Consider the following 56630-nt stretch of genomic DNA (forward strand, 5'->3'; position numbering starts at 1 on the left):
GTGCTTCTTCATCAGGAAGGCCACGCCGGAGGAGAGCTGGGCGGCCACCTTGCGCGAGCGTTGGACGACGGCGGCGAAGTCGAAGCCGCGCTTCTCCACCATCAGGCCGTAGTCCTTCAGGTGGTCGAGCTGTTCGTAGACCTCGCCGGACTTCAGCAGGGCCTTGGTGGGGATGCAGCCCCAGTTCAGGCAGATGCCGCCCAGGGCGTCGCGCTCGACGATTGCGGTCTTCATGCCGAGCTGGGAGGCGCGGATGGCGGTCACATAGCCGCCGGGGCCGGCGCCGATGACGATGACGTCGAAAACCATCGCTAGGCCGGCGCCGCGTAGGCGGGCCAAGTCACTCCAGCGAGGAAACCGCCATCCACGGGCAGGTTGACCCCGGTGACCCCGCGACTTCCCGGGCCGAGCAGCCAGACGACCGCGTCGGCAATTTCACTGGCGTCCAGCAAGCGGCCCAGAGCTGTCGCTTCGGCCATGGCGCTCGCGTTTAGGACGCCGGCGGACACCCCCTTGTCCAGAGCGGGCGTCCGCGTGAAGCCAGGGGACACTGCGTTCACCCGCACCCCCTGGCGGCCCCACGCACGGGCCAGGGACCTCGTCAGACTGATGACGCCCGCCTTGGCCGCAGAGTAGGCGTGGGTGGGCGCAGACGTCATACCTGCGATAGAGGCCACATTGACGATCGCCCCACTGGCGCGTTGCGCCATGCGCACGCCGACTGCACGGCTTACGATGTAGGTGCCCGTCAGGTCGACGTTGATCTCCCGCTGCCAGTCGGTCAGGCGAAGCCGCTCGGGGGGATGAACTTTCCCGAGGATGCCAGCGGCATTGACCAGACCGCCGATCGGTCCGAACCGAGCCTCGGCCGCCGCGATGGTGAGTTCGACCTCGGCCTCGTCGGTAACGTCGAGGGCCATCGACGTCCCGCCGGGCGGGGGACGGTTCGGCGGATCGCGATCCAAGCCGATCACAGTCACGCCAGCCCGCGACAAGGCTGTGGCGACCGCCTCGCCGATGCCGCTGGAAGCCCCCGTCACCGCCACGGCCCCCAGCGCGCGCTTGAGCTCAGTCCCGTTCGAGAGCTGCTCCGGCTTCTCTTCCATTAGCTACCTCAATTCCGCGCTGGCTGACGGGCAGCCGAACGAGCTTCATTCTTTGATGACTTGCGGGTCTATTGCTCAGCCGCACCGGAGGCAGCGGCGCAGATGGCGTCGGCGAAGACGTCCACGAGCTGCACGGGAAAGTCGTGGCCCATTCCCGGCACTTCGATCAGTTTCGCGCTCGGGATGTGCTTGGCTGTGTCCCGCCCCCCCTCCACCGGCACGAGCGCGTCATCTAGGCCGTGCAGGACAACGGTGGGCGCAGTAATGCGCGCCAGGCGGTCACGGCGATCTCCATCGGCGACGATGGCCGCCATGTGACGCACCATGCCGCGCGGATTGTAGCCACGTTCGGCATCCCGAAGGAGGCGCTCACGCACCGCGTCATCTCCCTCCGGGTAGCCGGGGCTCCCGATGAGGCGGGCCAGGCGGACCCCACGATCGACGATGCCGGGGAGGTCATCCGGCGGCGGCACGATGCTGAGCACCGCCGTGACTTCGTCCTTCGGGCGCGGGAGGGCGGGATTGCCCGTGGTCGACATGATCGAAGTGAGCGAAAGCGTGCGCTCAGGGTGGTTCACGGCCACGAGCTGAGCGATCATGCCCCCCATGGATGCGCCCACGATGTGCGCCTTCTGCACCCCGAGATGATCAAGCAAGGCCACAGCGTCATCAGCCATGTCAGCAAGGGTGTAAGGCGGCGCAGCCCCGCCCATGACCGCGGCCAGGTCTGGATCACCTAAGTGGTCCATAGAAGTCGACCGACCAACGTCGCGGTTGTCGTACCGCACTACGAAGAAGTCGCGCGTTGCGAGCGCTTGGCAGAGCTCGACCGGCCAGCGCGTGAGCTGCGAAGCGTAGCCCATGATGAGAATGATGGTGGGGCGCCCTGGCTCCCCGAACACCTCGTACTCCAGCTCAAGACCGTTCACAGCCGCGCGCATGATACTCCGCTCCTCCGTTCTGCTGAGCCCTTCGGCCTCCCTGCCCTCTTCGGCCCCCTCAATTGAAAACACTGGGCCGACGCCGGAGCGCCGGCCCAGCAAGGGGGGAGGACTGCAAGCCTAGAAGCGCTTCACCACCCCCACTCTCACGGTGCGCCCATAGGGGTTGCCGATGAACGGGTCATAGCTGAGCTCGAGGCGCGCCTTAGATGGATCCTCGTCAAAGACGTTCAGCACTCCCGCGGTAAGTGTGGTGTCCCAAGGCAGGAACACGCGGTAGTTCAGGTCGACAGTGGTGAACGGCTCCACGCGCAGGCCGAAGGTGATCAGAGAGCACCCCGCAGTGGTGCCTGCGTTCGCGACCGTACAGCCCGAGTTCGATGCGGTCTGGATCACTGTCGGACCACGATTGTCGGTCGCGCCGCCGATGTAATTGATGGTGAGGCGCAGGTTGTGAGGACCCCGCGTGTATTCCGCGTACGCATTCGCGCGGAACCTGGAAATCGTCCCCGGCAGCCGATCGTAGTTGGTGTAGCCGAGCGCACTGTAGGCGTTGGAGACAAGCGCACCCTCATAGGTGAACGCCGCCTGTTCGTACTTCAGGACGTAGCTGGCGTTGGCCGCCAGCGTGACCTCGCCGGCGAACATATCGGGGAAGCGATATTCCACCTGGGCGTCGATGCCGGAGGTACGTACTTCGGGCCCGTTAGTCGTGTCGGAACGGATGCGCTGCATGTCTGCCGCCCGCGTCACACCTTGGGTGCAGACGTTGCCGCTGCTGAAGGTGATCAGCGGCCGAAGGGGGCTTGCACAGTTTACGAACTGCGATCCGTTGCCGGCTCCCGCGATGGCGGTGGCGATCACATTGGCGGGGACGGTGACGATCTGGTCCTGCAGCTTGAAGTTCCAGTAGTCGACGGTCGCGCGCAGGCCGCCCGCTGAGACGATGACGCCTACATTGTACGTGTCGGCCGACTCGGGGCCGACGGCTGGGTTGCCGAAGAGGTCGATGGACTTGAAAGCGTTTCCAGCCGCGATGATGCCTTGGAGCACCGTCGCCCCGCCGGCCGCCCTGTTGACTGCGGTCGGGCCCCGGAAGGTGGTGCCGACCGAGCCACGCAGAGCTAGCCAATCCGTCGCCTGCCACTTGATCGCGAGCTTTGGGTTGGTCGTCGACCCGGTGTCCCCGCCGTAGTCCTCGTAACGGATAGCGAGTTGGGCGTTCAGAGCATCCGTGACCGGCAGGTTGAGTTCACCGAACACCGCATAGATGCGGTCCGTGAGGTGAGCAGCCACCTGCTGGCCCTGGAAGATGAAGGGGCCCGTGCGGAAGGTGCAGGCCGATGTTCCCAGCACCGGACACGGGTTGACGTTCGCGTCGTTTAGCGGGCCCGGGCTGAAGTCATAGACACTGCCACGCACCTGGGCGCCGGCCGCCCAGCCAATCGCGCCGCCGCCGAGCTCTACGCCGAGCTGGCCGCTCAACACCGCGTCGAGCACCCAATAGTCAGTCACCGAATCGGTCGTGACGGTGCCGAGCAGCCACCGGTTGATTTCCGAGCTGTTTGCGTTCGCGGAAACGAAGCCGGGGTTGCTGAGGCCTTCGGCGGGGTTGCCCGCCAGGGCGTTCGAGAACGGGTTGTAGTATTGGCAGCCGTTCGCGCCCGGGGTGGTTCCTGTGCAGCCGGGGCCTCCAAGCCCGTTCAGCGCCCGCTGGAGCCGGTCGATCAGCACGTCCTGGATTTCGAAGTGGGTCGTGGAGCGGCTGTATGTGCCCGCGACTGACCAGTTGATGTCCTCCCACAGCGTACCCTCGACACCCGCGGAGACGCGGAAGAGCGTGTAGCTGTTCTTCGAGGTCGCACCCATACCGTCGATAGGCCCGCCACCTGTGGCGAAGGGGCGCCACAGCAGGAGCGAAACGCGCTGGGTAGCCGCGATCTGGGCCGCGCTCAGCCCAGCCTGCTGCAAGGCCGTCAACGCGCCCGGGTTGCTGATCGGCGCGGAGAAGACGCCGACGCTCCCTGGGCCGGCTGGACCTGAGAGCGGAGGGTATCCGGGCGACGAACGCATCTCCGGCTGCTCGCTGAACGAATACAGCGCCTCGGCATGGAAGCGGGTGGAGTCGTTCAGCTCCGAGTTGACCTCGCCGTAGAGCTGGTACCGGTCCTCCTTCTCGATGAGGTTGAGGTACGGCACATAGCTCCACGTGCAGATCGGCGTCGTCCCCGTGAAGTTGGCGACACCGCCCTGCGCTTCGCAATTTGCATCACGCGTGATGCCTGCAGTTGGCAGACCGGCCGCGCTGAGGGGGAGGAACGGACCGGGGTTGCCCAAGGCGGACCAGCCGGTGGGGTTTTCCGTCCACTCCGGAAAGGCCCAGTCTCGCTCGGTGGTGCGCAAGGGGGAGCGGTGCTGATATCCACCGCTAAGCAGTATGTTGGACCGCTCGGTCGCCCAGCCCCAGGTCGCGTTCAGCGTATAATCGCCGTCCGAGCCGGGTACGTACCGATAGTCGGCGCCCAGCTCTAGCCCGTCGAGATTCTTGCGAGTGATGAAGTTGGCCACACCGCCGATGGCGTCAGAGCCATAGGTAGCTGCGGCGCCGTCCTTGAGGATCTCTACCCTACCGATGGCGCCGATCGGCAACATGTAGGTGTCGGCCGTGCCCTCCATGAAACGCCGGCCGTTGAGGAGGACGAGGGTCCGCTGAGCGCCGAGGCCGCGCAGGTTGATCGTCCCAGCGCCGAGTCGCGCCTGCGCGGTCGGCGTGAACTGGTTCGACTCGCCCATCACGGGACCGGTGTAGGGCAACGACTTGATGAGTTCAGTCGCCGTCGGGCGCCCCTGCTTCTGAAGCTCTTCCGCATCGATGGCGTCGACCGGAAGCGCCGCATTCTCCGCAGCCCCGCGAATGTACGAGCCGGTCACGACCACCTCGCCGACGGTGGTGTCGGCGGGCGGCGGCGTCTGAGCCGCCGCAGGGGTGGCCAGCGCGGCGAACGCCGCCATCATCACGGATGTTGTTGCGAGCAAATACTGACGACGCATGGGCTAACCCCTCCCTGAGTTATGTTGTGACCAGATACTGATGTGGCAGCTCAGTACGACCTCGGCATTCCAAGGTCGTGTTGGGCGACGTAATTGAGGACCATTTCTTCGGAGACTGGCGCGATGCGGAACAGCCTGGCGTCGCGCCACAGCCGCTCCACATGGAATTCTTTGGAATACCCCATGCCGCCCATCGTCTGGATGGCGCGGTCCGTGGCCAAAGCCGCAGCATGTCCGGCCAACCACTTTCCTTGGTTTGCCTGGCTGCCGTAGGGGCGGCCGCTGTCGTAAAGAGAGGCCGCCTTGTAGTTCATCAGGCGCGCGCACTCGGCCTGGACATGCGCTTCGGCGAGTGGGAACTGGATGGCTTGGTAGCTGGCGATCGGCCGGCCGGCGAAGACCTTGCGGTCGTTGGCGTAACGGATAGCCAGCTTCGTCGCGATGCTGGCCGTGCCGAGCAGGCCCGCAGTCGTGACGATCCTTTCGGTATTCAGCACATCGAGGAGCTCTCGAAACCCGCCGTGCAGCGTTCCAACGAGTTCGTTCGGCTCCACCCTCACGTTGTCGAAGAAGACCTGACTGGATGGCAGCGTCTTGGTGCCGAGCTTGTCGATGGCCTGATGGGATAGGCCGTCGCGCTCCCGATCGATCAGGAACAGGCTTATGCCGTCGGTCTTCGCCTGCTTGTCAGCCTGCGACTTCGTGCGGGCGACGACGAGCAGGGTCGACGCCTGCGGGACCGCAGTGATCCAGATCTTCTGACCCTGCAGTCGCCAACCGTCACCGTCGCGTTCGGCGAAGGTCTTGATCTCGGGGCTGTTGCTGCCGGCGTCAGGCTCGGTCAGCGCCATCGCGAACATCTGCTCGCCCGTTACGAGGCCCGGGAGGAGCGATGCCTTCTGCTCGTCGTTACCCAATCGGCTGAGCGTTACCCCGCCGAATATGGGGTTCAGCATGAACAGCTGGCTCAGCGTGACCCCACCTCCGCCTGCGCAGAGGTGTTCCACCGCGATGGCCAGCTCGAGCATGCCGAGCCCGGCCCCGCCGTACGCTTCCGGAACGGCTATGCCGCAAAGACCGGCGTCGCAGATCTCCTGCCACATCGCCGTGGGAAACTCGCGGCGAGCATCGAGCTCCCGCCAGTATTCGAGGCCGTACTTCTCGCCCACCCGGTCGGCGGTGTGGCGCAGCATGTCCTGCTCTTCGGAGTAGTCGAAGTTCATGGAGCGACGGTCCCCCCGGAAGGCGCGCGAAGGAGCCGCACGGGGTGCTCCAGGGCTTGTTGAATGGCTTGGAGAAAGCGTGCGGCCGCGGCGCCATCCATGACCCGGTGGTCGCACGAGAGCGCGAGACACAGTTCGTCTACCGCCCGCGGCTGACCTGCCTCGTCCGGTCGGAAGATGCGCCGAGCGCGGCCGACCCCGAGGATCGAGGACTGACCGGGGTTGATGATTGGCAGCAACGCGGTCGCACCGAACATCCCGACGTTGGAGACGGATATCGCCCCGCCCTCCAGGTCCACGCTCTGCAGTCGTCCGGAGCGGGCTCGCTCCGCAAGTTCGTCTGCCGCTTCGGCGAGTTCGTCCAAGGTCTTGGCGCCCGCCCCACGGATGACGGGTGCGTAGAGCCCCCGCGGCGTCTCCACGGCGAAGCCAACGTCAGCGGTGGCGATGGGCAACAGACCGCCGTCTTTCCAAACCGAATTGATTCCGGGTGCGGCGGTGAGAGACCTGGCCACGGCCGCCAGGACGAAGTGATTGACGCTCAGCTTCCGACCGCCAATGTCGCCATTGATCTCCGACCGCAACCGGAGCAACGCCGAGACGTCCACTTCCGCGAAGATGTAGAAGTGAGGGATCTCTTGTTTCGCTTCGGTGAGGCGCCTTGCGACGGTCGCATGGTGCTTGCTGATTGGCCTGACAGTGCCGTCTGAGGGGCGGGCGCCGCCTTCCAAGAGCCGGCCCCCCTGCCCTGCTTCGATCGAGGTCTGCACGTCCGCCGCGGTGATGCGTCCGCGCGGCCCGCTGCCAGCGACCGCGCTCAGCTGCACGCCTGCTCGTGATGCAATCCGCCGCGCCAGCGGCGTGGCGAGCTGACGCGCAGTAGGCGCCTGAGAACCCACGTCCGGGCTCGGGTTGTTCGCACGGGTCGGTGGCACCTGCGTCGTCTGAGGCCCCTCGCCACCGCCCTCCACTGTCAGGAAAGCGACGACGTCGCCGACCTGCGCCGGCAATCCGGCTTCGACCTCAATCGCCTGGATGACGCCGGCATCCGAGGCTTCGACGTCGTTAGCGATCTTGTCGGTTTCGACGACAAACAGGATGTCGCCCGGAGCGACCCTGTCGCCGGGCGCCACGCGCCACTCGGCGATGACCCCCTCGGTCATCGTCAGCCCCAACTTGGGCATGAGGATGGGCTGACCCGTCACTTCAGGAGCCCGTGAAGCTCGCGGAGCGCTTCTCGAGGAAGGCGCCACACCCCTCGTGGGCGTCAGCTGAATCGAGAACGAGGCCGATCATCGCCTGCTCGTGCCGCAGGCTCGCGGCGGGCGGCATCTCAAGTCCGTCTGCGAGCGTGCGCTTCAGCAACTTCAATGTAAGCGGCGACTTCTGCCCGAGCGCTGTAGCGATCTTCATAGCCTCGGCAACGACTTCGCCGTCGTCCACCACGCGGTTAATCAGCCCCAATCGCTCGGCCTCTTCGGCCGAGATGCGGTCCCCGAGGAACATCAGTTCCTTCGCCTTGCAGGGAGAGATTTGACGGATCAGCCGCTGGGAGCCCCCTGCCCCGGGGAAAAGGCCAAGGTTGATCTCGGGCAGCCCAAATTTTGCGCTCCGGGCGGCCACCCGGATGTCGGTGCACAAAACCAGTTCCGTCCCACCGCCCAAGGCCCAGCCGTTCACCGCGGCAATAGTCGGCTTATCGACGGTCTCGACCTCGCGGAGCACAGCGTGGATCCGCTCGGCGAACTCGAGGTAGTGGGGCAGGCCGCTTCGGGAGTTCAGGTCTGCAATGTCGCCGCCGGCGACGAAGGCGCGGCCTGTCCCGGTGAAGACGATCGCCCGTACATCACGGTCGTTCGCAGCCCGACGAAGCTGCGATGACAGCTGGTCGAGCGTCTGCAGGTCCAAGCTGTTGAGCGTCTCAGGACGGTTGATGGTGATGAGCGCAGCCGCGCCCACCCGCTCCAAGAGGACGCGGTCTTCAGACATCTTGCTGACCCATGGTCTTGAGGACGGCTTCGACGACGCGCTGAGCCGAGGGGCGGTAGGCGGCCTCGAGCGCGGGCGCGAACGGCGTGGGCATGAAGGGCGCCCCGACACGCACAAGGGGGCCGTCGAGTTCGTCAAAGCCGATGTCGGCCATCCGGGCGACGATCTCGGCTCCGACACCGAACGCCTCGACAGCTTCGTGCGCTACGACGAGGCGGTGGGTTCTCGACAGCGAAGCAAGGACCGTCGCGTCGTCCCACGGCTGCAGCGTCCGCAGGTCGATGACCTCGGCGGCGATGCCGCGTGATGCCAACTGGGTCGCCGCATCCAACGCGAACTGCACGGCGGCGCCGTAGGCGACGATCGTTGCATCGGCGCCTGGACGCACGATTTCAGCGCGTCCGAGCGGAAGCGCGGCAGGCTGTTCGGGGAAGCTGTCCTTTCGCCCATACAGCCCCTTGTGCTCCACGAAGATCACGGGGTCAGGGTCTTCGATAGCGGCGCGGAGTAGGCCGTAAGCGCTCGTAGCGTCCGCTGGGCACACCACCTTCAATCCCGGGACGTGGGCGAACCACGCCTCAAGGCATTGAGAGTGCTGCGGCCCCGCGTTCACACCGCCCCCGTGCGGGGTTCGGAGCACCATGGGCGCCGAGAACTGGCCGCCAAACATGAAGCGCGCCTTGGCCGCCTGGTTCACCAGCGCGTCCATGACGAGCGTGGTGAAATCCATGAACATGATCTCGACGACCGGTTTCAAACCGCTCAGCGCAGCGCCCACAGCGACGCCTGCGATGGCGGCCTCAGAGATCGGGGTGTCGATGACCCGCTCCGAGCCGTACTTGTCCAGCAGGCCGCGTGTAACTCCGAAGGAACCGCCTGCCGCCGCGATGTCCTCGCCGAGCACAACGACGGTCGGATCGTCGGCCATCGCATCCATAAGCGCCCGGTTGAGGGCGTGGCCGTAGCGAAGCTCAGCCATGAGACTGCTCGCTGTAAACGTCGCAAAGCGCCCCGTGCGGGGACGGTTCGGGACCCCTCCGGGCGGCGGCTAAGGCGGCCTCGATTTCGCCGAGCACCTCCTCGTCGATCGCAGATGGGTCGGACGGGGCGCCAGCTTGCGCTGAGATCTGGGTCCACGCTCGGGCCAGCGGGTCCTGGCGCGGCAGGTCGTCGAGTTCAGCGGCCTCCCGATACTTCTGCGCATCGCCTTCGTAGTGCCCGCGCACGCGAGCGGTAAGGCACTCCAGGAAGACCGGCGATCCCCCTGACCTGAGGCCCCCGATGTGGCGCGCGGCCGCTTCTGCCACGGCGAAGACGTCGTTCCCGTCGACCTTCTCGTACACGAGGCCGTACGACCGAGCCCACGCTTCCGTCCCAAAGGCGATCTGGCTGGCGACGGGCGAGAACTCGCTCCAGCCGTTGGCCTCGCACACGAACAGGATCGGCGCGCGAAGCAGGACGGCGAGGTTCAGGGACTCGTGCAGCACGCCTTCCGCCAGCGCGCCGTCCCCGAAGAACGAGACGGCGACACGACCTGGGTGGAGCCGCGAATGCGCGAGCGCGCTGCCAAGCGCTATGGGCACCCCCGCGCCAACGATGCCGTTGGCGCCCAACATGCCAACGGCCGCGTCCGCCACGTGCATGGAGCCGCCGCGTCCGCGACACAGGCCGTCGTCACGGGCAAGCAATTCAGCAAAGAAGCCCGTCAGCGACAGGCCTTTGGCGATCGCGTGCCCGTGCCCGCGGTGCGTCGAGGCGATGGTATCCTCCGCCGTGAGCGCACTCATGATGCCGACGGAGACGGCTTCTTGGCCAATTGAGAGATGGATGAAGCCCGGGACCTCCCCGTCAGCGAACAGGCGCGAGAGTCTCTCCTCTGACCTGCGGATGAGCAGCATCCGGCGGTACAGCTCGACGCCGTCGGCCGTGCTCGGCCGGTTTTCCGCCCGGCGCTTCCCCTGTCCCGTAGCCACGTTGAAATCCACTGGCGCTTGTTGTTATGAACAATGAACCGTGAATCATGATTCATCGCAATAGCAAAGTTTGGGAGGGTCGCTGTGTCCAATCTCTCGCGCTGTGTGCGGCTGCACGCTGAGCGGTCACCCGATCGGACCGCGCTGGTCTACGAGGGCGCGCGCACCAGCTATGCCAGTCTCTGGGACCGCATCTGCCGCCTGGCGGGTTGGCTGCAAACCCAAGGCATCGGCAAGGGCGACGCCGTCGCGGCCGTCATGAAGAACAGCTCGACTTTCATCGAACTGTCCCTCGCCGTCAGTCACCTCGGCGGGCTGTTTGTGCCGGTGAATTACCGTCTGTCAGCGGACGAAATCGATTACATCCTCGCCGATAGCGGGGCGAAGCTGCTGTTCTGCGACGACGATTTTTCCGGACTTCCGCTAAGCTTTGAGGCCGTGCGGCTCGTCGGTCCGGCAGCCCAAAAGGACTCTAGCCAGCTGGGAGCGGCTTCTCCGGAGCGCCTCGAATATGTGGAGCCGGGCGAGGTGTTCCGGATCATGTACACGTCGGGAACGACGGACCGCCCCAAGGGCGTCATGCACACATACGCGAACTGGTACGCCAAGTCGGCGGACCAGATCATGGCCCTTCAGCTGAATTCGGACAGCCGGCTGCTGGTGGCGGGCCCCTTGTACCACGTCGGCGCTTACGACTTCCCGGGCGTGGCGGTGCTCTGGGCGGGGGGGACGCTCTGCATACAACGCGAGTTTGACGCCACGACCGCCTTTCAGCTCATCCATCGCGAGCGGCTGAACTGCGCCTGGTTCGCCCCTGTCATGACGACCCTGATGCTGAGTTCAGAAGCCCGCGGCCACTATGACCTGAGCAGCTTGGAGTGGAGCTTGGGCGGGGGCGAGCGCACACCGGAAACTCTAATCCAGCGCTATTCCGAGACATTCCCTCGCGCCCGCTACATCGATGCTTACGGGCTTACCGAGACCTGCGGCGGCGACACCCTGATGGAGCCCGGGCGCGAGATCGAGAAGATCGGCTCGACCGGCCGGCCCATCGCTCTTGTGGATCTGGAGATCCGCGACGAAGACGGCCAGACGCTGCCTGCCGGCGAGACGGGAGAGATCTGCCTCCGCGGTCCGAAGATCACGCCTGGATATTGGCGAGCGCCCGAGAAGACGGCGGCGTCCTTCTGGGGGAAGTGGCTGAGGACGGGTGACGTCGGGCATGTCGATGCCGACGGCTTCCTCTTCATTACCGACCGCAAGAAGGACATGATCATCTCGGGCGGGGAGAACATCGCCTCCCTCGAGATCGAGCGGGCCTTGACCGAACACGCCGCCGTCAAGGAAGCCGCGGTCATCGCCGTCCCCAACGCACAGTGGGGCGAGCGCCCGATGGCCTTCGTGGTCCTCCATGACGGCCGCAACGCCGAACCCGCGGACCTGCTGGAGCATTGCCGCGCGCGACTGGGCGGCTTTAAGGTCCCCGACGCCGTAAACGTGCGCTCCACCCTGCCGCGCAGCGCTTCCGGCAAGGTTCTCAAGCGGCTGCTCCGGGAGGAATACGAACGCAAATGAGCCCTCCCGAAGCGCGGCGGAAGATCTCTCGACAGGAGCGCAACGAGGAGGTCCGCCGAAGCCTCTTCCGCGCGGCCGGCGAGATCGTCGGCGAACGCGGCTATGAAGAGGCGTCGATCAGCCGGATTACCGAGAGGGCCGGTGTCGCCAACGGCACGTTCTACAATCATTTCGAAACCCGCCAGGAACTGCTTGACCAGTTGCTCCCCTCGCTCGGCGAGGAGATGATCGAATTCATTCGGCAGCGCACACGCGATGTCAGGCCGGAGCGGGATCGGGAGCTGGCGCGCTTTCGGGCCTTCTTTGAATTTCTGGTCGAGAACCCCGGCTTCCTACGTATCCTCAACGAGGCGGAGTTCAGCGCACCCGAGGCCTATCGACAGCACATTCAGAACGTGAGCCTCCCCTACCTCCGTATCCTGCAGCGAGCGCGCGGAGCCGGGGAAACTCGCGACTTCACCGATGCCGAGTTGGAAGCGGTTGTTCACATTCTCATCGGGGCGCGCGGCTACCTGAGCCAACGCTACGCCTATGCGGAAGGTGGCGCGCGGCTCCCAGACGAGGCGGTCTTCGACGCCTACGCCAAGCTGCTCATCGGCGGCCTTTTCGCTGAATCCGACAAGCCCGGGGCGGTGTGATCAGGCCTAAGTGCGGTTTCTCGGAAGAGAGCTCGCCGTCCCGTTATCGAAGGCGGACCATTTGGAACAGGCCCGCCTCCGGCCGCTTACCTTTGTTCGTTGAGCCCGTAGACCCGGCCGTCAGGGCCTCGGAAGTGCCGGTAGGCGTATCCCATGTCGGGGACCCGCGTGATTTCCCCCAGCAGCTCACCGCCCGCCTTCTCGATTTCGGCCGACGCCTGCTCGATGTCGTCGACCCGGAAACCGAAAGCCAGGCTGTCGTTGTAGCCATAGGGCGGGACGGTATGGGGCTGATAGAGCTCGAGCAGCGTGCCGTTCTCCATCTGGAAGACTGCAACACCCTCGAGCTCCATCATCGGCTTGAGGCCGAAGGTGTCGATGTAGAGCGTCTTGGCGGCGGCGAACGCGGGCTCCTTCAGCACCACCGCGTGCCACGTGATCCCTTCGACCTTCATAGTCTCATCTCCTGTTGAGGTGGCTTGGAGCGGGGCTCTAGTGAACCAGGCGGAAGCCGCTGTTCGGGCCGTAGCCCTGGATGAAGCCGAGCTTGATGTTGAGTAGGGCGAACGGCTCCAGAAGCCGGGCGGCGGAGAGCGGGCCTGCGTCGATAGGCTCGAAGCCAAGCTCTTCGACGAGCTTCAACGCCTGAGCCTTCGCGTCGGCGTCGTCCGCCGCAACCAACCCAGCAAGCTGCTCGCCCTTGATCTGCCCAGTGGCCATCGCGGATGCGAAGGCGGTGTTGAACGCTTTCGCCACCTTGGCAGAGGGCAACTTCTTCTGCAGCTCCTCGGCGCCGCTAGTGCTCGAAGAGTCGACGGCGAGCGTCATTTCCGCAGTCAGGGCGTTGGTGGCGTCGATAACGACCTTCCCCGCCACGACGTCAGCGAGTTCGGAAGCGGCGTTGCCCACTTCGCTGAAGGGAACGGCAATGATGACGAGGTCGGCGAACTCGCCGGCTGCACGCAGGTCCTCGCCGCGGCCGACCGCTCGGACTTCGTGATCGTTGCGGGAGAGGCCAGCTTGAAGAGCAGAGCCTACGTTGCCCTTGCCGATGATGGCGATTTTCATGGGTCATTCCTTGGGTGGGGAGGCGCGGCCGGGGGGCCGCGCCGTTTGAAGTGGCTAAGCCGTGGCGTTGCCGGGGCGACGGCGGATCAGCGCGTCGAGGCTCCACGCGCCCGGGCCGGCGAAGATCAGGTAGAAGAAGGCGAAGCAGAACATGATCGCCGTCTCGCCCTGGTTGAGGACAGGCCAGAAGCCCTGCGTCGCATGACCCATGAAGTAGGCCGCAGCCATCGTGCCGGACGCGAGGAACGCGGCTGGGCGGGTGAAGAGGCCGAGCACGATCAAAGTTCCGGTGATGAGCTCAATCACGCCGGCGGCCACGATGATCGGGGGGAGCGGGCCCGGCATGGGCATAGCCGCCGGAAAGGCGAAGAACTTCATCGTTGCGTGCTGCAGCATCAGCAACGAGGTCATGATCCGGAGCGCGGCGAGCGCATGGGGCGACCATCTAGCGAGTTTGGACATCATATGGCTCCTGAGATTGGCGCTCATTGCGCGGTGGGAACTTCGCCGAAGCGGAAGCTGGAGGCGGTGATGCCGCCGAACAGATCTTTCTGGTGATAGACGACCGCGCCGGGCTCGTTCTCAGCAGCTCCAACGGCGGCCATCAGCGGCACGAGGTGGTCTTCCTGTGGGTGAGCGGCGCGAGCGAGCGGCGCCCGCTCCCATTCGATTAGGCGCGAGCTCCGCTCCTCCGGCGAGGCGTCCGTGAGGGTCTGGTGCAGCCAAGCGTCGAAGACGCGGGATGGCTCGGCGCCGACGTCGCTGCGGGCGTCTCGGAGGTTGTGATAGCTGAGGCCGCTGCCGATGATCAGCACGCCCTCGTCACGCAGAGGCGCCAGCAGGCGGCCGAGCCGCAGATGGAGTTCCGGGTCGTAGCTGAGGTCGATGGACAGCTGCACGAGGGGGATGTCCTCGCCCGGATAGAGCGGCTTCATGATGCTGAAGGTGCCGTGGTCGTAACCCCGCTGCGTGTCGAGCCGCGCGGCGATGCCGCCGTCGGACAGCAGTTGCTGGACGCGGGCCGCAAGCTCGGGCGAACCCGGAGCCTTGTACTTGATCTCGTAGGTGTGCGGCGGGAACCCGGAGTAGTCGTAGACCATACCCGGCTGCTCTCCGGAGGAGATGGCGAAGCCTCTCTCTTCCCAGTGGCCGGTGATGACGAGCACCGCTCGGGGCGCATCGCCCAGCTCGCGGCGGATGTCGAGGAGCGATTGTTCAAGCTGGTCGAACATGCGGCGAAACGGGCCGTCGAGGTAGGGCCATGGGCCACCGCCGTGGCTGATGAAGTAGGTCGGCAGACGGGTCATTTCGTAGATCCTTGCGGATAGATGTTGGGGGGCTCAGCGCCAGTCGAAGGCGAGCGGCGCCTCACGGAAGGCGAAGCGGTCCAGGTGGCTCGCGACGGCGGCCTTGATGCCGTCGAGTTGCTCGCTGGCGGAAGCGTCCACCCGCACGGCCAAACCGTTCTCCAGCGCCTCCAGCGTCACTGTCCCGTCGGCAGGGAAACTTCTTCCACGTGCGTCCCTGGGGAATGTGATTTTCCCCTCAGTGGGCGTGAACTCGACGGTGAAATTGTGGGACCAGTGCTTGCAAAGCTGCTGCAAGTACCGGCTGGCGCTCTTGGTAGGCACGGCCGCGGCAGCGGAATGATCGTTCATTGGGGGCTCCGTCGTTCGTTGACGAAGAGATAGGCTCGCCAGACCCCCGCCGGGAGCGATAAAAGATCGATCCCATCCATCTGAATGAGAGATAGGTTGTGCTCGGGACGGTGACTCTGGATCAGCTGAAGGTGCTCGTCACCATTGAGGAGACCGGCAGCTTCTCGGCCGCTGGTCGCAAGCTGAAGCGTGCCCAGTCCGCCATCAGCCACGCGGTGATGACGCTTGAGAACCTGCAGCGCGTTCAGCTCTTCGACCGCTCAGGCCGAGCGCCGGTGCTCACGGAGGCGGGGCGGGCGCTCGCGAGCCAGGCGCGCCAGGTCCTTCGGCAGGCCGAGCTGTTCGAGCGGACGGCGAGCGCCATCGCGAGCGGCCTTGAGCCGGAGCTGACGTTTTCCGTGGACAGCATGGTCCCGTCGGAGCCCGTGATCCGGACGCTCGCGACCCTTCAGCAGCGCTTTCCAGACCTAACCGTGACGCTCTTCACCGAGGCGCTCGGCGGGGCAGAGCGGCGGGTGCGGTCTGGGTCCGCCGCCCTCGGCCTCTGTATGCTCTTTCCAGTCCAGGTGCAGGACCTGCAAGCCTACCCGGTCACGTCCATTGAGCTGGTCCCTGTCGTCGCTCCGGCACATCCCTTGGCGCAGGAGACGCGGCGCCTGGAACGGGAGGTGCTCGCCGAGCATGTGCAGCTGGTGCTGACGGACCCCGAGAGCAAGGGCGGCGGCCCGAGCTATAGTGTCGTCAGTCCCCGGGTATGGCGCTTCGTCGACCTTGGGCGGCGGCTGGAGTTCCTGCTGGCAGGCTTTGGCTGGGCGACGATGCCGCTCCACCTGGTCGAGCCGCATCTGCGCAGCGGCTCGCTCCAGCGTCTGCCGATCGAGGACCCCTCCATTCTCCCCGGCTCTATCCCGATTTACGCGGTGCACCAACGCGCCCGGCCGCTTGGGACGGCGGCCCGATCCCTCCTGCAGGACCTGCAAGAGCTCAGCGCCTGACGTGGAATTCGGGTGCGAAGCCAAGAAGCAGCATCGAGGGGTATTGGCATCGAGCGCAACTTTGATCGCCCATATCAACGAGCATCAGCTGCGTGCAGACGCGCGCCTCGGACGTCTCTAGTTGTAAGGCAGCCCTGGTTGCGGCCGCGCTGGCTCCCCGGGATCAGCGATGCCGCTGCAGTTACTCGGCTCCGGTTCGCCGCGCAGAACGGCGTCCACGAAAGCGAACTCGTCCTTCAAGGCCGCATGCATTCCGCCGTTGTGGGTAGCGCCTGGATAGGTCTTCCACACGATGTGGCTCCCGGCTCCGCAAAGCGCCCGCGCCGCTGCGTACTGCCTCCTGGGCACGAGCAAGCTGTCCGCTAGGCCCGTGCCCAGGAACACGGGGACCCGCATCCTGACGGGGGACATGTCGGCCGTTCGCAAAGTGTAGTCACGTATCTGATCCGGCGCCCGAAACGCGTTCGCGGCGGTCACCCCTTCCCGCTGCTCGATCGCGCGCGCATCGCATCCGCCCAAAGCAGCATTCAGGAGCATGCGGCCCTTCTCAGTTAGTAGCTCGTCACGCGGCGGGGCCCCCTCGCGCAGGCCGGCGCCGGCGATGCTCAGCATCGTATAATAGGCGGATCCCTGAGCTGGGGCTGGCGGCGGGGAAGCGTCGGGCGCCGAAAAGCTCGAGAGCACCCCGGTCGCAATACTCGCCTTGAGCCCGACATCCGGGGCATACGTCGGCTGCAAGCGTGTCGCTCCGATTGCGGCTCCCGATCCTTGCGATTGGCCGGTGATGACAACGACGTTTGCGATTTCTCGCCTGTGTGCGGACGTGGCGGCGCGGATGCCGTCCAGAACGGAGCGCCCCTCCGCCTGCCAGACAGTGTAGGGGTGCGGACCAGGCCCGCCGAGCCCTTGATAGTCGGTGGAAACCACGGCGAAGCCCTGCTTCAGCCATTCGTTGATGTACGCTGCGTCGCGCGGCCGGTGACCGGCCCACGAGGGGGCGCACTTGTCTGCTACACCGAGGGTGCCGTGCGCCCACGCAACTAGCGGCCACCCGCCCCGTGGCCGGGCGCCTCCCGGGAGATGCAACGTGCCGCTCACGGGCAGCACGCCCGAATTCCAGCGGGCGTCTGTGGAGGTGTAGAGAATCCGCAGCGCCTGTCCCGCGTTGGCGATCTGGGGATTCGCCGGCAGCGGCTCTTCCCGGAGCATCAAACCCGGACGGGACGGGAGCTTCCCGGTCCACCTGTAGAACGGGGAGAGATCCTGGTCTCCCGCTGAGGGGCCGACCGGAAGCGCCTCGGCGATAGCTTGTTCGGCAGCGCTCAGGATCGAGAACGCGGCGACGAGACCCACAACGATGGTTGCTCTCGTTCGCATGCCACTTCCCTCCAACTCTCGTGACGACTGGGTGAGCATTGCATCTATCAACGGGCCGACGCCATCGCCTCCCTTGGGTCCGCGCTCCTGACACCGCGTGGGTAGGTGTCCAGATACGGCGAGCCCGACTAGTCGCGCCTAGGATGGGCGGGCAGGCACCACCCCCTGGCCGACAGCAGACCTCCGGAACGGCCGGTTGGTGTCCTCAGCGACCTTCGCCATCTTTGCTGAAGTGTACCTGCTGGACCGCGCTCTGAGCGAAGTCGGCTTTCCGCCAGGAGCGGACATTGGCTTTAAGCCGCAAATCCCACTTTCGGCCTATTCGTGCTCTGCCCGTAGTGCGCAGACGTCGCGCACGATGCCGCGCAGCCATCGGTGCGCTGGATCCCCGTCCAGGCGCGGGTGCCATAGCATCGAGACGGTGAAGCCCTTGGTGGGCGCGGGGACCGCAAACGTCACCATTCCGTCGCGCAGCGTCGCCGTGTGGCGTTCAGGCACCGTGGCGACCAGGTTGGCGCTGCGCGCCAAGGATAAGGCCGTGGCGAAGCCACCCACCACGCTGGCGACCGTCCGGATCATCCCCTGTGGAAGGAAGGGGGACTCCACAGCATCCTCCTCGAGGCCCGTGCGTGACACGACGACGTGGCGCGCCGTGACATAGTCCTCGAGGGTGACCTTCTGTCCCGCGAGGGGATGTGCGGGCCGCACGGCGGCGATCAGCCGATCACGGAAGAGCGCCTGCACCCGCAGCTCCGGTCCAATCGCCTGATCGACCACGGCGGTTTCAAGGTCGACGCGTCCTTCGCGAAGCGGGAGGCTGTCCTTGTCCGCCTTCTGGTGGAAGTTGAGACGCACGCCCGGCGCTTCGGCGCTGACGCGTGCGATCAGGCTTGGCCCGAAGTTCTCCACGAAGCCGTCGCTGGTTCGCAGGGAAAACGTGCGCACGAGGGCCCCGGGGTCACTGCGCTCCACCGGCCGCAAAAGACTTTGCGCCTCCTCGACGAGGTCATGGACGCGGCTTCGAAGTGCGTCTGCCCTCGGGGTCGGAACCAGGCCTCGTCCCGCTCGCACCAGAAGCGGGTCTCCCGTCGTCTCCCGCAGACGCGCCAGGGCGCGGCTCATCGCGGACGGGCTGAGACGCAAGCGGCGTGAGGCGCGCGCGACGCTCCCTTCGGCAAGCAGGATATCGAGCGTGATCAGAAGATTGAGGTCGGGGTTCGACATCGGACACCTCGCGGAAGCTGTCCGATATATAGCGTCAAACGCAATGATAGACTGCAAATCATGCGTGTTCCGCTAGACATCGATCGCTCGTAGCTTGGCCTCACCACGAGGTGAAGCCATGAAAGACTCGCTCCAAACGTTCGCCGCCCGTGTGCGCGGCCTCTGGGGTCCCCTGACCAGTGAGCTCGTCGCCGCTTGTCGGGAGCAGTTGGAGACACTCGCCGCCGCGTCGCCAAGAGAGGCGTGGCTCGCTGATCTTCATGCAGCCGCGCCGGCGAACCGCGAGCTCTACCGCGACCCGGATCACGGGTTCGTCTTGCTCGCGCACACCGAGGCCGCCGGCCTCTTCCGTCCACCGCACGACCACGGGCGGGCCTGGGTGGTTTACGCCCTTCAGCGCGGTGAGATCGAGATGCGGACCTACGGCCGGGTCGACGAGGCGGATGGCCGGGTTCGGCTCGTCCAACGCGACAGCACGGTCCTGCGTCCCGGCCAGGCGCTGGCCTACTTGCCGGGCGATATCCACGACACGCGCTGCCTCACTGACTCGGCGCTGCTGTTTCGGTTCACCGAGCGCGACCTGAAAATCGAGGACCGCCTGGAGCGGAGAGTGACGCGCTACGTGGACGGAGGCGGCGTCTGGACACCGGCGGCGGCGTGACCAGTCTCTCAGGAACGTCCTCGGCCCGCGGGACATCCCTGGCTGGCCGCCGCCGGGCGTTTGCGGTCGCCACCATTCTCTCGGCCATGACCCTCGCTGTGCTCGACGCGGGCATGACGACCGTTTCCCTGCCGAGGCTGGCTCAATCGTTCGGCAGCTCGCCGGCGGACGCGATCCACCTTGTCACTGCCTATCAATCCGCCCTCGTCATGGCGCTCCTGCCCCTCGGCGCGATGGGCGAGCGGTATGGCCATCAGCGCATCTTCAGCCTCAGCGTTGCCCTCTTTGCGGCGGCGTCGGCGTTCGCGGCCCTCGCTTCAGATCTGGCCTGGCTAACCGCCGCCCGCTTCGTCCAAGGCTTGGGCGCTGCCGGCATTATGGCGGTGGGCATGGCCCTGCTTCGGTTCATTGTGCCTGAAGGCCAGCTGGGCCGGGCTATCGGATGGAATGCCCTGAACGTCGCGCTGGCCTCCGCCGCGGCTCCGACCATTGCCGCGCTCGTCCTTACGTTGGGCGACTGGCGTGGGCTGTTCGCGATCAACCTGCCAATCGCAGCACTCGCGCTGCTGGGTTCCCGCACGCTGCCGGCGACGCCGCGGGCCAAGACGCCGCCGGATGCAGTCAGCATGAGCCTGAGCGCGCTGATGTTCGCGATGCTGATTGTGGCGGCGCAGACCGCAATGGCTGCTCCGCCGTTGGCAGCGATGCTCCTGCTCATCGCTGTGCTCGCGCTCATGGCGCTCTTGCGCAGAGAAGCGCCGAAAACGGCGCCCATGTTCCCGCTCGACCTGTTGCGCAGCCAGTCGTTTCGCCTGTCCGCCACCGCCTCGGTCTTCTGCTTCGCAGCGCAGACGGCAGGTCTCGTAGCCCTGCCCTTCCTGTTGCAGCATCAACTGCATCAGACGCCGATCGCGACGGCGCTCTACTTTACGGTTTGGCCCCTCAGCGTCGCCGTCTCAGCTCTGCTGGCGGGGCGGCTTTCCGACCGCGCGCCCACGGCCTGGCTGTGCGCGATGGGGGCTGGAGCTTTGGCTGCGGGCCTGGCCGCATGCGCAGTCGCTTCGCACCCGGCCGAGGTCCTGCCGGGCATCGCCGCCGCCGGGCTGGGTTTCGGGCTATTTCAGTCCCCCAACAACCGAAATCTGTTCCTCTCGGCGCCCGCCGAGCGCAGCGGTGCGGCTGGCGGAATGCAGGGTACCGCCAGAGTCTCGGGGCAGACGGCCGGCGCGCTCATAGTGGCGCTTATGCTCGCCCAGCTAGGTCTCGACGCAGCCCTACCGGCCGTCTTCGCGGCGGCGGCTCTGCTCGGCCTGGCGGCCGCCTTCGCCAGTCTGTTTCGCATCTTCACATGAATACCAGGAGGAAACCATGAAACGCCCAGGAACCGCAGCTTTGCCGCAAACCGTCGCCCGTCGCGTGAGGCCACCTGGGGCGGGAGCTCTGACGAGGCGGATCACGGCTTGGCTCACCGTAGCTTGGCTGACGCTGGGCGGGGCAGCGCACGCCGCGACGGTGGGCTTCCAAACGGTGTCGGTGCCGGTTCCCGGCGACGCGCCCATGGCCGGCGCGGTCTGGTATCCCGCCGAGGCGACCGAAAACGAGGTCCCTCTCGCACTCTTCCGGCAATCTGTGGCCGTCGGCGCGCCGGTGACGGGGCGCAGCCATCCGCTGGTGGTGATCTCCCACGGTGCAGGCGGTTCGTTGGTCGACCACTATGACACGGCCCGGGAACTCGCCCGGGCGGGGTTCGTGGTGGCGTCCATCACCCACACCGGCGATACGCGCACCGACCGCAGCCGGGCGATGCGCATAACGGAGCGTCCCGGGCAGCTGATCCGCCTGATCGACTACATGACGACGGAGTGGCCCGGGCACGGCTCTCTCGACCTGAAGCGCATTGGGGCTTTCGGCTTCTCGTCGGGTGGCTTCACGGTACTGGGCGCCATCGGCGGCGAACCCGATATGACCAAGGTTGCCTCGCACTGCGCCGAGCACCCGAAATTCTATGCGTGCGTCCTGCAGCAGGATCAGGGCATCGGCGCACGGCCGACCACGATGGCACCGGTCGAACACGATCGCCGGATCCGCGCAGCTGTCGTCGCCGCTCCCGCCCTTGGCTTCGTGTTCGAGCCCTCGGGCCTGAACGGCGTGTCCATTCCGGTACAGCTTTGGCGGGCGGAACAGGACACCGTCCTGCCTCATCCCTACTACGCAGAGGTGGTCCACCGTCTGCTGCCCAAGGCCGAGTACCACGTGGTCCCCGGCGCCGCGCACTTTGACTTCATGGCGCCTTGCAGCGACGCCCTCGCCAAGGTTGCGCCCGCGATCTGCCCCGCGTCCATCGACCGGCCAGCCTTCCACAAGACGTTCAACGCTGCGGTTGTTCGCTTCTTCGAGAAGACTCTGGGGCCGGACCTGCGACCGCAGTGAGGGGCAGGCCTGACGAGTGGCGTCCCGGCGAAGGCGTATCCCGGAGCCTACGCCTATGACACGGTGATCAAATGAAGAAACCTGGGTACGGCCTGCTCGCCGGGTCAGCGCTCATTGCTTTCCTGGCGCTGACAAATGCCGCCTATTCGGCGCTTGTCACGATGTTCGGCTACGACGACATCCTGCGGCAACCGGTCGGCACGGTGCTGGAGCGCTTTCAAGCCGGCGGTCCGGCGCTGATCTTGGCGTGGACCGGCTTCGCCTGGTCGGCGCTCGTCTTCGTGTTGGCCGCCGTCTTCACCGCCCGCGCCTTCGCTCAGCGCCACGGCCAGCTCGTCTGGGCCGCGACGGCCGCAGGGGCGGCGAGCGGCTTGATCCAGGCCGTCGGCTTGTTCCGATGGGTTTTCGTCGTACCGACGCTTGCCAGTGCCTACCCGCACGCCGGCGAAGCCGAGCGCGCGGCGATCGACCAGACCTATAACGCGCTCAACCAGTACGCAGGCGTGGCCCTGGGCGAGCATCTCGGCCAAGTGCTGCTGATCCTGTGGAGCGTGGGAATCCTGGCCGCCTGTTGGCGGACGGGTGGGCTCCTGAAGTGGACATCGCTCATCGGCATGGCCTCGGTTCCACTCTGGATTCTCGGCCAGACTGAACTGTTCGCGACCGTCCTCCCAAGCCTCCCGGTGCTGGAACTCACGCCGTTTGCCTTCATGTTGTGGATGACTTGGCTACTCGCCCTGGCCATCAGCCTCATAGTCCAGCGGCCGGCCGTTCCCGCCGCCTAGGCGGATGCATGTGCTGCCGAGCGTCAGAAGCGCACATTTCCAACCTCGCCATTGAGTTCGAATTGGACCTTAGCTCCTCCCCGCTCCTCTAGCGAGCTGACAAGTGTCAACGGCTCAGGAAGCGAGTCTACGTAGCGTTCTGCGAACGAGTGGTCGAGCGGGCAGGACTCACATCCGGCAGCGCAGCGCCAGCAGGTATCAACAGTTCGGCGATCTGCGTCTAAGCTGCATTTTGCGAAGTCAGCATCGCGCCAGGAACAGACGTTCAGGCCCGATCCCAAACCGGACGTTCAGGAGGCGCCGTCCGACGTCTGCTTTGGGTCGCCAGCTCGAGGTCCGCTTCCGACCCGTTGCGGTCATTGGTGAGCCGTTGGGAACCTCCCGTTGCAGCTCCGCCTCCGCAGCCGGTGATTTACGTTTGCGGCTTAGCAGCCCTCGGAAGGCATAGCGGCCCTGATGCGGGCCGCGACGGGTTCAAGTTGCTCTTTCGTCAACGGGGTGGCAGGCGGGCTTGAGGGTCGATTTCCATAGTTCGGGATCAGGTGGAAGTGCATGTGCCCGACATGCTGGTTGGGCGCGCCGTTGTTCTGATCGAGCGAAATGCCCGTGATCCCATCGGCTTTAAAGGCCACGGTCTGGGCTATGGCAACGCAACGCGCCAGGGCCATCACGCCGGCCAACTGCTGAGGCGTGGCGTCCAGCAGGGAGACCGTGGGCGACTTGGGAATGACGAGCACGTGTCCCGCGCGGCTCGGCCGATAGTCCATGAAGGCCAAAGCGGACTGGGTTTCAGCGACGATGGCGTTCGTAGACGACCCGGCGAGGATGCGAGCGAATGGATTGGTGGGATCGTAGGCTGCACCCAGCGGCACGGCCTTTGGCGCAGATACCGGAGCCGCAGGCGGGGCTTGCAGCAACAGGGCCGCCGCCAACAGCAGTTTTGAAAACACGGTCACCCCTCCCAGCACGAGCGGTGAGCTTAACGACTTGTGGTGGAGCCTCAAGCGTCCGTGGTGCAGATCAAATGGTCCGCTAACCACCGTCTGCTGACATTGGGAATGTCCGCTCCGGGGCCAAGAGCCCGAAGGCCCGGTTTGTGGACGCGAGTCAACGTCAGCTTCCGACCCGTAGACGACGTTCAGCGCTACGGTTTGCAGCGCTCTCCGCGCCTCGGCCCTCCAGCCTGAGCTGCTGGGCGAGTGCCTCGTGTGGGTCGTTGCCGCCGTTGACCGTTGAAGCTGCGTAGAACACGGTTCCGTCGGGCGGGACCGGTCGAATGGCGGACGGCGAGACTTCAAAGGCCAGGCGGCGCGGGCGAGCCTCGGCGCGCGCACTTCCCCGCACGCCCGACCCCATTGAGATCGCTATGGGCGAGATCGCCGGCGGCCCCCCGGCAGACGAGGTTTCTCGCGAGCTGTTGCGCAAGCAAGGCGGGTTGATCGACGATCAGCGGCGCCACCTGCGCCTGCAGATGGCGAGCGAGCGGGCCGGCCTGGTGCTCAAGGGGCTCACGGGCGTGGCTGGGCTGGCGGTAGCCGTCGTCCTCGGTCTGATGGCTTGGGAGGCAAGCCGGTCGGACGGGGTGGTGATTGGCGCCTTCGCCGCGCCCCCCGACTTCGCGGCGCGAGGGATGACCGGCGAGGTGCTCGCCTCCCACGTCCAGGACCGGCTATTGGCGATGCAGGCGGCCACCGAATCCGGCCGCGACAGCGCGACCTACTCCTCGGACTGGGGGAACGATATCCGCCTGGAGATCCCGCAAACAGGCGTCTCCCTAGGCGAACTGCAACGCCTGTTGCACGAGTGGCTGGGCCGCGAAAGCGTGGTGACCGGCGACGTCGTTCGCACGCCCCAAGGCCTCAGGCTGACGGTCCGCACCCAGGGCGCTGCCCACGCCGCGAACGGCGGCGAAACCGACCTGGACGCACTGATCGCAAAGGCGGCGGAAGAGCTCTACGGCGAAACCCAGCCTTACCGCTACGGCGTGTACCTCTTGCGGCTGGAGCGCTTTGACGAGGCGCGCGCCGTCTACCAGCGCGTCGCCCTCAACAGCCCGCCCGCCGAGCAGGCTTGGGCGTGGATCGGCCTCGGCAATTTGGCCTCGACCGAGCCGGAGGCTAGGGCCGCGTTCGAGCGGGCGGCTCAGCTCAATCCCAACCTCGTCATGGCTCCCAACAACCTCGGAGCGCTCTACGAACGGCTGGGGATGGCGGAGCAGGCCTACTGGGCGCGCCAGAGGGTGCTGAAGCTGCATGAGCGCCGCGACCGTGGCGGCGTGACCGCCCAAAGCAAGGCGACCCAACGCAACTACAGCAACCTCCGTCTCGGGCAGATAGCGGGACGCTGGTCCGACGCCGCCGCGGCGGTCGAGGACATGGGCCGCCGTCCGAATTTCACGGAGTCTCGTGCCCTCGCCGTGGCTGGCAAGGCCCTGATACAGAGCGCGCTGCACGAATACGGCGCCGCCCGCGCCACGGCCGCCGCTTTTGGACCGGATGACGCCAGCATCCGGGTGCTGAACAGTCGGGTCGAGGTGACGCCGCACCTGACGGTAGCCGCGGCTAGCGGCGACTGGGCCGGCGTCTTGAGCCAAGTCGAGGCGCTGAAGCGGCTTGCCGAGAGCCGACCGCCGCACGAACGTAGACTGCTGCTGACGGCGTCGCTGAAGGCGGCGGAGGCGCGTGCGCTGGCTGAGATGGGGCGCTACGCAGAGGCGGACGCGCTGCTCGGCGCGGCGCCAGCCAACTGCTATCCTTGCTTGATCACGCGAGCCGAAATCGCTGGCGTCCGGCGCGAGCCTGCGGCGTCGGACCGGTGGTACGCCGCTGCAGCTGCCGCCGGCCCGAGCCTGCCGCACGCCCACGAAGCCTGGGGCCGCGCGCGACTACAGCGTGGCGACGCGGCCGGAGCACTCGCCTTGGGCCGGGTCGCAGAAGAGCGCGCTCCCCAGTGGGCCGATCCGATCGAGCTCGTCGGCGAGGCGCTGCTGGCGCAGGGCGACTCCAGGGCTGCTACGGAGCGGTTCGCGCGCGCCGTCCGGCTGGCGCCGCGATGGGGCCGACTGCACCTCAAGTGGGGCGAAGCGCTGGCCGCCAGTGGCGACCGCGCCGCAGCTCGCGCGCGGTGGTCGGCCGCCCTGGGTATGGACCTCAGTCCATCCGATAGGGCTCAGGTCCATGCGCTTCTGCAGACCCGCGCCTAGCGTATCACGATGTCCGCTTTCGACCCATTGCGGACGTTCGTTGGTCTCGCCTAAACCGGAGGCGCGACACTCCGTCCGGACCTTCTTGAGACACTGCAATCAGTTAGCCGCGTTATGCGTGACGCCGCCGATGAGTGGTGGGTGATCGCCAGTGCCGCAGCGACGCTGCACGGTGCGGACCAACCTGAGCCCGCTGATGTCGACGTGCTCGCAAGTGAGCGCGACGCGACTTCCGTCCTGGAGGCTCTCGGCATCAAGCCGGAGGGTGATGGGTTACATCCGCTTTTTCGATCCAGGGTGATTGGGCGCTGGACTTCGCCGCCGATGCCCGTGGAGATCATGGCAGGCTTCAACTTGCTTACTGACACCGGGTGGCGGGAGGTTGCGCTGAAGACGCGCGAGAGCGTCCGCGTGGGGGCAGAGGTCGTGTTTGTGCCCTCGCGGGAAGAGTTGGTCGGACTGCTGACGGCGATTGGCAGGCCAAAAGACCTAGTGAGAGCGCATCAGCTCCGCGCCCGCTAATCACGCATGAATGTCGGCTTTCCACCATCGGCGATGTTCGGAACGCCTGCTTCATGGCAGCCGGTGTGAATGTCGGGTTGCGGGCGCGAGGCTGACGCCGGCTTTCGAGCCGTAACGAACGTCTAGTTTGTCCGGTTGGTGGAGGCCGTCGCCAGCTTAGCTTGTTCGGCAGGGGTCAGGTCCATTCCTGCTGCCGCTCGCCACGTGGCCTGCGCCTCGTCGGTCTTGCCCAACTTTGCCAGCGCCTGGCCCCATGCGACGTACAAGGCTCCCCAGCGGGGCGCGCGCTCGGCCGCCTTCGCGTACAGGCGAGCGGCGCCGCCCCAGTCGCCGCGTCGGGCGAGGACGTCGCCCTCCCCTTTCAGCGGGTCGGCCCAGCGGGGGCCAGTCTTCTGGGCCTGCCGGAAGAGCGTCAACGCCCCGTCCAGGTCGCCTCGTGCAAGCTTGGCCTCCGCCCAACGTTCGGCGGCTGTCGGAAGCGACGGACCGAGATGAACGGCTTGGGCGAACCAGCGGTCCGCGTTAGCGGGACGGCCGGCGCTCACCGCGATCTCAGCCCTCGCGACAGCGCAGGGTATGCAGTCGGCCCGGCTGCCTGCCAGCAACGCCTCGGCGCTCTCAACGTCGCCGGCCCGCGCCAGCACCGGCGCAAGCTCGCGCCGCCTCATCGGCAGGCCGAAGCCGGGCGTGAGGGCGGCGGCGAGGGTGGCAGGATCGCGAGCAGCCGCCGGGTTTCCCCTAGCGTCCTCGATCAAAAGTCGCAGGTAGGCTGACCCTTGCACGTCGGGCCGCGCCGACCGATCGGCTGCAAGCCGAACCTGATCGGCCGCAGTGACGTCGTGCAACTTCAGCAGAGCTTCGCTCTGGTCATAAGGCGCAAAAGCGGCGTTGCCGCTGTACTCCGGCATGCGCGACATTGCCTCATAGATCCCCGCGGCGGTCTGGTAGTCCGCCGCGAGATGCGCCAGGACCGCGTCCGTAGACCGCCGCACCAGCGCCTGGGACGCGTCCGTCACCCGCGGGTCGCGGCGCCGAAGGATGGGCTGCAAGACCCGGGCCTCCTTCAGCAGCTCTTCGTCGCGCCCCATGACCTCGAGGGCGTCCTTCAGGTTCCAGCGCAGCTTCTCGAAGGTTTGGTCGAAGCGCAGCCCTTCGCGCGCGTAGGCTTCGGCGGCTTCGCCGCGGTTCTGAACAGCGGCCTCGGTCGAAAGACCGACCATCGCCCACAGCCGTTCCATTTTGTCCGGCGACTCCGCGAGCTCAAGCAACAGGGCGTCGGCCTCCCCGGGCTTCCGGGCGACGCGGCGCAGCCACACGGAGTAGCGGTAAGGCTGGGCGCCGCGGAACACCGCCTGCGCCGCCTGGTCCAGAAGAGGGTCGAGCTCTGATCCGGTGAGGGTCACGCCGGGCGTCGCGCCAAGGCGGGTGGTCAGCGCCAGCCCGCTCGCGGTCTGCACCACTTCGCCTGTCAAGCGGGTTTCGTGGCCGATGGTGCGCTTCAGGAACGTCCATAACTCGCCCACGGACACTCCGGTCTGCGGCACCTCGACGGCCAAGCCCTGGCTCCAGTCGTCGTTGAACGTCGATGGTGCACGGGAGCTGTCAGTCGCGGCCTGCATGGCAGAGAGCCGATCGAGCAGGCGGGAGGAGACCGCCACGCCGTCTAGGCCCTGGTCCGCAAGCGCTTTCGGCACGCGGATGGGCTCCACCACCAGGCCCTCGGCAGCCCGGGCTTTCCACAGGAATCCCCCTGCGCCGGCCACGACCGCGACCACCAGAGCGGCGAGGGCACCGTCGCGCACTGCGCGGATGCGGTTGCGGAATACCTCGTTCCTCGCCAGCGTAACCTGTTGCCGCAGCAGCGCGGCGTTGGCGCGCAGCACCTCCATCGCTGCCGCGGAGGGGCTCTCGCCGCTGGCCGCGGCCTCCAACGCGATGTCGACGGGATCGGAATTGCGGGGAGCCTTCGAGGCTCGTCGCCGGCGCACGCGCGCCCCTGCGTCTCCGTCCGGCATCAGCTCGCCCCCAGCCCCACCGAACGGTGTTCCACTCTTGGGTCCGGGTCAATTCCGTTTGCCCGCGGAACAACGGCGCTCCCGCGCGCGGCGAACTCGCCAGCCGACTCCACCCTGTCGGCGGCATTGAGCCAGGTCGGTTCCCCCCCACGGCGGACACTTGAAGTGTCCGCTTCAGACCGTTCCGCCGATCCGTGATACGCAGACAGCTCATGATCCGCGTGGGGGCGGCAAAGATGTCCGACGGAGAGTGGAAGGACGCACGCGGCTGGCGCTGGTTCCTTGCCGAGTTTGTCGTAGTTGCAGCGGGTGTGCTAGCCGCGCTCGTGGCTCAGCAGGTCGCGGAAAACCTGCATGAGCACCGGGTTTCGCGTGAGGCCCGCGAAACGATCTTCGCCGAGTTGAACGTCAACGTCACCAACGTGACCCGAAGGCTCGCGCTTGACGCCTGCGTCACAGATCGCCTCGCGGAGATCGACACCGTTCTCAACGAAGCGGAGAAGAGTGGAAAACTGCCGCCCATGAACCTCCCCGCAAGCGTGCCGTACTACGCAACCTTCGGTCGGCGGTGGGAAGCGGCGACCGCGGGGGGACGAACAGTCCTACTCTCACCAGACGAGCAGCGCGCCTTTGCGCGTCTTTACCAGTGGTTCGAACGCCTTGATGCTCTCCAACAGGAACAGCGGGATGCCTGGACGAGGCTTTACACGCTGCGCCTTCGCAAAACCCTGTCCCCTGAGATGCTCTACGATCAGCAAGCGGCGCTGACAGAAGCCATCGTGGCCGAGCGCTCGATTGTGGACCAAATCAAGCAGACGCAGTTCTATGCGGCCAGTATCGGCATTAAGGGCGACGCCAAACTCTTTGACGCGCCGAGTGGACCTGCATCAGGGCCCGTCAGCCAGAAACCCATCTGCCAACAGATACGAGCGGCGCCCCCTGCGGGGGAACCACGCACTTAGGCGGGCTGGCGGAGGTATCTCTTCGCCGTCGCTACGCTCACCCGAAAGTGCTTGGCCGTTTGACTGATGTGCTCCGCCGCAGTCATGGTTGCCGGCAGAGCGGGGGTGAGCCTGACCAAGTGAGCCAACCAGTGTTGCGGCGCGTTGCGGCAAGGTCCGCTACCCACCCGCTGCCGCACCTGTGAACGTCTCCTACTCAGCGGCGCGAGCTATCGAGCGATCGGCCGGCCGTCGATCCCCTTACCCGCCTCAAACGTGGCGCCAACGGCGCCGTAGACCGCCGCGACGCGGTCCAGCCTCATAGCCGCGCGCAGGCGGTAGGTCGCCTCAAGCCCGGTGCAATGTCCCGCCAGCAAGTAGCGTACGCCTGCCTTGCGGAGTCTGGCGGCAGTCCAGTCCAGCCGCTCGTGTGTCGCTTCGAAGAGGTGCAGGCCACCGATGATCGCGGTTACGCGCCGCACGCCCGTAATCTGCCTGGCGTAATCGACGATGTTTACAATCCCCGCGTGGCCGCATCCGGTGATTACCACCAAGCCATCGCGCGTCTCGATGATTAGAGCTTGGTCGTCTGGAACGTCCGGCGCGGGCGCGCCGTCGGCCAACAGCCCTCGGCTATAGTTCTGCTCGTCGGTGTGACGCGGCACGGGGCCCGTCAGCCATATGCCGGGGGCGAGCTGCACAGCGGAGTTGTGCTGAACGAACCGCACGCCCAGTGACTCCAGCTCGGGCCGCTGCCGATGGATGGGGTTAGGCGCACGCCACGGGTCGAAGAAGGCCTTAGCCACATGGACACGGCCGAGCGCTTCCTGCCGCCGTGCCATCACGGACTTGCGCAAGCTCAGTAGGCCGCCGGTATGGTCGGCGTGGTTATGGCTGAGCACCACGTCGTCGACATCGCTTAGGTCCACCCGCAGCTCGCGTGCGTTCGCCAGCACCACATCCGGCCGCGCCCCCGTGTCAAAGAGGATGCGCCTGCCGTCCACTTCCACGAGCGCCGCATAGCCCCATTCGCCGACCCCTTGGAGGTCGGTAATCATTGTGGAGAGAACGGTTACCTTCAGCGAAGCAACAGAAGCCGCTTTTGCAGGACCTGCCGCGACAAGGGTTAGGCTCCAACCCAGAGCAACGATCGCCGCGCCAAGGAAGCGCGCCAGTTTAACGACACACATGTGGCCTCCCCGCTGCATGCACGGCTCCACGCCGCGCCCCTCCGGCTCTTCTGGCGATTTCGAACCTGAGTGACCCGCGGGTTCCGTCATGCGGAACTCGCCAGCAGCGCCTCCACCCGTCTGCGGTCGGCGGGGCCAAGGTCAAGGGACGCCGCGCGGCGCCACCTGGCGACCGCCGCGTCGCGCTGCCCCTGGGCCGCGAGCGCCACGCCCCAGTCGATCTCCAGGGCGCCCCAACTCGGCGTCAGCTTCGCGGCTTCGGCGTAGGCGCGGGCGGCGTCGGCCTCCTTACCCAGGGCATGCAACGTCCGGCCATGGGCGCGGTGGGCGTCGGGCCAGCGCGGCCCCTTCTTCACGGCCAGCCTCGCCTCGCGCAGCGCGCCGGCCGCATCCCTACGGTCTAAAAGGGCCCGGCTCCACGCCTCGTGAGCGTGGGGAAACGAGGGGCCAAGCGCGACGGCGCGCGCGAATAGCCCGTCCGCATCGCCCCTCCGCCCCAATGCCTCAGCGATGACGCCGCGGGCGATGAGGAAGTCGTACCGGTCGGCCACGCCGGGGCTCACACCGGGCATCGTTGCGTTCGCGGCCAGGGCGGCCTGCGCCTCCTCCACCCGGCCAGCTCGGGCCAGCGCGATGAGATAGGCGGCGCGCTCGAAGGCGAAGCTGCGCGCATTTGCCCAGATCGGCGCAAAACCCTCTGCAGCGGCCGGCCAATCCTCAAGCGCCCGGCGTTCCCGCGCGGCCAGGCTGCCGCCGGTCGCCACACTGGCCTCCAGGGCCGCCAACGCCGCCTCGTTCAACCCGCCCTCATCTCGGATGCCGCGGGCGAGCGGCAGGTCGTGCAGCCAGATCGCGGCTTGGGCGCTGCGCATGGCGTTCTGTCGCCGACCGGTGCTGGTGGTAGGAGCTTCAAGCATCTTCTGGGTTGCGGCCACGGCGAGCCCGTAGTCGCCAGTGAAGATGGCGAGGTAGGCCTGGTTGATTAGCAGGTTCTCGTCCGCGAGATCGCGCTTGACCTGGCGCCGGTAAAGCTTGGCACCGTCCGCCAGACGGCGGCGCAGCTTCAAGGAGGCCTCGTTGTTGCCCTCCCTGAGCTCGTGACCCGCGAGGCTCAGGACCGCCGGCATGAAGTCGGGATCGATGCGCAGCGCCGCTTCGATGTACCGGCGCTCGTCTTGCGTGACGGCCCCCATTGCGGGGCGCGACATGGCGAGAAGCGCCCAGAGCCGCTCGGTCTTGTCGGCCGAATAGATCAGCCGCTGCACGATCGGCAGCGCCTCGGCCGCGCGGTCGTGCTGAACCAGCCACGTGCTGTACAGATAGGGCTGGCTGGCTGCATAGATGGCCTCGGCCGACTTCCCTACAAGCGCATCGAGATCGCCGGGCGCGCCTTTCACGGTCACGCCAGCGGCTGCGCCTACTCGCGTAGTCACCGCCAGCGCGCCGTCTGCGGTTAGGAAGACGTCGCCGGTCACCTGGGTCTCGTCGCCTAGCCAACGGACGAGGTAGCCCTGCAACTCGCCCAGGGAGATGCCAGTGTTGGGGATCGAGAGCCGGATTCCGTCGCCCCACCCCCCGCCGTAGGTGGCAACTGCGCGCGTCGTGCTGGTCTCGGCCTGAATGGTCTTCAGCCGGTCCAGCACCTGGCCCGCGACGACCGCGCCCGTAAGCCCCTTCTCAGCCATCCCGGGTGGTGTGGCGAACGGCTGAAGCACCACCCCGTTAGTGCGGGCCGCCTGCCAGACCATGGCGCTCGAGAAGACGAGCACCGCGGCGCCTGCGACGCCGGTGAGCAGCTTAACAAGCGCGCCCGCGCGTTCGCTCGTCACCTGCCAACGGATCAGCCGCCGCTGCTCGGCCAGCAGCAGAGACGCCTGGCCGACCGGCGCGCGCCCAGAGGCCTCCGCCTCCATCGCGATCTCGACCGGATCGGCGGTGGTTAGCGGCGGGGCTTTGCGCAGCCGCCGCCGCTGGGCCGTATTGTTCCCGTCCGCCATCGCTGCAGCCCCCAACTGCGGCGAGAACCGTGTTCGACTAGCTCATGCAGGTCAACGGGCGACCCGCCACTGCGGCGCTGTGCGCAAGGTCAGCTTCCCACCCTTAGGCGACCACGGGAACGTCCGCTCTCGGGCCGCGAGGGAATGTCCGCTCCTCGGACTGAGCCTTAGGACCGCTTCCGACCCTTAGGTCACGTTCAGACAGCTCTCTTCCCGCCACCCCGGGCCGGATGGGGGACGTCGGCCGCGATTGCGGCACGCCCGGCGGCATAGGAGAATCGTGCACGGTGTTACGCGGCGGCCACATGGAGGCCACTCGTCAGAGCAGAAATCCGTCGAAGTCCGTGTGCTTGCCCACCAGCTGAAGAATGAAGTCAGCTTCGCGGTCCCCGTCGACATCCAGGCGCAGGATGGTGATGTCGAGCGCCTTGTCGTGCTCCAGGAACAGCTCGCCGGCACGTCCAGTAAAGCCGTGCTTCGCAACGACGAAGGCCTGGTCGCCAGCCGCGAGGGTATCCGCGTCGATCTGTCGGAGATCAATAATGTCGCGCTTCTTCTCCAGATCCCGGATCAGGTCAGTTGCGGTCGAGCCGGAGTCTATGAGGTCGGTGAAGAGGAAAACGTCTCGTCCCGCGCCGCCGGTCAGAACATCGGCCCCGCCTCCGCCGACGAGAGTGTCGTTACCGTCGCCGCCGTCAAGAGCGTCATTCCCCCCCACTCCCGGCGCCGTGAAGCGGGTGACGATGGGTGCAGTGAAAGCGGAGTCGACGTAAACCTTCCCGTCACCAGCGAGGACATCGTCCCCCCCGCCGCCGTTCAGTTGGTCGTCTCCACCATCGCCGGCGAGCAGGTTAGTGCCCGCATCTCCGGTTAAGGTGTCGCCGTTGACGCTTCCGGAAAGATTCTCCACCGCGATGAGGGTGACGGAGCCATGCCCTGTCGCCTGGGCACTTCCTTGGATCGCCAAGCTTACGGTTATGCCATTCGTGTCCACCGCTCCCGTTCCCCGAAGGTTTGCCGTGTCGATGCCGTCGCCGCCGTCTGCCACGGCATTCCCGGCGCCGAGTGAGAGCAGGTCGTTCCCGCCACCACCGGATAATTGGTCGTCGCCGGCAAGGCCCCAAAGCCAGTTGTCGTCGCCGTTTCCGGAGAGCGTGTCTGCGTAGTTCGTGCCGGAGAGGTGCTCGATGGAGATCAGAATATCTGTTCCGAAGCCGGTGTTCTGCGGCCCAGCGATCGCAAGAGAAACGGACACCCCGGAGGATGTCGCAAATCCGTATACAGCGCGATCCACACCGGCTCCGCCCGCTAGCACATCGTCCCCAGAGCCGCCCGAGAAGTAATCGTCCCCGTCTCCTCCTTCCAGGGAGTCATTTCCAGCATCACCAAACAAGCGATCATTGCCGCTGCCCCCGAGGGCTGTGTCATCCCCCTGCTCGCCGAGGAGCCCATCATCGCCCTCGCGCCCGACGAGTAGGTCCCCGCCCGCCCCGCCAACCAAGCCGTTGGCCCCGGCATCCCCACTGAGGGTATCAGCGAAGTTCGAGCCCCAGAGCTGCTCCACGCTGAGCAGCCGATCCGCGCCCTGGTTTGCGCCTATAGCCTGGTACCCCAGGACGGCGAGGTCTACGGTCACTCCTCCGTTGGCGTTGAGATAGACCGCGACGTCTACTCCGTCGCCACCATCTAACAAATCGTCCCCCTGCTGCCCGTGCAGTCCATCGTCACCGGCGCCGCCATGCAGTGTGTCATTTCCGGTGCCGCCCCGCAGAACGTCGGCATGGTCTTCGCCGCCGCTAAGACTATCGTTGCCTTCGCCACCCTGCAGCGTGTCGCGACCCGCGCCGCCCTCGATAGAGTCATCTCCAGCACCTCCATCCAGGAGATCGTTGCCGGCCCCGCCCGCAATGTTGTCTGCGCCACCGCCGCCGCTCAGGGACTCGGCACCCGAGCCGCCGAGGATCTGGTCCGCGAAGCCGGACCCGGTCACTTGCTCGACACTGACAAGAGTGTCGCGGTCGCCCCAGTTGTCGATGGCGTAGCCGCCGCTCAGATCGACCAAGACGCCATGGGTCGGCACGAAAATATCGTATGTGTCATCGAGGTAGGTCACTGTGTCGATGCCAGACCCTCCATCGATCTGGTCAGCGCCGCTGCCTGGGATGAACTGATCGTCGCCGCCACCCCCGTTGAGAGTATCGTCCCCTCCTCGGGCGAATACGTAATTGTTCTCGGCAGAGAGAGTTATGTGGTCGTTGTACCGGCTGCCGTGCACCGCCTCGATGCTGACGAGGAGGTCCGATCCGTTCCCGGTCGCCGTGCCGGCGGTGAGGTCTACAACGACGCCAGTATCGGCGCCTTCGAAGAACACCACGTCGTACCCAGCACCACCGTCAACGGTGTCATTGCCCAGCCCTGGAGTGAACCAGTTGCCTACAGCGGATCCTAGCAGCAGGTCCCCGAATGAGGATCCGACCAACCCTTCGACGCCGATCAGCGTGTCACGGCCTCCGAACCCGTCGCTTGCCTGCCCGGGTTGGAGGATCATGCTACCGACGCTGATCGAGCTCGACGTCAGGTTCACAGCGACTGCGGACGGTGAGGAGCTGTAGTCCGCAGTGTCGACAAACTGCCCGTCGGGACCCCCGTCGAGCAGGTCACTGCCAGGACCCCCAACCAGATGATCACTTCCGCCGCCAGCGAGAATGGTGTCAGGGCCGTCACCTCCTGCAAGGAAGTCCGGATTGGACGTTCCTGTGATGACCTCCCCAGGTGGCGGACTCTCTAGCTGGACTGAGTAGCCACGCACGTCCCAAAGCGGGCCGCTCTCCTGGTGCTCAGCCCAGACCACAACATAGCCTCTTGGTCCGGCCGCGACGTCTGCTTGGCTCTTCGTGTTGAAGTTGGGCGGGCTAAGCTTTGTCTCGGGACCGTCAGCGATTCCGGCAGGACCGAACGTGCGCCCAAAAATGTGCACGCCCTCTTGCCAAACGAGCAAGAACCCACCGTTCGGCAGAGCCGCTACGCTCTGCTGCTCCTGATTTCCCGCGATTGATGTGCTCGCGAGAGTTTCGCTCCCCACGCGCGAGCCGGATGGATCGAACCTCTGGAAGAAAACGTCCGAATTGTACGGGCCCTCAGCCGGGAGGTGAGACCAGGTAATCACGAATGAACCGTCGCCCAGCACCGCGGCGTGTGGTGCGAACTGAGCACCGCCGGCCGTTGTATTCACCACCTCGGGCGAGCTTAGAGGCGCTCCGCCCAGGGCGAAGCGCTGCATCAATACGTCATGCCCAGAGGCATCACTACTAAGTCGCGTCCACAGCACCAAGATTGTGCCGTCCTTTAATTCGGTCACCTCCGGCTGCGCGAGTTGCGCACCCCCGCTCGGGACGGCGAAGTTCGCACCGGGGGTGCCATCTGGCTGAAGAATGGCGACCCGGAGCCCGGCGGCAGTTGGAGTCTCGAAGTCCTGCACCGTCCACGCCAAGCTCAGGTTTCCGCCTGCAAGTGGCGCAAGGTGAGGCTCGGTCTCGAACGAGGTGGCTGCGCCAGGAACTGGCGCAGCGGGCGCGAGAGCGGTCCCGTCGCTGGCGAACGCTCTTACCAGAACGTCATACGTCGGACCTGCGGAGGAAGCCCATGCAACCACGAAACCGCCATCTGCTGTTGCGGCGACCGTGGCATTCTGCGCGACCCATGCGGGCGTGGAGCTCACAGCGATCTCAGCGCCGACCTTCATCCCGGTCGCGTCAAACCGCTGAGCCCGAATGAAGGCTTCACCATCGACGATGCTTGTCCACGCGACTATCCAGCCACCTCCAGGCAGCATCGCCACAGTGGGCTGCCACTGGACACCGTCCGTCACTGTATTGACTTCGCTAGTCACACCCATGTCCGCCCCCCGGGTCTGCGCAAATACGCCGAGCCCGGATAAACACTAGGCGCTAAAGCTGAGCCGGCACAACTACGGTGAAGCTTGCAGCATGACTCGCCTGCTCGCCATCAGCGTGCATTGAGCGCCGGGGCGGTCTGAAGAGACCACGCGGAGCGCTGCGGAAACCGTCAGAGGAGAAACTTTCCAACGGCCGGTACCCACCCATCTCTGACGTTGGGAGGAGCCGGTGTCGGCCCCTCCCGCCGCGTCAGATCTCAAGCTGCTCCGAGAGCTCGAGCGCGTCATCGACCTCGATGCCGAGATACCGCACGGTGCTCTCCAGCTTCCGGTGTCCTAGCAGGAGTTGGCAGGCGCGCAGATTGCCGGTCTTCTTGTAGACGAGTGCGACCTTGGTACGGCGCAGGCTGTGTGTGCCGTAGGCACCAGGTTCAAGATCGACGAGCTTGACCCAGCGATCCACCAGGCGGGCGTACTGTCGCGTGGAGATATGATCGCCGCAGCGACTGCGGCTCGGAAACAACCAGTCGTCAGCGCGCCGGCCACGTACCGCCAGCCAAACCCCTAACGCTTCCCTGGTGGGCTCGGTGATCTCGAAGGGCACAGGTCGGCCCGTCTTCTGCTGGATCACGGTTGAACGCGCGCGGAGAACGCCACCCGGAGCCACGTCGCTGACGGTCAGGCGCACGAGGTCACAGGCTCGGAGCTTGGCGTCGATCGCGCAATTGAACATCGCGAGGTCACGGCGACGGCCGCTCGTTTTCAGCTGCTGGCGGATGGCCCAGATGTGCTTGGGCTTCAACGGGGCCTTCGGGCCGATGATACGCCCTGCATTCCAGGGCTTCTTCGGGACTCGAAACATATCGGGTTGGCGCATGGCCACCTCCTTGAGGTAGCCCCCACGCCCGCCGCTGAAACTAGCCAGCATCACGCCGGGACATCAGAGCTGCGCCAAGAACGGACACTAGTCTCAGTGCGGAGGGAGACACTCTCTATTCGCTCCGGCCCGCGGCTAGGGCAGACGGCGCCGCTAAGCTCGCGACCGACGCCCCCTTGAAGCTGCACTATGGCGCACCATCTGTTCGGCATTCGTTCTAGGGGCAGTAGGATCTGATGACTGACGGAGTGGCCGAGCAGATCACTTTCGCCGAGGCACTGCGGCGCACCCACGATCGACGGCGACATCTGCTCCTAGGCAACGGCTTCAGCATCGGTGTTCACCGGGCCTTCGGGTACCCGGCCCTATACGAGGACGCGGTCCATCATGATCCGGGCCTCGCTACCCTCTTCCCGCCCGACGACACCAATTTCGAACACGCATTGGAGCAATGCGGCGATCCGGCCGACGCTAGACGGGTGCGAGAAGGTCTGATCAGAGCGGTGGCGGCTGTTCACCCTGAACACTCGCTGAGCCTCACCGAAGAGCAGTGCCGTAGCTGCCGCGATTTCCTCGAGCCGTTCGTCGGCCGCAATCGCTCCCCCATGGGAACACTCTTCACCACGAACTACGACATGCTTCTGCACTGGGTGTTGTCCCGACAGGGCAAGAACCCAGGAACTAAGCAACGATCGCCGCTGAAGTGCTGGGACGGGTTCGCGGGCAACGGAGAGTGGAACTCCGAAGGCGGCGCGCAGGCGTACTATCTGCACGGCGCGGTCCACATCTATCAGTTCCCACAGCCGCGCTTTCCCGACCGTCCCTACACTCGAATGCTCAGGTATGAGTGGGGGCGTCCACTAACGAAGCAGGTGGATGCGTACCTGCGAGCAGGCCACTTTCCCGTGTTCATTGCCGAGGGCGGGTCTAAGGAGAAGAGGGCTCGCCAGCACGAGCGGGAATACCTCGCAGCCGCAAGGCACAAGCTCAGGACAATTTGCAGGAAGGACGCGAGCGGCGTGCTCTTCACCTTTGGCCACAGTTTCGGCGACAGCGACAACCACATCGCGGAAGAGATTGGGGCAGGGATCGTCCGCACTGTGTTCATCGGCACGTTCTCGAACGATGACCGAGAACGTGCCCGACAACTCACAGCGGCCTGGACGGCTGCCAGGGCGGCCGCGGGAGGGCCGGCGATCAGGGTTCGATGGTTCGATTCCGCAGAATGTGAAGTCTGGGAGCGGAGGCGACCCTTTGCTGCCTAACCAGATTTTGGGGTCCCATGGCGGCCCGACAGCGGAAGTCCCAAACGTCAGCTAAGAGTCAGGAGCGGACCTTGGGTCCCGAGCGCCGGCGCGGTGCCTAGGGAACGCCGCGCCAGTCTCACCCATTGTGAAGCTGACCGCCCGCTTCCCGGTACCCTCGTGACCGCCGTCACTGATGCATCAGCGACCCCGTCCGTCTCCGGCCGAACGGGCTCGTTATTGCCCAATTCGCGTTACTTCCGTTCGGAGCGTGCCGCTCACATTGAATGGGTGGCATCCTCCCGAGCCCGAACGCGCATTCCTGCGGGACCGCCTCGCCAGAGGCCGTCCGAGTAGCGGTAAGCTTGGTGGCTCTCATACTTCCAGACGGTCGTCAGCCGAATTCGGGGAAGAGGCTTTGCTCACTAGGCTGTTCGCGCTGCGGGCGGCGCGGCGCCTCCCGCGAGGTGAGCCTAACCTCATCGATTTCCGGCCGGACCAGAGACCGTCGAGTGTCTGCAAGAAATCTCGCTCCATCATCTGTGCCGAGCCGCCAGGGCGCCGCAACGGCCAGGCCGAACAATGAGGCAAGGATTTGCTGCGCCACCCCAGCCGGCTCGAGCTCAGCCCGCACGACCCCGGCCTCCTGCCCAGCTCGTAGATGGGCCTCCACCAATTTGGTGACACTGACCCAGTAAGCGGCCGCAGCGTCCTTGATGAACGTCGGAAGGCCTAATCCGGCAAGTACCCCAAGCAGCGCCCGAGTGTGCGGCGCGGATAGGCGTGCGACGCTGCGTTCCAACGAACTGAGAAGTTCGTTCAAGCCGAGCTCTCCGACGGCGCGCCGTGGCTTGAGGAGCTCACCAAGGGCTTCCCGGAGCAGGCCTTCGCGCGACTGGAAGTGATGGGTCGCCAAGCCGCGGCTGACGCCTGCTCTCTCGCCGACATCAGCCAGAGAAAACCCGTGGAGGCCGCGCTCCGCCACGAGCTCTAAGGTCGCTCTCGTGAGTGCATGTCGGGCGCCTGCGCGGCGCTCCTCCTGTGAACGGCGTCGAATCTTGCTTGTCATCCATCAAGATTATGATCTTGGCTTGCTGACGGGCAAGCAAGTTTCGTTCCGGCTCTGGACGGCCTCAGGGACTTAGTTGCCAGAGCTCACGTCCGTGACTCGGGAGAGTGGCCCCCTCGCGCGCCCGAACGCGTAGGGGCCATGGCAGCAACAACTACAGCTGTAATCTGCAGGTCGTGACGCCAGGATTCCAGCCTCGGCTCGCTGCTTGCGAGCCCCTATGAGCGCAGGTCGGTGCAAGTTCGATGAGCGAACAAAAGGACGAGAAGAAGCCGGAGAAGCGAGCCTACGCGAAGATGCCTGAAGCCCTCGAGCTACGAGCACTCCGAGCGCTCGCGCTCAACATCAGGGAGCACGGGAACGAGCGCTACAACTTAGTCCGAGAGCATCCCGAATTTGTCGAATGGATCGGTCGCCAGACCGGAGCCGCCGGGAAGAAGCGGTTCCGGCGCCTCGTGGATAGAGTGACCAAACCTCTTGCGGCCGATTGCACCAAACCGCACCGAGGCCGGATCGTGTACCGGGAGCAGCAAGCCTGGGCGGAAGAGGCGTGGCCGGCAGCTTCAGGGTTGCCGATCGCACCTGTGCAAGAGCTCATGGCGGGCGGTCTTCCCGTGCTCCTAGACCTGGTCGAGCTCGCTCGCTCTCTTCAAACCGCGAAAGACGATATCGAGCGTGTGCGGCACGCTGCATTGATCGACGATCCGCTGGCGCCTGGCGGCCGGGCTGCGGCCGTTCCGACTCTCCTGCTTCGCGCCATAACGGCGACGTTTGATTGCGCTGAACGCCACCTTCGGCTCTTCGACCGTGTCACCGCGCTGATGACCAACAATGCCTTCACGGTGGAGCTGTTTGAGCTGATTGCCACCCTAACGGCAGACGACCTCGAGAAGCGCGCGCTGTTCCAAGACGGCGTCCGGGCCCTCCTTCGGAAGCACGGCGCGGCCATCGCACAGGGTGCAAGCTAATGAAGAACCGTAACGGTCAGGCTGCCGCCAGTGTCGCGCTAGCCATCGGCGCCGTCGAGGGACTGCTTACCGGCGACGTCGCAACTCAGCGGATCCCGGCAGAGATGAGCCTCGCGGACTGGTGCGATTCTATCGCTCTAGACCGGACAGATCCAGTCACCGGACAGCGGCTCCGAGGCTTGAAAGTCGATGGGCAGCCGTTTTCGCTCGCAGATCGACCGCAGATGCGATGGATCTACGACCAGATTCCAAAAACGAGGGAAGAAGCGGAAGGTCAGTTCCTGATCCTAATGAAGTGCGCCCAAGTGGGGTTCACCGTCATGGAAATCCTCTCTGGGGTTTACATGGCGCTCAAGTTTGAGCCACTGCGGGTCGGCTACTTCCTCCCGGACCAAGGCCTCGCTCGGACGAAATCCGGTGACCGCTTCATGCCGATCATCCGCTCGATACCCGAGGCTTATCAGGCGCTCACCGCCGCCGACCCGCACGCTCTCCGACCGGTCCGAACCGAAGGAAATCTCGAGCGGCGGAAGATGGGAGGCTCGGAGTTTCGGTTCCTGTGGACCACTGGACGCTCAACCACCGAGTCCAATCCCATGGACGTCCTGTGCTTCGATGAAGTTCAGGGCATGACTGTCTCGGCGATGGAGAAGGTCCAGGAGCGCGTGTCCGGCTCCAAGATGAAGTTCGTCCTCATGGGCAGCACAGCGCAACATCCCGGCGGAGACATCCACGCCTTCTATTTGAAAGGCTCTCAGTGGCGCTTCCATACGCGCTGCCCGACGTGTGGCGTTGAGGAGCCGTTGGACGACTACTTCCCTGCCTGCATTGGTTTTGACGCGGAGGCCGTCCATCCGAAGACAGGCGTCGCTGGCATGCGACGCTACCGTTGCCGCTCCGGCCACTGGATCTCGGACACCCAGATCGGCACTTGGAAGCCAGATCGGCCCGACGCTGATCCGCGCTACAAGAGCGTCCACTTCCACCAGATGCTGTCGCCGACGGTGACGGCGGAAGAGATCTACTTCGCCTATCTGAACGCGGACGACATCCAGAACTTCTGGAATCGGAAGCTGGGTAAGCCCTTCCAAGATCCCAACGAGCTGCCGGTTACGGAGGCGGTGCTCGCCGCCTGCGTTGCTGAAGGCGAAAAGGCGGGCGTGCGCTGGAAGACCGCCGGCCGCAATACCTTCATGGGCATCGATCAGATGGGAGGGTTCAACTGCGTGGTGGTCATGGAACGGCTGCCTGATGGCCGCCACGCTCTGATCCACGCGGAGGAGATCTACAGCGATAAGCCGTTCGATCGATGCTCGGACTTGATGGAAGCCTTCGGCGTACAAGTCTGCGTGGTCGAGCAACTTCCGAACGTGAACGATGCCCGGCGTTTCGCGCGGAAACATGAGGGCCGCGTCTTCATCGTCACGAGATACTGCGACATTGACGAAGGCATCGCCCGTTGGGGCGGGGGTGGGCGTCCAAGTCACAGTGAAAGCCGGACGGTGGACGAGGAACGGGATCGCTGGACCGTTCACGTAGACCAACACAAGGCGATGTCGCTAACGCTCCATCGCATGGCGCTAACGGCCACGCTCTTCCCGAACCCGGTTGAACGCGTGCAGGAGGTCCGCGAGAAGGACGCCACCTTCCAGGCGCCGATCCTAAAGCAGAGGATATTCCCTCACCTGACTTCAACTGCGCTCGTCACGAAGCGAGCGAACGAGTTGGAGCGCCGATACCGTCGAGCGGTGGAGAAGCGAGGGAAGGACCCTCACTTCAGCTTCGCCTTCATGCTTTGCGAGGTGGCAATGGTCCGTGCGTTTGGCACGGCCACGTTCATCCTTCCCGACCTCGCGCAAGAGCACCCGACCTCACCCGAGCAGCACCCAATCATTCAACAGCTTCGCCATCCCGCGACCGAGGGCACGTGCGGAGCCTGTGTGCACTTCCACCCGCTCGATGGCGACGCGGGAGAACGAGGCAACGGCGTGTGCGCGGCGCTTTCCACAGGCACCCAAAAGATTGGCGTTCACCTCTCATATCCAGCGACAAACACCTGCGCCTACGAGCCGACCAGCGGGTAGTCCGTCGTTTCCTGCGAGCCGCCTCACCGGCCGTTGGCGGACATCTGCAATGTCACCCGATGTCCTAAGCAGGGGCGCCCGACGGCCGCAACTTGTCTCTCAGAAGTCCGTCGAAAATACCCCCGGACCCCCGAAGAGAAGAGGGTTCAGGGACATTTTCTAAGGGCGGGGGACAATTTCTAGCAGCGGTCCTATCGAACGGCGCGCCGAGGACGTGCGCGCCGCCGCCCATGCGCGCGAGGCTGCCCGCAGCCGCGGCGTCGCGTGGTCGGGCCTGGACCCGGGGCCCTTCGGCCGGCGGTCGTCCGAGGCTCTGCTCCGCGACGCCTGTGCGCTTCACGACGCCCTCGCGGCCCGGCGCGAGAGCCCAGCCGGCCGGCTCAGCGTCGCCCTCGCCAAGGCCCAGGCCGCGGCGCGAGACGCCCATTCCGCCGCCGAGGCCCTGCGGGGCGCCCTGGCGCGCGGCGAGATCGGCGAGCTGCCGCTGGGGCCGCTCTCCGCAGCCGCCGAAGCCCTGATGGACGCCGCCCGCCTCGCCGCCTTATCTGGCGGGGCATGTGCAACGAATACCGCTTCAAGCAGACCCTCGACCACGTCGCCCAGGAATTCAGCCAGTTGAGGCTGCCGATGCACTGGGCGGGCGGGGCTCCGAACCTCGAGCCCAGGGACTCCATCCGCCCAACGGATCCCGCCCCCATCGTGGTGGGCTCGGGCGAGGGCGCGGAGCTGAAGCAGCTGCGCTGGGGCTTCGTGCAGCCGGGCCGGCCGCCGGTGATCAACTTCCGCTCGGAAGGCCGCCGCTTCCCCTCCGGACGCTGCCTGATCCTCGCCGACGGCTTCTACGAGTTCACGGGCTCGAAGTACCCCAAGACCAAGTGGCTCTTCACGCCGGCCGACGGCGCGGAGTTATTCGCCATCGCCGGCCTTGTCCGCGAGGACCGCTTCACCATGCTCACGTGCGAGCCCGGCCCCGACGTGGCCCCCTACCACAGCCGCCAGATCGTCATCCTGCCCCGCGACCTGTGGGCCGCCTGGCTCGGGCCCGCCGAGGCCCAGCCCCCCATCGCCCCCCTCCCTGCGGGCTGGCTCAAGGTCGAGAACGCCCGTTGAGCCTGTCGATTAGCTCGAAGAAGGCGAAAAACGCCCGCGGCACGTCTGTGTTGACGTGACGGAGCCACCAGCCGCCTGGCCCACCTCGCTCGGGGAAACCGCGTTCCACCAGGACCGCGAGCGCACCTGCGTCGCCCTGCAGGGCCCGGTCCAGTTCGGACACGCGCTGCATCGCCAAGTCTATTGCAGCCTCGGGGGTCTGTCCGGCGCCGAACCAGACACCGCCGAAGCCGAGCAACCCCCATGTGAGGCCGTAGTAGCCCGATCGCAGGCGGTGCAAGTCACTGAAATCCTGGAGCTGTTGCTCCCAGGAGTGATGCAAGGCGGCTGTCGGACCGAAGGAGAAGTTCATAACGAACTTTGCCGAGCCGTATCGTTCCCACTGGATATCCAGAAAGTCCGTCGTCGCGCCTCGCGTCCGACCGAAGTCGGTCTCGGGCGTGAATTCCGGCCAGCGCGGCCTGTTCACCTTCGTATGTGGGCGCTCGAACCCGAGAGACTGGATATGGGGGATGAGGCGCGTGCGGACGCCGAACTTCAACGCCCGCCGCTTTTCCTTACGCGTCATCAGTCGTCATGGCCGTAATCCACAGCTCCCGCCGCTGTTGCCGCGCCGCTAATGCGGCCGACGTGATGCGGGAGCCACCGATCTACCCGGTATCGGTCTCCCAACTCGCGCTGGGCCTCTCTTTGACGAGGTCGCAGGCGCGCGGTTGGGCCGAATTTCGCTTCTACGCTCTTCCCCCGCCACGTGACGTGATCCCGGATGGTTTTTCCTCCCGTCACGGCCAGTGGTTGTTGTAGGGCGACAGGAGGATCGCCGCGGAGCGTCGATTTCCCTGCAGAGAGTACCTCCCCTAACGCGCCCTTCGCCTTCGGTGGCAGCCGACTAGAGGCTGATGCGCCCATCCTCGCCCCAAGCCGATAGATGAGCGCTTCCTTGAGCACTTCGCCGGCCACATCCCCAACCGGCTTCAGGGTCGGATAGCGCGTAGCGTCGGACCTAGACCGCCGATGTTCCTGTTGCAGGTTCGAGCGGTAGCGGTCTCTGACGGTTTCTCCATCCCCAAACCCGAGCAAGGCGTCCGCGGCTGCCGAGAACTTGTCCGCCCTGCCGCCGGTCATCTGGTTCGCAGCCGCGCGGGCCACTGCACCACCTCGAGCAGCTGCGCCCCCAGCCTGGCGGGCAAGCTCCGACCGGCCAATCGCCTCGAGCTCCGTCTGAGTGCGCGCCGAGACGCACTGACCCGTCCGCGTTCCCTTGTTCCAGAGCTCCCGCCCCGCCGCGAGCGCCCGTTGCCGCTCTTCCTCTATCTCGTCTAGCGGACGGCGGAACCATTGATAGAGGGCTGCTCCGCTCAGGCTGTCTACGTCGTGTCGCGCCATTGTTACCCCTGCTCCATTGGCGGGAGACCTTTCTTCCGCCGACGTTCAGAATAACCCGCGCCCGGCGCGATCCAGAACAAAACATGAACTTATTTTCTGATACATGCAAGCGTGGGCGGCGGGGAACGAACCTGGCCTGCTGGGACTATGATTTGAGGGACAACGGGAGGAACACCCCACATGACTCGCTTGATCACGCTCGTTGCCGCCGGCGCGCTCGCCCTCAGCCTCGCCGCCTGCGGCGACAAGGAACGGGAAGCCGAGGCCGACACCGGCACCGCCACGGCCACCGTCACTACCGAGGCGCCTGCGAGCGTCGTGCCCGACGCCCAGCTGCAGCAGCAGGCGCAGCAGGCCGCCACCGCCGCCTCGACGCCGGTCGACGGCTCGGGTCCGGTGGAAAGCACCACGGCGGCGCCCGGCGCAGCCGGCTCGACGACGACCACCACGACCACGACCGAGAAGCACTAGTCGATCAGGCCAGGTCTGGGCCGTAGAGCTCTGCGGCCCAGGCCGGCAGGTTGTCGGCCATGAAGATGGCGTGGCCACCGGAAAAGGCGATCAACCGCCGGGGCGGCCGGCCGAGCGCGCTGTTGTCGAAGATGATCGCCTGGTCGGCCATGAGCACCGCCTGGCGGATGATCGCCGGGTTTCGTGCGTAGCGGCCTCGGAGATTGGCCTCCGGAACGGGGTGGCCGCCCTGCGTCTCGCGGTGCGCCACCCGGGCGATCGCCTGCTCCACGGTGTCCAGATGCACGTGGAACACGACAATGCGATAGCCGAGCGCCTTCGCACGCTGCACGAGCTCCAGCTTCGACGGGTGAGAGAAGGTCGACTCGGTGACGAGACTCTGCCGGGCGGCCATCAGCACCTCCCGCCGCGCTTCGGCCAACCGCTGGCCGAGTTGAGCCTCTTCGCGCGTCAGGGCATGGCGGCCGACGCTTTCGAACACCAGCCGGTCGGCGTTGACGAACTCGGCGCTCACCCGGGCGCGCAAGACGAGGTCGTAGAGCGTCGACTTCCCCGCCCCGTTCGGCCCGGCGAGGATGTGGAACGCCGGGACGAGCGGCTGCATGCCGTCAGTCTAGGGGTTTGAGGCTGCCGTCAGCTTGGCGTCGGACGAGCCGGCCATCCTCGTCATGCCCGACAGCGCCTGCTTCGCGCCCCAGGGCGGCATAAGCCTCGTGGGTCTCGGCCTCGTACTCCGCGCCGAATTGCTCGAGGAAGGCCGTCTGCTCGATGGTGGTCAGTTGCTCGAAGGTGGAGCGGCCGGCCAGGGCTGCGCGGATGCGATCCATGCTCGCGCCCGGGCTGTTCTCCGTGGCCCGGCCGAGGAGCGCCCAATGCTCCACCTGCGCGCCCAGCGACCGGTTAAAGGTCTCGGCTTCGCGGCGTGCGACGTCCAGGAGTTCCCGGGAGAGCTTTACGGAGGCGTGCTTGGCGGTCATGGATGACACCTGTGTGGTGTCAAAATGCCACCTCAGGCCTAAGGTTTCAATAACCCCGGCGGAAAGGCCCTTAGGGCAGGTCCTCGGCGAGGATGGCCATCTCGAACATGTACGAGCCGTCCTCGTCCTCGTCCTGGAAGACGACGCCCACGAACTCCTCGCCTATATAGACCTCGGCAGAGTCCTTCTGCTTGGGGCGCGGGACGAGGTTGATGCGCGCGTTGGCGAAGGTCCCCCGCAGGTGGCCTTCCAGCTTTCGGATTGCTTTCTCGTCCACGCGCAACGCTCCTGGGGTCCCCAACGCGCGATACCTACCTGTTCGCGCGCGCCGGGAAAACCTCAGATCACGTAGTCGTACACAACGTCGGCCAGGGTGTGGTCCATGCTCCGGGCCGGCTCCTCGCAGGTCGGACAGTTGACCAGGCGGGCCGGGACGCCTGCGGCCGTGCAGCCGGCGGGGACATCCTTCAGCACCACCGAGCCCGAGGCCACCTTGGCGTAGTCGCCGATGTGGATGTTGCCGAGCACCTTGGCGCCAGCGCCCAGCAGCACGCCCTTGCCGATCTTCGGGTGGCGGTCCCCGCGCTCGGCGCCGGTGCCGCCCAGGGTCACGCCCTGCAGCATGGAGACGTCGTCGCCGATCACCGCGGTCTCGCCGATGACGATGCCGGTGCCGTGGTCGACGAACACGCCCTTGCCGATCTTGGTGGCCGGGTGGATGTCCACCTGGAAGATCTCGCTGGAGCGGCTCTGCAGGTAGAAGGCCAGCGTCTCGCGGCCCTGGCCCCACAGCCAGTGGGCCACCCGCTGGGTCTGCAGCGCCTGGAAGCCCTTGAAGAATAGGAACGGCTGGACGTAGCCCTTGCAGGCCGGGTCGCGCTCGAACACGGCGCGCAGGTCCGCCTCGGCCATCTCCACCAGCTCCGGGGCGCGCTCGTAGGCCTCCTCGGCGATGTCGCGCACGCTCATGGCGCGCAGCTCCTGGTCGCCCAGCTTGCGGGCGAGCTGGTAGGAGAGCGCGTCGCCTAGCGTCTCGTGGTTGAGGATCACTGCGGCAAGCAGGCTGGCCAGCGCCGCCTCGCTCTTGGCGGCGGCATAGGCCTCGTTGCGCAGGGCGGCCCAGACAGGCGGCGCGGCTGCCGGATCGATGACTTCCAGGCGCTGGCTCATGCGTCCTCCCGGCCCACCGGCCGTCTCCCTAGCCTAGCATGGCGCGTGCGAGCGCGCCCGGCAAAGCCCCTTCACGAGCCATATGGTAGGCCCGCAGCAACATCGCCACTGTGAGCACGTCCTGCAAATGGCCGGCCAGGGCGGCGTCCAGGGCCTCCCGGAAAGGGACACGCACCATAGCGAGGTCCTCGGTGTCATCCCTGTGATCGCCGCCGGGGGCGTGCGACAGCCCCAGCGCGATGAAGCCGTAGGCCCGCTCGTCGGTGACCGAGTTGGAGAGCTGGGCCGTCAGCACGTGGCGCCAGTCCGCGGCCTCCAGGCCGGTCTCCTCCACCAGTTCGCGCTTGGCGCTCTCCAGCGGCTCCACGTCGAGCGCGCCGCCGCCTTCGGGGATCTCCCAGCTGTAGTTGCGCAGGGCAAAGCGGTTCTGGCCCACCAGCACGACCATCCCGTCGTCGTGCAGCGCGAGGATGGCCATCGCCAGGTTCTTGAACGAGACGACGCCGTACTGCGCCGGCTGGCCCGTCGGAGCCACCGCCTCGTGCTCGCTGACCCGGATCCAGGGGTTCTCGTAGACGACGCGCTCGGATTTGCTCCGCCACGGCTCCCCGTGCGGCTTCATCCAGGCCGGCTTCTCGGACATTCAGAGCCCCTCCAACGGTGCGGGTTCCTTAGCGAAGCCGGGCGCAGCGGCCTAGGCCTGCTCTTGGCGTCCCGTGGCGAGGCGGCGGACGCGGGACGCCAGCCGCCGAGAGACCGGGACCTCTGCGCCCGACTGCAGGATGACCGTCGAGAGTCCGCCGGGGCGGCGGGCGATCCGGGCGACGCGGTCACGGCGGATCAGGGCGGCGCGGTGGACGCGCAGGAAGGCGGCCGGGTCGAGCTCGGCCTCCAGGTCGCGGATCGACTTGCGGATCAGGAAGCTGCGGCCCCGGCTGTGGATCCGGACATAGTCGCGCTCGGCCTCGACCCAGTCGATCAGCTGCACCGGGAGGCGCAGGCGCTCGCCGCGATCGGGCACCCACAGCTCGGTGAGCCAGCCGCCCTCCGGCGGCTCCGCAGTGCCCGACTTCATGGCAGCGACGACCTTCTCCAGCTCCGAGATGCGCTCGGCCGCGGCGCGGGAGGCGAGCGTCTGGCGGGCCCGGTCGATGGCCTGGCGCAGGCGCTCGAACTCGACGGGCTTGAGGAGGTAGTCCGCGGCCGCCAGCTCGAACGCCTCGGCGGCGAAGCGGCTGTAGGCCGTGACGAAGACGAACACCGGCGCACCCTCCCTGGGCACCGCGCGCAGCAGGTCGAGCCCCGATAGCCCCGGCATGCGGATGTCGAGCAGGACCACGTCGAGCCCACCCGCGGCGATCAGCTCGAGCGCCTGGGCGCCGTCGCCGGCCGTGCCCACGACCGCGACGCCGGGCATCTCGGCAAGGGCCAGCGAGAGGCGGCGGATCGCCGGCGGCTCGTCGTCCACAAGCCCTATGCGCAGCGGCGCGCTCATGCCGTCTCCAGGGGGATTTCAATGGTCGCCAGGAAGCCGTGAGGGCTGAGGCGTTCGCAACGCAGTTTGGCGGTCTTGCCGTAGAGCACCTCGAGCCTGCGCCGCACGTTCTGCAGGCCCACGCCCAGGCGGGGCGGCTCGGCGCCGCCGCCGTTCTTCCCGTCGTCGGAGACGCTGAGCTTCAGGCGCGCGACCGAGGCCTCGGCGGAAATCTCCACGGTCACGGGATCGCTGGAGCGGGCGACGCCGTACTTCACGGCGTTCTCGACGAGCGGCTGCAGGATCAGGCTGGGCACCAGCGCCCCCCGCAGTTCATCGGGCACGTTCTCGTGGATCACCAGCCGGTCCTCGAAGCGCGCCTGCTCGATCAGCAGGTATTGCCGCTGGGCGTCGATCTCCTCCGAGAGCGGCGCCTTGTCGGGCACGTCCTTCTCCAGGGTGTAGCGCAGGAAGCTGGAGAGCGAGAGCACCACCCGCTCGGCCCGCTCGGTCTCCTTGGCCAGGATCAGCGAGGAAAGCGCGTTCAGGGTGTTGAACAGGAAGTGCGGGTTGATCTGGTAGCGCAGCATCCGGTTCTGTGCGTCGGCGGCGAGCGCCTGGGCCGAGACTAGCCGGATCGAGTTTTCCCTCAGCTCCTCCTCGGCTCGAATGGCGAAGAAGACCACGCACCAGGCCAGGAAGGTCCAGAAGAAGGAGGACGCCATCCACAGCGTGCTCATCAGCGTGAGTGGCTCCACCGGCCAGCGGGGGGCGACGCTGTAGAAGACCACGTAGTTCAGCCAGGCGTAGGCCACGCCGCCGGCGGCCGAAAACGCCACGCTGACCGCCGTCCGCGTCCAGACCGGCCGCTGCGAGAGCGCCGCCAGCACGGGCTTGATGGCCAGGCACGCCAGGAAGCCCGCCGCCGCCATCCCCAGGCGGCGCAGCGCCATGTCGCCCTGGTGCGGCATGGGATAGTCGCTGGAAAGGGCGCGCGCGGTGACGATGCCGTAGGTGAGAACCCACAGCCCCAAGTTCGCCAACAGGTAGTTGCTCGGTCTGCGCAAGGCCGACCCGCCCTCCCTTTCTCACGCATTCTCAGCAATTTGCGGGCCGCACCCAAGTCCCGTTCGTCGCCCTAACGCCACCGTTCGCCGCAAACCGGTCCCGTTCGGCGGCGCGCCGGACGCCGCTCGCCGCACGGCCGCAGACGGAATCCCTTACGCCGTCAACAATCGAGGGTGGTCCACTCTCGAGAGGGAATCCACCCATGCCCGTCCGTCCGCCGTCGCTCCGCGCCATCGCCGCCTTCGAGGCTGCGGCCCGGCACCAGAGCTTCACCCGCGCCGCGGACGAGCTCAACCTAACTCAGAGCGCCATCAGCCACGCGATCCGCTCGCTGGAGCTGCGCCTGGGGGTCGAACTCTTCGAGCGGTTCGGCCGCACGGTGGTGCTGACCGAGGCGGGCCGAGCGTTCGTCAGCCGGCTGCGGCTCTCTCTCGACCTGATCTCCGAGGCCTTCGACGTGCAGCCGAAGCCCAGCCGCACCCGCATCATCCTCGGCGCCCCGGCCGGCGTGCTGGAACGCGTGCTGGCGCCCAGGCTGAACGCCTTCGTCGAGGCCAACCCCGAGCCCCGCTTCGAACTGCGCCTGCTGGCCGACCACGGGCCGGTGACGGCGGGCGAGGTGGACGTCGCCGTGCTGTTCGGCGCCGGCGCCTGCTCGGGCCTGGCGCGCCGCAGGCTGGCCGGCGAGACCCTGATCCCGGTCGCCGCGCCGGCAGCCGACCTGCCCCGCCGTCCGGAGGACCTCGCCCGCGCGCGGCTGATCCACCAGCCCGGCGCGCCGTGGCGGCTGTGGCTCGAGCAGGTGGGCCTGGGCGAACTGGTCACGCCCGCCGGAGTGACCATCGACAACCCGGTGTCCGCCATCGAGCTCGCCCGTTGCGGCGCAGGCGTGGCGCTCGCCCCTGCCCTGTTGGTGCGTGAGGACCTCGCCGCCCGCAGGCTGGTGCGCCTGTTCGACGCCGAGGCGCCGCTGCGCGAGGACTACGCGGCGGTCTGGAACCCCGCCGCCGCCGGGGCCGAGGCGGTGCAGCGCTTCGTCGACTGGCTCGCCGGCGAACTGGCCCCCAGCCAGCAGCCTGCGCCGCTCAACGCGGCGGCCTGATCTCTCCATCATAGCGCAAACGATGACGGGCGGCGGTCTGGGGACCGCCGCCCGTTTTCTGTGACCCTTCCCGTCCTAGAAGCTGGCGGTGAAGCCCACGAAGATGCGCCGGCCCAGCAGGTCGTAGGTCGGGTAGCTGTTGGGCGAGCCCGTCTGCGAGATGCGGTTGTTCACCAGCGGCGGATCCTGGTCGAGGACGTTGTTCACGCCCGCGCGGACCTGGAACATGTCGTTGACGACATAGCGGGCCGAGAGGTCCAGGTAGCTCCGCTCCGGCAGGAGGTGGTTGAACACGTTGACCCCGCCGTTGCCGATGGTGGGTTCGTTGGTGTCGGTCTCCAGCTTCACCTCCCCGATGTAGCGCCACGCCGCCGAGACGGTCAGCGGTTCGATCGGGCGCCAGTTGAAGCGCAGGGTGTGGCGCCAGCGCGGGTTCAGCGTGGCGCACTGGGTGCCGAACAGGCCGGCGCAGTCGTACTCCGGCTCGCCCGGGAGCGAGATGGTCGTGGCCTTCAACAGGTAGGAGCCCGCGAAGTTGAACGACAGCGAGCCGAAGCGCTCCAGGCCCCAGCTCTCCAGGGGGAAGTTGTAGGCGGCCTGGAAGTCGATGCCCTCGGCGGTGTTGGCGCCCACGTTGACGCCGGTGCCGACGATGTAGCCACCGGTGGCGATGCTGGTGCCGAAGAGCACCCCGTTCGATGCGCGGACGATCAGATTGCAGAAGGTCGGGTCGCCCGTGTTCAGGCACTTGTCCATGATGATGCCGAGGCCGACGGCGCCGATCGTGCCTTCCAGGTCGATCTTGTAGTAGTCGACGCTGGCGGTGAACCCGCGGATCCAGCGCGGCGTGGTGGTGAAGCCGACGGACACCGTCTTCGCCGTCTCCGCCTGCAGGTCCGGGTTGCCGCCGTTCAGCACCGCGCACTGGCCGGACGGGCACTGCGGGATGTTTCCGTACTGCGCCGCGGTGATGCCGGTGTTCAGGCACTGGGCCAACGTCGCCGGATTCTGGGCGTTGGCCGCGCAGGGGTCTTCCGCCAGCGAGCTGGTGTTGGTCACCGCCTGTGGCGTGTAGAGCTCCAGGATCGACGGAGCCCGGATCGCCTGCTGGAAGGACGCGCGGAATCGGATGTCCTCCGTGGGCGCGTACTGAAGGGCGAGCTTGTAGGTGTCGGTTGCGATGCCGGTCGAGTAGTCCGAGTAGCGGTAGCCGCCCTCGAACAGCACCTCGCGGGCCCACGGCATGTCCTGGATGAGCGGGACCCGGACTTCGCCGTAGAAGTCGGTAACCGAGATCGAGTTGTCGATGTCGGTCGATGCGCCACCGGCGCCCGACAGGTCGCCCGAGAGCAGGGCCGCGTCAGGTGCGAACTCCAGGTGGTCGCGGCGGTTCTGCACGCCGAACGCAACGCCCACGGCGTTCTCGGCCCACGGCGATTTGATCCCGTAGTCGCCGAGGTCGCCCGTGACCACAGCTTCGACGATGCGCTCGGTGATGGTGCCGCGTGCGGTGCCCGTGATGTCCAGGTAGTCGAGCGCGGCCTGGCTGACCTGGCCGTCCTGGAAGATGTTGTAGGGCACGCAGCCGTTGGCGCGGGCGGTGGCGTCGATGCAGCGCGGGCCGTTCGGACCCTGCTCCACCAGCAACGCATTCTGGATGCCCGCGATCGAGAGGTAGTTCTCCGAGGCCGTGTAGAGGCTCGTGTAGTAGAACGAACCATAGACGTCATAGCTGAACGGCCCGAACAGCGAGCCGCGCGCGCCGGCCACGAACCGGTAATTGGTGTGGTCGTAGAAGCTGTTGCGGCCGCCGCCCTCGATGTTCCGCCGGCCGATGTAGAGGTCGGCCCGGCCGGTGGCGGGGTCGGCGACCGAAAGGCAGACCTGCTGCTGCTGGGCGCTCATCAGCGGATTGTTGCAGTTCACCAGGAATCCGCCGGTGTCCGACGAGCCGGACGCCTGGAAGAGGCCCGTGGGCGCGATCTGCACGTTCGACTTGTCGTTCATGAAGTTGAAGTCGGAGTACAGGTTGATGTTCTCGCTCAGCTCGTAGTTCGCGAAGAAGCCCGCCGTGTACCGCGTGCCGTCCTGGATCAGGTGGGCGTAGTCATGGCTGTTGAAGAACGGCGGCGGGGTGGTGTTCGCCGTGATGCTGTAGGGGGCGAACTGGTTGCCGACCACGGCGATCTGGGTCGCGGGCGCGCCGTTGATGATGAAGGGGGCGCCGCTGGCGCTCAGCCACTGGTTGGAGTTGGGCGAGCCTTCGCAGCGAACGATGCCCCCGGGCGCTAGGACGAGCTGGCAGGCGGAGAAGTCGCGCTTGCTCTGCACCACGGGGTCCTGGTGGTGGTAGGTGAAGAAGGCGGTGACGTTGCCCTTGTCGTCGGCCAGGTTCGAGCCGAACACGATGGACAGGTCCTGCGAGCGGCCGTCCCAGACGCTCTCCTTGGGCGCCCGGATCTGGCGCGCGGGCAGCAGGCTCTGCACATATTCGTTGTGCTGGTTGTGCTGGTAGACGCCCCACTGGGCGTCGATCTCGATGCCCTCGAAGTTACGCTTCATCACGAAGTTGACGACGCCAGCGACGGCGTCCGAGCCGTAGGTCGCCGAAGCGCCGCCGGTCAGCACCTCCACCCGCTCGATCAGCTGCGAGGGGATCTGGTTGATGTCGGGCGAGGGGTTGGGGTTGCCGGTGTTCGGGTCGCCGATGCCGAGGCGGCGGCCGTCGACCAGCACCAGGGTCCGCTGCTGCCCGAGGCCGCGCAGGTCGACGGTCGCGATGCCGCCGGGACCGGACAGGGGGTTGGAGGTGGTGGAGAAGCCGGTCTGGCTGTTCTGGTAGACCTGCGGCAGCTGGTTCAGGAGGTCGGCGGTGACCGGACGGCCGCCCAGCACCACCTCCTCCGAGCCCACCACCTGGACGGGGCTGACGCTTTCCAGGTTGGGCTGCGGGATGCGCGAGCCGGTGACCACGATCTCGGTCACCTCATTGCCGGCCTCCTGCGCCGAAGCCGGCGCAGCCGCCAGGCCCGCGAGGGCCGCGCCGCAAATCATCGAAGACGCCAGAAGGCGTTGCCGCATGGACTTGGTTTTCAAGGTTCGAATCCTCCAGCGCCCACAGGCTCGCCCGCGGCCGCGCCCCTAAAGATGAAAGTCGCCGTCCGCCGCAGCCGGGGGTCCGGCCGCGGGCTCGAGGGCCGGCGCGCTGGGGGGAAGCTATTGTCGAGGCTGAACCGCGATTACTGAATTTGTTCGATCCCCTTCATGAGAAGTTCTCATGAGTCACCTTGACCAAGGGATCCTGGGACCTGCGGCAATCCTCTGCCAAGATGCTGTAGTTTCACGTGTTTTGGAGTCCGCAAACGGAACATCGACGTGGGCGGCCGCAGTGGCGTCTTCCGGCCGCTGCAGCCGATCGTAGGCGCGGCTTAGGTTTTCGATGTTGCAAAAATAAGACATGGCGCCTTTTGAAAGTCTCACCTCGCAGACGTAACATCCATGAATCCTTCTCATGCAAAGTATGACGAGAACTCGTCACAATAGACGGCATGGATTCAGTATCCTGGTGGCCGCATCGGGGAGAACGCCATGACCGCAGCCGCCAACGTGACGACGCCGCAGGGCCCACGGGCCGCGGTGGTGTTCGGCCCCAGCGTGATCCGCAGGGACGGACCGCAGAAGGTGCTGTGGCTGGAGCCGCAGGAAGCCGCCGCCCAGCCCGGCGTCCAGATGCTGCGCCGCCAGGGGCTGGAGGTCACCTGGATGGCCGATCCCGTCGAGGCCGCCGAGGCGCTGGACGCCGGCGGCTTCGACCTGGTGATCCTGGAGACCGCGCTCGGGGGCGCCGACGGCCTGGCGCTCTGCCGGCGTATCGCGGAGGGCGCGCGCCTGCCGGTGCTGGTCTACGCCGCCCAGGCCGAGACACTCGACCGGGTGGCGGCGCTGGAGTTCGGCGCCGACGACGTCCTGGGCAAGGACGCCCACCCTCTGGAGCTGATGGCGCGGGTGCGCGCCCTGCTGCGGCGCGGCGAGCGCGGCGGCTTCGGCGAGGCGGCCGGCCGCCCCGGCGGCTGGCGCTTCGAGCCCCGGCTCGGCTACGTCACTGGCCCATCGGGCGTCACCGTCCGGCTCAGCCCCTCGGAAGCCGCCCTGCTGCAGGCCTTCACCGACCGTCCGGGCGAGGTGCTGCGCCGCGACGACCTGATGTCGCTGATGTACGAGGCGCCCAGCGCGGTGAACCTGCGCTCCATCGACGCCCGCGTGGCCCGGCTGCGCCGCCGCCTGCAGGCGTGCGAGGGCGCGGGCGACCTGATCAAGACCCTGCGGCGCAACGGCGGCTACGCCTTCCACGTGACCGCGCGGCCGGCGGAGCCACCCCAGGCCGCGGCGGCCTGACCAAGTGCGCCTTGCACCGGCGAGGCGCACGGCCCTAAACACGGCGCCCCTGGCCCTGAGCCGAAGGAGGCGCGCCCGTGACCGTCGCCCTGCCGCCCGCGCCCGAGTTCGGGGCGCTGATACCCCTGGCGCCCGCGCCGCAGGTGCTGGAGTTCCTGGCGCTGCGCCGCTCCACCTCGGCGGTGACCCTGGGCGCGCCTGCGCCGACGCTGGATGAGCTCGACGCCCTCCTGCGCCTGGCGACGCGGGTCCCAGACCACGGCAAGCTGGCGCCGTGGCGGTTCGTGCTGCTGGAGAGTGACGCCAAGGCCGCCTTCGCCGCCAGGCTCGAGGCGCTGGCCCAGGCCCGCGGCGACGCCCAGGCCGCCGCCAAGCTCGCCAAGCTGAAGGTCCCGCCCCTGGCGGTGGTGGTGATCGCTTCGCCCAAGCCCGCCGCCATTCCGGAATGGGAGCAGCTGCTCTCCGCCGGCGCGGTTTGCACGACCCTGCTCTACGCTGCGTTGGCCATGGGGTACGGCGCCAACTGGATCACCGACTGGTATTCGTACGACCCCGAGGCGACGGCCGTGCTCGGCCTGACCCCGGGCGAGCGGGTGGCCGGCTTCGTGCTGATGGGAACGCCGCGGGAGCCGCCGCTGGAGCGCGAGCGGCCGACGCCGGCTTCGCTCGTGTCACGCTGGGAAGGCTGAGCCCCAGAACGGTGGGCTCCAGAAACACAACGGCCGGACGGCGCACCGCACCGTCCGGCCTGAGGTGACACGCCCGAGGAGAGTTGGGCG

The 56630-nt window shown here is 66.6% G+C and carries 51 protein-coding genes and 1 pseudogene; 19 read left to right on the top strand and 33 right to left on the bottom strand.

Annotated features, from left to right (window positions below; translation table 11 throughout):
* From VIL76_RS08365 to VIL76_RS08405, 9 genes are all read right to left on the bottom strand, one after another.
* Window positions 1–309: FAD-dependent oxidoreductase (locus tag VIL76_RS08365; protein ID WP_332044562.1), on the bottom strand; the 309-nt coding region annotated here is incomplete at its 3' end.
* Window positions 310–311: 2 nt separating this feature from the next.
* On the bottom strand, window positions 312–1106 hold the full coding sequence (locus VIL76_RS08370; protein WP_332044563.1) for an SDR family oxidoreductase: 795 nt from the start codon (window positions 1104–1106) through the stop codon (window positions 312–314).
* Window positions 1107–1174: 68 nt separating this feature from the next.
* Window positions 1175–2047, bottom strand: coding sequence for an alpha/beta fold hydrolase (locus tag VIL76_RS08375; protein WP_332044564.1), 873 nt, complete (start codon window positions 2045–2047; stop codon window positions 1175–1177).
* Window positions 2048–2167: 120 nt separating this feature from the next.
* Window positions 2168–5098, bottom strand: a complete 2931-nt coding sequence (locus VIL76_RS08380) for a TonB-dependent receptor domain-containing protein (protein ID WP_332044565.1) — start codon at window positions 5096–5098, stop codon at window positions 2168–2170.
* A gap of 50 nt (window positions 5099–5148) precedes the next feature.
* Window positions 5149–6321: an acyl-CoA dehydrogenase family protein gene (locus VIL76_RS08385; RefSeq protein ID WP_332044566.1), complete on the bottom strand. Its 1173-nt coding sequence runs from the start codon at window positions 6319–6321 to the stop codon at window positions 5149–5151.
* The gene (locus tag VIL76_RS08390) at window positions 6318–7505 is read right to left on the bottom strand and encodes a dihydrolipoamide acetyltransferase family protein (RefSeq protein WP_332044567.1); all 1188 of its coding nucleotides are present in this window, start codon (window positions 7503–7505) and stop codon (window positions 6318–6320) included. Before VIL76_RS08390 ends, VIL76_RS08385 begins: the two co-directional genes overlap by 4 nt.
* A gap of 22 nt (window positions 7506–7527) precedes the next feature.
* The gene (locus tag VIL76_RS08395) at window positions 7528–8310 is read right to left on the bottom strand and encodes an enoyl-CoA hydratase/isomerase family protein (protein ID WP_332044568.1); all 783 of its coding nucleotides are present in this window, start codon (window positions 8308–8310) and stop codon (window positions 7528–7530) included.
* A complete protein-coding gene (locus VIL76_RS08400; RefSeq protein WP_332044569.1) occupies window positions 8303–9289 on the bottom strand; it encodes an alpha-ketoacid dehydrogenase subunit beta in 987 nt (328 codons plus the stop codon). Before VIL76_RS08400 ends, VIL76_RS08395 begins: the two co-directional genes overlap by 8 nt.
* A complete protein-coding gene (locus VIL76_RS08405; protein WP_332044570.1) occupies window positions 9282–10295 on the bottom strand; it encodes a thiamine pyrophosphate-dependent dehydrogenase E1 component subunit alpha in 1014 nt (337 codons plus the stop codon). The genes VIL76_RS08400 and VIL76_RS08405 overlap by 8 nt, the downstream gene beginning before the upstream one ends.
* A 72-nt stretch (window positions 10296–10367) precedes the next feature.
* Here VIL76_RS08405 and VIL76_RS08410 point away from each other — a divergent pair, with 72 nt between their 5' ends.
* Window positions 10368–11858, top strand: a complete 1491-nt coding sequence (locus VIL76_RS08410; RefSeq protein WP_332044571.1) for an AMP-binding protein — start codon at window positions 10368–10370, stop codon at window positions 11856–11858.
* Window positions 11855–12496, top strand: coding sequence for a TetR/AcrR family transcriptional regulator (locus VIL76_RS08415; RefSeq protein ID WP_332044572.1), 642 nt, complete (start codon window positions 11855–11857; stop codon window positions 12494–12496). Before VIL76_RS08410 ends, VIL76_RS08415 begins: the two co-directional genes overlap by 4 nt.
* An 86-nt stretch (window positions 12497–12582) precedes the next feature.
* Here VIL76_RS08415 and VIL76_RS08420 read toward each other — a convergent pair whose 3' ends face one another.
* From VIL76_RS08420 to VIL76_RS08440, 5 genes are read right to left on the bottom strand one after another with little or no spacing between them, the layout of a single operon-like run.
* Window positions 12583–12951: a VOC family protein gene (locus VIL76_RS08420; RefSeq protein WP_332044573.1), complete on the bottom strand. Its 369-nt coding sequence runs from the start codon at window positions 12949–12951 to the stop codon at window positions 12583–12585.
* 37 nt (window positions 12952–12988) lie between these two features.
* Window positions 12989–13564, bottom strand: a complete 576-nt coding sequence (locus tag VIL76_RS08425) for an NADPH-dependent F420 reductase (protein WP_332044574.1) — start codon at window positions 13562–13564, stop codon at window positions 12989–12991.
* 54 nt (window positions 13565–13618) lie between these two features.
* Entirely contained in the window at window positions 13619–14053 is a 435-nt protein-coding gene (locus tag VIL76_RS08430; RefSeq protein ID WP_349257483.1) for a DoxX family protein, read from the bottom strand.
* Window positions 14050–14871 (bottom strand): class III extradiol ring-cleavage dioxygenase, encoded by an 822-nt coding sequence (locus VIL76_RS08435; RefSeq protein ID WP_332044575.1) that lies wholly within the window; start codon window positions 14869–14871, stop codon window positions 14050–14052. Before VIL76_RS08435 ends, VIL76_RS08430 begins: the two co-directional genes overlap by 4 nt.
* Before the next feature lie 33 nt (window positions 14872–14904).
* The gene (locus VIL76_RS08440; protein ID WP_332044576.1) at window positions 14905–15222 is read right to left on the bottom strand and encodes a DUF2218 domain-containing protein; all 318 of its coding nucleotides are present in this window, start codon (window positions 15220–15222) and stop codon (window positions 14905–14907) included.
* A 98-nt stretch (window positions 15223–15320) separates the two neighbouring features.
* Here VIL76_RS08440 and VIL76_RS08445 point away from each other — a divergent pair, with 98 nt between their 5' ends.
* The gene (locus VIL76_RS08445) at window positions 15321–16217 is read left to right on the top strand and encodes a LysR family transcriptional regulator (protein ID WP_332044577.1); all 897 of its coding nucleotides are present in this window, start codon (window positions 15321–15323) and stop codon (window positions 16215–16217) included.
* Between the two features lie 117 nt (window positions 16218–16334).
* Here VIL76_RS08445 and VIL76_RS08450 read toward each other — a convergent pair whose 3' ends face one another.
* Together VIL76_RS08450 and VIL76_RS08455 are read right to left on the bottom strand one after the other, a co-directional pair.
* A complete protein-coding gene (locus VIL76_RS08450) occupies window positions 16335–17594 on the bottom strand; it encodes an alpha/beta hydrolase (protein WP_332044578.1) in 1260 nt (419 codons plus the stop codon).
* A 318-nt stretch (window positions 17595–17912) separates the two neighbouring features.
* Complete coding sequence (locus tag VIL76_RS08455; RefSeq protein ID WP_332044579.1) at window positions 17913–18818, bottom strand: LysR family transcriptional regulator; 906 nt, start codon at window positions 18816–18818, stop codon at window positions 17913–17915.
* Between the two features lie 118 nt (window positions 18819–18936).
* Between VIL76_RS08455 and VIL76_RS08460 the strand changes: the two genes are divergently transcribed.
* The 4 genes from VIL76_RS08460 (at window position 18937) to VIL76_RS08475 (ending at window position 22694) form a co-directional block, all read left to right on the top strand.
* Window positions 18937–19479, top strand: a complete 543-nt coding sequence (locus tag VIL76_RS08460; RefSeq protein WP_332044580.1) for a hypothetical protein — start codon at window positions 18937–18939, stop codon at window positions 19477–19479.
* Window positions 19480–19565: 86 nt separating this feature from the next.
* Entirely contained in the window at window positions 19566–20831 is a 1266-nt protein-coding gene (locus VIL76_RS08465; protein ID WP_332044581.1) for an MFS transporter, read from the top strand.
* A gap of 205 nt (window positions 20832–21036) precedes the next feature.
* Window positions 21037–21909, top strand: a complete 873-nt coding sequence (locus tag VIL76_RS08470) for a dienelactone hydrolase (protein WP_332044582.1) — start codon at window positions 21037–21039, stop codon at window positions 21907–21909.
* A 71-nt stretch (window positions 21910–21980) separates the two neighbouring features.
* Entirely contained in the window at window positions 21981–22694 is a 714-nt protein-coding gene (locus VIL76_RS08475) for a DUF4386 domain-containing protein (protein ID WP_332044583.1), read from the top strand.
* A 425-nt stretch (window positions 22695–23119) separates the two neighbouring features.
* Here the strand turns inward: VIL76_RS08475 and VIL76_RS08480 are convergent, their stop codons facing one another.
* A complete protein-coding gene (locus VIL76_RS08480) occupies window positions 23120–23644 on the bottom strand; it encodes an HIT family protein (protein WP_332044584.1) in 525 nt (174 codons plus the stop codon).
* 416 nt (window positions 23645–24060) lie between these two features.
* On the opposite strand from VIL76_RS08480, the gene VIL76_RS08485 reads away from it, so the two are divergent.
* Window positions 24061–25896, top strand: coding sequence for a hypothetical protein (locus VIL76_RS08485; protein ID WP_332044585.1), 1836 nt, complete (start codon window positions 24061–24063; stop codon window positions 25894–25896).
* Between the two features lie 114 nt (window positions 25897–26010).
* Window positions 26011–26418: a hypothetical protein gene (locus VIL76_RS08490; RefSeq protein WP_332044586.1), complete on the top strand. Its 408-nt coding sequence runs from the start codon at window positions 26011–26013 to the stop codon at window positions 26416–26418.
* Between the two features lie 122 nt (window positions 26419–26540).
* On the opposite strand, the gene VIL76_RS08495 is transcribed toward VIL76_RS08490, so the two are convergent.
* Window positions 26541–28433 carry a tetratricopeptide repeat protein gene (locus tag VIL76_RS08495; protein ID WP_332044587.1) on the bottom strand — a complete coding sequence of 631 codons (1893 nt, stop codon included), beginning with the start codon at window positions 28431–28433 and terminating at the stop codon, window positions 26541–26543.
* Between the two features lie 236 nt (window positions 28434–28669).
* On the opposite strand from VIL76_RS08495, the gene VIL76_RS08500 reads away from it, so the two are divergent.
* Window positions 28670–29395 carry a hypothetical protein gene (locus VIL76_RS08500; protein WP_332044588.1) on the top strand — a complete coding sequence of 242 codons (726 nt, stop codon included), beginning with the start codon at window positions 28670–28672 and terminating at the stop codon, window positions 29393–29395.
* Window positions 29396–29604: 209 nt separating this feature from the next.
* Here the strand turns inward: VIL76_RS08500 and VIL76_RS08505 are convergent, their stop codons facing one another.
* The 4 genes from VIL76_RS08505 to VIL76_RS08520 all read right to left on the bottom strand — a co-directional run bounded on the left by VIL76_RS08505 (window position 29605) and on the right by VIL76_RS08520 (window position 37333).
* On the bottom strand, window positions 29605–30564 hold the full coding sequence (locus VIL76_RS08505) for an MBL fold metallo-hydrolase (RefSeq protein WP_332044589.1): 960 nt from the start codon (window positions 30562–30564) through the stop codon (window positions 29605–29607).
* Window positions 30565–30650: 86 nt separating this feature from the next.
* On the bottom strand, window positions 30651–32561 hold the full coding sequence (locus tag VIL76_RS08510; RefSeq protein WP_332044590.1) for a hypothetical protein: 1911 nt from the start codon (window positions 32559–32561) through the stop codon (window positions 30651–30653).
* A 319-nt stretch (window positions 32562–32880) separates the two neighbouring features.
* The gene (locus VIL76_RS08515; protein WP_332044591.1) at window positions 32881–36429 is read right to left on the bottom strand and encodes a calcium-binding protein; all 3549 of its coding nucleotides are present in this window, start codon (window positions 36427–36429) and stop codon (window positions 32881–32883) included.
* A gap of 277 nt (window positions 36430–36706) precedes the next feature.
* Complete coding sequence (locus VIL76_RS08520; protein ID WP_332044592.1) at window positions 36707–37333, bottom strand: tyrosine-type recombinase/integrase; 627 nt, start codon at window positions 37331–37333, stop codon at window positions 36707–36709.
* Between the two features lie 248 nt (window positions 37334–37581).
* Between VIL76_RS08520 and VIL76_RS08525 the strand changes: the two genes are divergently transcribed.
* Window positions 37582–38598 carry a DUF4917 family protein gene (locus VIL76_RS08525; protein WP_332044593.1) on the top strand — a complete coding sequence of 339 codons (1017 nt, stop codon included), beginning with the start codon at window positions 37582–37584 and terminating at the stop codon, window positions 38596–38598.
* Window positions 38599–38971: 373 nt separating this feature from the next.
* Here VIL76_RS08525 and VIL76_RS08530 read toward each other — a convergent pair whose 3' ends face one another.
* Both VIL76_RS08530 and VIL76_RS19750 read right to left on the bottom strand, forming a co-directional pair.
* Window positions 38972–39400: a hypothetical protein gene (locus VIL76_RS08530; protein WP_332044594.1), complete on the bottom strand. Its 429-nt coding sequence runs from the start codon at window positions 39398–39400 to the stop codon at window positions 38972–38974.
* Window positions 39401–39457: 57 nt separating this feature from the next.
* A pseudogene (locus VIL76_RS19750) lies at window positions 39458–39646 on the bottom strand (helix-turn-helix domain-containing protein); the annotation flags it as partial.
* Window positions 39647–39891: 245 nt separating this feature from the next.
* Here VIL76_RS19750 and VIL76_RS08535 point away from each other — a divergent pair.
* The 4 genes from VIL76_RS08535 to VIL76_RS08550 all read left to right on the top strand — a co-directional run bounded on the left by VIL76_RS08535 (window position 39892) and on the right by VIL76_RS08550 (window position 43808).
* Window positions 39892–40614, top strand: coding sequence for a hypothetical protein (locus tag VIL76_RS08535; protein WP_332044595.1), 723 nt, complete (start codon window positions 39892–39894; stop codon window positions 40612–40614).
* A complete protein-coding gene (locus VIL76_RS08540) occupies window positions 40614–42698 on the top strand; it encodes a phage terminase large subunit family protein (protein WP_332044596.1) in 2085 nt (694 codons plus the stop codon). Before VIL76_RS08535 ends, VIL76_RS08540 begins: the two co-directional genes overlap by 1 nt.
* A 214-nt stretch (window positions 42699–42912) precedes the next feature.
* Complete coding sequence (locus tag VIL76_RS08545) at window positions 42913–43317, top strand: hypothetical protein (RefSeq protein WP_332044597.1); 405 nt, start codon at window positions 42913–42915, stop codon at window positions 43315–43317.
* Window positions 43254–43808, top strand: coding sequence for an SOS response-associated peptidase (locus VIL76_RS08550; protein ID WP_332044598.1), 555 nt, complete (start codon window positions 43254–43256; stop codon window positions 43806–43808). The genes VIL76_RS08545 and VIL76_RS08550 overlap by 64 nt, the downstream gene beginning before the upstream one ends.
* On the opposite strand, the gene VIL76_RS08555 is transcribed toward VIL76_RS08550, so the two are convergent.
* Window positions 43786–44376: a hypothetical protein gene (locus VIL76_RS08555; protein WP_332044599.1), complete on the bottom strand. Its 591-nt coding sequence runs from the start codon at window positions 44374–44376 to the stop codon at window positions 43786–43788. The genes VIL76_RS08550 and VIL76_RS08555 overlap by 23 nt on opposite strands.
* A gap of 998 nt (window positions 44377–45374) precedes the next feature.
* Between VIL76_RS08555 and VIL76_RS08560 the strand changes: the two genes are divergently transcribed.
* Window positions 45375–45665 carry a hypothetical protein gene (locus VIL76_RS08560; protein WP_332044600.1) on the top strand — a complete coding sequence of 97 codons (291 nt, stop codon included), beginning with the start codon at window positions 45375–45377 and terminating at the stop codon, window positions 45663–45665.
* 4 nt (window positions 45666–45669) lie between these two features.
* Here VIL76_RS08560 and VIL76_RS08565 read toward each other — a convergent pair whose 3' ends face one another.
* The 7 genes from VIL76_RS08565 to VIL76_RS08595 all read right to left on the bottom strand — a co-directional run bounded on the left by VIL76_RS08565 (window position 45670) and on the right by VIL76_RS08595 (window position 50353).
* Window positions 45670–46269, bottom strand: a complete 600-nt coding sequence (locus VIL76_RS08565) for a zeta toxin family protein (protein ID WP_332044601.1) — start codon at window positions 46267–46269, stop codon at window positions 45670–45672.
* A gap of 4 nt (window positions 46270–46273) precedes the next feature.
* Window positions 46274–46642, bottom strand: a complete 369-nt coding sequence (locus VIL76_RS08570) for a TA system antitoxin ParD family protein (RefSeq protein ID WP_332044602.1) — start codon at window positions 46640–46642, stop codon at window positions 46274–46276.
* Window positions 46643–46712: 70 nt separating this feature from the next.
* Window positions 46713–46919 carry a DUF3126 family protein gene (locus VIL76_RS08575; protein ID WP_332044603.1) on the bottom strand — a complete coding sequence of 69 codons (207 nt, stop codon included), beginning with the start codon at window positions 46917–46919 and terminating at the stop codon, window positions 46713–46715.
* Between the two features lie 62 nt (window positions 46920–46981).
* Window positions 46982–47812: a serine O-acetyltransferase gene (gene cysE / locus VIL76_RS08580; protein ID WP_332044604.1), complete on the bottom strand. Its 831-nt coding sequence runs from the start codon at window positions 47810–47812 to the stop codon at window positions 46982–46984.
* Between the two features lie 28 nt (window positions 47813–47840).
* Window positions 47841–48455: an NUDIX hydrolase gene (locus VIL76_RS08585; protein ID WP_332044605.1), complete on the bottom strand. Its 615-nt coding sequence runs from the start codon at window positions 48453–48455 to the stop codon at window positions 47841–47843.
* Between the two features lie 51 nt (window positions 48456–48506).
* The gene (locus VIL76_RS08590; RefSeq protein ID WP_332044606.1) at window positions 48507–49307 is read right to left on the bottom strand and encodes a LytTR family DNA-binding domain-containing protein; all 801 of its coding nucleotides are present in this window, start codon (window positions 49305–49307) and stop codon (window positions 48507–48509) included.
* Window positions 49304–50353 carry a sensor histidine kinase gene (locus VIL76_RS08595; protein WP_332044607.1) on the bottom strand — a complete coding sequence of 350 codons (1050 nt, stop codon included), beginning with the start codon at window positions 50351–50353 and terminating at the stop codon, window positions 49304–49306. Before VIL76_RS08595 ends, VIL76_RS08590 begins: the two co-directional genes overlap by 4 nt.
* A 203-nt stretch (window positions 50354–50556) precedes the next feature.
* On the opposite strand from VIL76_RS08595, the gene VIL76_RS08600 reads away from it, so the two are divergent.
* Window positions 50557–51456, top strand: coding sequence for a LysR substrate-binding domain-containing protein (locus VIL76_RS08600; protein ID WP_332044608.1), 900 nt, complete (start codon window positions 50557–50559; stop codon window positions 51454–51456).
* 75 nt (window positions 51457–51531) lie between these two features.
* Here VIL76_RS08600 and VIL76_RS08605 read toward each other — a convergent pair whose 3' ends face one another.
* The gene (locus VIL76_RS08605; RefSeq protein WP_332044609.1) at window positions 51532–54537 is read right to left on the bottom strand and encodes a TonB-dependent receptor plug domain-containing protein; all 3006 of its coding nucleotides are present in this window, start codon (window positions 54535–54537) and stop codon (window positions 51532–51534) included.
* Window positions 54538–55044: 507 nt separating this feature from the next.
* Here VIL76_RS08605 and VIL76_RS08610 point away from each other — a divergent pair.
* Window positions 55045–55851, top strand: a complete 807-nt coding sequence (locus VIL76_RS08610) for a response regulator transcription factor (protein WP_332044610.1) — start codon at window positions 55045–55047, stop codon at window positions 55849–55851.
* Between the two features lie 77 nt (window positions 55852–55928).
* Window positions 55929–56540 (top strand): nitroreductase, encoded by a 612-nt coding sequence (locus VIL76_RS08615; RefSeq protein ID WP_332044611.1) that lies wholly within the window; start codon window positions 55929–55931, stop codon window positions 56538–56540.
* Window positions 56541–56630: the final 90 nt, after the last annotated feature.

This window comes from Phenylobacterium sp., assembly GCF_036563285.1.
GTDB lineage: Bacteria > Pseudomonadota > Alphaproteobacteria > Caulobacterales > Caulobacteraceae > Phenylobacterium.

Coding starts and splice junctions, on each gene's coding strand:
- VIL76_RS08370 (WP_332044563.1), bottom strand. CDS start 1,106: ATGGAAGAGAAGCCGGAGCAGCTCTCGAACGGGACTGAGCTCAAGCGC.
- VIL76_RS08375 (WP_332044564.1), bottom strand. CDS start 2,047: ATGCGCGCGGCTGTGAACGGTCTTGAGCTGGAGTACGAGGTGTTCGGG.
- VIL76_RS08380 (WP_332044565.1), bottom strand. CDS start 5,098: ATGCGTCGTCAGTATTTGCTCGCAACAACATCCGTGATGATGGCGGCG.
- VIL76_RS08385 (WP_332044566.1), bottom strand. CDS start 6,321: ATGAACTTCGACTACTCCGAAGAGCAGGACATGCTGCGCCACACCGCC.
- VIL76_RS08390 (WP_332044567.1), bottom strand. CDS start 7,505: ATGCCCAAGTTGGGGCTGACGATGACCGAGGGGGTCATCGCCGAGTGG.
- VIL76_RS08395 (WP_332044568.1), bottom strand. CDS start 8,310: ATGTCTGAAGACCGCGTCCTCTTGGAGCGGGTGGGCGCGGCTGCGCTC.
- VIL76_RS08400 (WP_332044569.1), bottom strand. CDS start 9,289: ATGGCTGAGCTTCGCTACGGCCACGCCCTCAACCGGGCGCTTATGGAT.
- VIL76_RS08415 (WP_332044572.1), top strand. CDS start 11,855: ATGAGCCCTCCCGAAGCGCGGCGGAAGATCTCTCGACAGGAGCGCAAC.
- VIL76_RS08420 (WP_332044573.1), bottom strand. CDS start 12,951: ATGAAGGTCGAAGGGATCACGTGGCACGCGGTGGTGCTGAAGGAGCCC.
- VIL76_RS08425 (WP_332044574.1), bottom strand. CDS start 13,564: ATGAAAATCGCCATCATCGGCAAGGGCAACGTAGGCTCTGCTCTTCAA.
- VIL76_RS08430 (WP_349257483.1), bottom strand. CDS start 14,053: ATGAGCGCCAATCTCAGGAGCCATATGATGTCCAAACTCGCTAGATGG.
- VIL76_RS08435 (WP_332044575.1), bottom strand. CDS start 14,871: ATGACCCGTCTGCCGACCTACTTCATCAGCCACGGCGGTGGCCCATGG.
- VIL76_RS08440 (WP_332044576.1), bottom strand. CDS start 15,222: ATGAACGATCATTCCGCTGCCGCGGCCGTGCCTACCAAGAGCGCCAGC.
- VIL76_RS08450 (WP_332044578.1), bottom strand. CDS start 17,594: ATGCGAACGAGAGCAACCATCGTTGTGGGTCTCGTCGCCGCGTTCTCG.
- VIL76_RS08455 (WP_332044579.1), bottom strand. CDS start 18,818: ATGTCGAACCCCGACCTCAATCTTCTGATCACGCTCGATATCCTGCTT.
- VIL76_RS08460 (WP_332044580.1), top strand. CDS start 18,937: ATGAAAGACTCGCTCCAAACGTTCGCCGCCCGTGTGCGCGGCCTCTGG.
- VIL76_RS08465 (WP_332044581.1), top strand. CDS start 19,566: ATGACCCTCGCTGTGCTCGACGCGGGCATGACGACCGTTTCCCTGCCG.
- VIL76_RS08470 (WP_332044582.1), top strand. CDS start 21,037: ATGGCCGGCGCGGTCTGGTATCCCGCCGAGGCGACCGAAAACGAGGTC.
- VIL76_RS08475 (WP_332044583.1), top strand. CDS start 21,981: ATGAAGAAACCTGGGTACGGCCTGCTCGCCGGGTCAGCGCTCATTGCT.
- VIL76_RS08485 (WP_332044585.1), top strand. CDS start 24,061: ATGGGCGAGATCGCCGGCGGCCCCCCGGCAGACGAGGTTTCTCGCGAG.
- VIL76_RS08490 (WP_332044586.1), top strand. CDS start 26,011: ATGCGTGACGCCGCCGATGAGTGGTGGGTGATCGCCAGTGCCGCAGCG.
- VIL76_RS08495 (WP_332044587.1), bottom strand. CDS start 28,433: ATGCCGGACGGAGACGCAGGGGCGCGCGTGCGCCGGCGACGAGCCTCG.
- VIL76_RS08500 (WP_332044588.1), top strand. CDS start 28,670: ATGTCCGACGGAGAGTGGAAGGACGCACGCGGCTGGCGCTGGTTCCTT.
- VIL76_RS08505 (WP_332044589.1), bottom strand. CDS start 30,564: ATGTGTGTCGTTAAACTGGCGCGCTTCCTTGGCGCGGCGATCGTTGCT.
- VIL76_RS08510 (WP_332044590.1), bottom strand. CDS start 32,561: ATGGCGGACGGGAACAATACGGCCCAGCGGCGGCGGCTGCGCAAAGCC.
- VIL76_RS08520 (WP_332044592.1), bottom strand. CDS start 37,333: ATGCGCCAACCCGATATGTTTCGAGTCCCGAAGAAGCCCTGGAATGCA.
- VIL76_RS08535 (WP_332044595.1), top strand. CDS start 39,892: ATGAGCGAACAAAAGGACGAGAAGAAGCCGGAGAAGCGAGCCTACGCG.
- VIL76_RS08540 (WP_332044596.1), top strand. CDS start 40,614: ATGAAGAACCGTAACGGTCAGGCTGCCGCCAGTGTCGCGCTAGCCATC.
- VIL76_RS08550 (WP_332044598.1), top strand. CDS start 43,254: ATGTGCAACGAATACCGCTTCAAGCAGACCCTCGACCACGTCGCCCAG.
- VIL76_RS08555 (WP_332044599.1), bottom strand. CDS start 44,376: ATGACGCGTAAGGAAAAGCGGCGGGCGTTGAAGTTCGGCGTCCGCACG.
- VIL76_RS08560 (WP_332044600.1), top strand. CDS start 45,375: ATGACTCGCTTGATCACGCTCGTTGCCGCCGGCGCGCTCGCCCTCAGC.
- VIL76_RS08565 (WP_332044601.1), bottom strand. CDS start 46,269: ATGCAGCCGCTCGTCCCGGCGTTCCACATCCTCGCCGGGCCGAACGGG.
- VIL76_RS08570 (WP_332044602.1), bottom strand. CDS start 46,642: ATGACCGCCAAGCACGCCTCCGTAAAGCTCTCCCGGGAACTCCTGGAC.
- cysE (WP_332044604.1), bottom strand. CDS start 47,812: ATGAGCCAGCGCCTGGAAGTCATCGATCCGGCAGCCGCGCCGCCTGTC.
- VIL76_RS08585 (WP_332044605.1), bottom strand. CDS start 48,455: ATGTCCGAGAAGCCGGCCTGGATGAAGCCGCACGGGGAGCCGTGGCGG.
- VIL76_RS08590 (WP_332044606.1), bottom strand. CDS start 49,307: ATGAGCGCGCCGCTGCGCATAGGGCTTGTGGACGACGAGCCGCCGGCG.
- VIL76_RS08600 (WP_332044608.1), top strand. CDS start 50,557: ATGCCCGTCCGTCCGCCGTCGCTCCGCGCCATCGCCGCCTTCGAGGCT.
- VIL76_RS08605 (WP_332044609.1), bottom strand. CDS start 54,537: ATGCGGCAACGCCTTCTGGCGTCTTCGATGATTTGCGGCGCGGCCCTC.
- VIL76_RS08610 (WP_332044610.1), top strand. CDS start 55,045: ATGACCGCAGCCGCCAACGTGACGACGCCGCAGGGCCCACGGGCCGCG.